Annotated in this window: 51 protein-coding genes and 1 riboswitch (2 of these 52 only partly in view); of the genes, 22 read left to right on the top strand and 29 right to left on the bottom strand. The window is 40.9% G+C overall.

What is annotated here, in order from left to right:
* Window positions 1-218: the final stretch of an alkaline phosphatase gene (locus BUC20_RS08615; RefSeq protein ID WP_073230016.1), read on the top strand. The gene continues 844 nt to the left of window position 1, outside the view; 218 of the gene's 1062 nt are visible here — the last part of the coding sequence; the start codon falls outside the window, past its left edge; the stop codon is at window positions 216-218.
* A gap of 116 nt (window positions 219-334) precedes the next feature.
* On the opposite strand, the gene BUC20_RS08610 is transcribed toward BUC20_RS08615, so the two are convergent.
* From BUC20_RS08610 to BUC20_RS08595, 4 genes are read right to left on the bottom strand one after another with little or no spacing between them, the layout of a single operon-like run.
* The gene (locus BUC20_RS08610; RefSeq protein ID WP_234994483.1) at window positions 335-1213 is read right to left on the bottom strand and encodes a lysylphosphatidylglycerol synthase transmembrane domain-containing protein; all 879 of its coding nucleotides are present in this window, start codon (window positions 1211-1213) and stop codon (window positions 335-337) included.
* Between the two features lie 5 nt (window positions 1214-1218).
* Window positions 1219-2004 (bottom strand): polysaccharide deacetylase family protein, encoded by a 786-nt coding sequence (locus BUC20_RS08605; RefSeq protein WP_073230014.1) that lies wholly within the window; start codon window positions 2002-2004, stop codon window positions 1219-1221.
* Between the two features lie 10 nt (window positions 2005-2014).
* On the bottom strand, window positions 2015-2953 hold the full coding sequence (locus BUC20_RS08600; RefSeq protein WP_073230012.1) for a glycosyltransferase family 2 protein: 939 nt from the start codon (window positions 2951-2953) through the stop codon (window positions 2015-2017).
* On the bottom strand, window positions 2946-4142 hold the full coding sequence (locus BUC20_RS08595; protein ID WP_073230010.1) for a glycosyltransferase family 87 protein: 1197 nt from the start codon (window positions 4140-4142) through the stop codon (window positions 2946-2948). The genes BUC20_RS08600 and BUC20_RS08595 overlap by 8 nt, the downstream gene beginning before the upstream one ends.
* 289 nt (window positions 4143-4431) lie before the next feature.
* On the opposite strand from BUC20_RS08595, the gene BUC20_RS08590 reads away from it, so the two are divergent.
* The 10 genes from BUC20_RS08590 to BUC20_RS08540 all read left to right on the top strand — a co-directional run bounded on the left by BUC20_RS08590 (window position 4432) and on the right by BUC20_RS08540 (window position 14186).
* Window positions 4432-4992 carry a Crp/Fnr family transcriptional regulator gene (locus BUC20_RS08590; RefSeq protein ID WP_073230008.1) on the top strand — a complete coding sequence of 187 codons (561 nt, stop codon included), beginning with the start codon at window positions 4432-4434 and terminating at the stop codon, window positions 4990-4992.
* 99 nt (window positions 4993-5091) lie between these two features.
* On the top strand, window positions 5092-6252 hold the full coding sequence (locus BUC20_RS08585) for a calcium:cation antiporter (protein WP_073230006.1): 1161 nt from the start codon (window positions 5092-5094) through the stop codon (window positions 6250-6252).
* 23 nt (window positions 6253-6275) lie between these two features.
* Entirely contained in the window at window positions 6276-7256 is a 981-nt protein-coding gene (locus BUC20_RS08580) for a deoxyhypusine synthase family protein (protein WP_073230004.1), read from the top strand.
* Between the two features lie 164 nt (window positions 7257-7420).
* Window positions 7421-8773, top strand: coding sequence for a hypothetical protein (locus BUC20_RS08570; RefSeq protein ID WP_073230000.1), 1353 nt, complete (start codon window positions 7421-7423; stop codon window positions 8771-8773).
* Window positions 8774-8783: 10 nt separating this feature from the next.
* Window positions 8784-9347 (top strand): Crp/Fnr family transcriptional regulator, encoded by a 564-nt coding sequence (locus BUC20_RS08565; RefSeq protein ID WP_073229998.1) that lies wholly within the window; start codon window positions 8784-8786, stop codon window positions 9345-9347.
* Window positions 9348-9465: 118 nt separating this feature from the next.
* Window positions 9466-9879 (top strand): RidA family protein, encoded by a 414-nt coding sequence (locus BUC20_RS08560; protein WP_234994482.1) that lies wholly within the window; start codon window positions 9466-9468, stop codon window positions 9877-9879.
* Between the two features lie 118 nt (window positions 9880-9997).
* Window positions 9998-11476 carry a TlpA family protein disulfide reductase gene (locus BUC20_RS08555; RefSeq protein ID WP_073229996.1) on the top strand — a complete coding sequence of 493 codons (1479 nt, stop codon included), beginning with the start codon at window positions 9998-10000 and terminating at the stop codon, window positions 11474-11476.
* A 115-nt stretch (window positions 11477-11591) separates the two neighbouring features.
* A complete protein-coding gene (locus tag BUC20_RS08550; RefSeq protein ID WP_073229994.1) occupies window positions 11592-12026 on the top strand; it encodes a carboxymuconolactone decarboxylase family protein in 435 nt (144 codons plus the stop codon).
* Window positions 12027-12202: 176 nt separating this feature from the next.
* Complete coding sequence (gene pdxR / locus BUC20_RS08545) at window positions 12203-13666, top strand: MocR-like pyridoxine biosynthesis transcription factor PdxR (protein WP_073229992.1); 1464 nt, start codon at window positions 12203-12205, stop codon at window positions 13664-13666.
* A gap of 82 nt (window positions 13667-13748) precedes the next feature.
* Entirely contained in the window at window positions 13749-14186 is a 438-nt protein-coding gene (locus BUC20_RS08540; protein ID WP_073229990.1) for a GNAT family N-acetyltransferase, read from the top strand.
* Here BUC20_RS08540 and BUC20_RS08535 read toward each other — a convergent pair.
* Window positions 14174-14767, bottom strand: a complete 594-nt coding sequence (locus BUC20_RS08535; protein WP_073229989.1) for a TetR/AcrR family transcriptional regulator — start codon at window positions 14765-14767, stop codon at window positions 14174-14176. The two genes, BUC20_RS08540 and BUC20_RS08535, sit on opposite strands and share 13 nt — an antisense overlap.
* Before the next feature lie 286 nt (window positions 14768-15053).
* On the opposite strand from BUC20_RS08535, the gene BUC20_RS08530 reads away from it, so the two are divergent.
* Window positions 15054-15809 carry an SDR family oxidoreductase gene (locus BUC20_RS08530; protein WP_073229987.1) on the top strand — a complete coding sequence of 252 codons (756 nt, stop codon included), beginning with the start codon at window positions 15054-15056 and terminating at the stop codon, window positions 15807-15809.
* Window positions 15810-15888: 79 nt separating this feature from the next.
* Here the strand turns inward: BUC20_RS08530 and BUC20_RS08525 are convergent, their stop codons facing one another.
* From BUC20_RS08525 to BUC20_RS08515, 3 genes are all read right to left on the bottom strand, one after another.
* The gene (locus tag BUC20_RS08525; protein ID WP_073229985.1) at window positions 15889-17121 is read right to left on the bottom strand and encodes an RNA polymerase sigma factor; all 1233 of its coding nucleotides are present in this window, start codon (window positions 17119-17121) and stop codon (window positions 15889-15891) included.
* 10 nt (window positions 17122-17131) lie between these two features.
* The gene (locus BUC20_RS08520; RefSeq protein WP_073229983.1) at window positions 17132-17482 is read right to left on the bottom strand and encodes a YciI family protein; all 351 of its coding nucleotides are present in this window, start codon (window positions 17480-17482) and stop codon (window positions 17132-17134) included.
* 94 nt (window positions 17483-17576) lie between these two features.
* The gene (locus BUC20_RS08515; RefSeq protein WP_073231730.1) at window positions 17577-18029 is read right to left on the bottom strand and encodes a carboxymuconolactone decarboxylase family protein; all 453 of its coding nucleotides are present in this window, start codon (window positions 18027-18029) and stop codon (window positions 17577-17579) included.
* 137 nt (window positions 18030-18166) lie between these two features.
* On the opposite strand from BUC20_RS08515, the gene BUC20_RS08510 reads away from it, so the two are divergent.
* From BUC20_RS08510 to BUC20_RS08500, 3 genes are read left to right on the top strand one after another with little or no spacing between them, the layout of a single operon-like run.
* The gene (locus BUC20_RS08510; RefSeq protein WP_073229981.1) at window positions 18167-18628 is read left to right on the top strand and encodes a helix-turn-helix domain-containing protein; all 462 of its coding nucleotides are present in this window, start codon (window positions 18167-18169) and stop codon (window positions 18626-18628) included.
* 47 nt (window positions 18629-18675) lie between these two features.
* Entirely contained in the window at window positions 18676-19110 is a 435-nt protein-coding gene (locus BUC20_RS08505; protein WP_073229979.1) for a VOC family protein, read from the top strand.
* Entirely contained in the window at window positions 19094-19546 is a 453-nt protein-coding gene (locus BUC20_RS08500; RefSeq protein WP_073229977.1) for a DinB family protein, read from the top strand. The genes BUC20_RS08505 and BUC20_RS08500 overlap by 17 nt, the downstream gene beginning before the upstream one ends.
* Before the next feature lie 15 nt (window positions 19547-19561).
* On the opposite strand, the gene BUC20_RS08495 is transcribed toward BUC20_RS08500, so the two are convergent.
* The 8 genes from BUC20_RS08495 to BUC20_RS08460 form a co-directional block, all read right to left on the bottom strand.
* On the bottom strand, window positions 19562-20515 hold the full coding sequence (locus BUC20_RS08495; RefSeq protein ID WP_073229976.1) for an Rpn family recombination-promoting nuclease/putative transposase: 954 nt from the start codon (window positions 20513-20515) through the stop codon (window positions 19562-19564).
* A gap of 430 nt (window positions 20516-20945) precedes the next feature.
* Window positions 20946-22238 carry a DUF3108 domain-containing protein gene (locus BUC20_RS08490; protein WP_073231729.1) on the bottom strand — a complete coding sequence of 431 codons (1293 nt, stop codon included), beginning with the start codon at window positions 22236-22238 and terminating at the stop codon, window positions 20946-20948.
* 130 nt (window positions 22239-22368) lie between these two features.
* Window positions 22369-23229 carry a DUF4397 domain-containing protein gene (locus BUC20_RS08485; RefSeq protein WP_073229974.1) on the bottom strand — a complete coding sequence of 287 codons (861 nt, stop codon included), beginning with the start codon at window positions 23227-23229 and terminating at the stop codon, window positions 22369-22371.
* Between the two features lie 20 nt (window positions 23230-23249).
* Window positions 23250-26018 carry a TonB-dependent receptor gene (locus BUC20_RS08480; protein ID WP_200800913.1) on the bottom strand — a complete coding sequence of 923 codons (2769 nt, stop codon included), beginning with the start codon at window positions 26016-26018 and terminating at the stop codon, window positions 23250-23252.
* Between the two features lie 210 nt (window positions 26019-26228).
* Window positions 26229-27188: a cytochrome-c peroxidase gene (locus BUC20_RS08475; protein ID WP_073229971.1), complete on the bottom strand. Its 960-nt coding sequence runs from the start codon at window positions 27186-27188 to the stop codon at window positions 26229-26231.
* A 114-nt stretch (window positions 27189-27302) separates the two neighbouring features.
* Entirely contained in the window at window positions 27303-27935 is a 633-nt protein-coding gene (locus BUC20_RS08470; RefSeq protein WP_073229969.1) for a YceI family protein, read from the bottom strand.
* A 44-nt stretch (window positions 27936-27979) separates the two neighbouring features.
* Window positions 27980-29290, bottom strand: a complete 1311-nt coding sequence (locus tag BUC20_RS08465) for a peroxiredoxin family protein (RefSeq protein WP_200800912.1) — start codon at window positions 29288-29290, stop codon at window positions 27980-27982.
* A gap of 2 nt (window positions 29291-29292) precedes the next feature.
* Window positions 29293-30591, bottom strand: coding sequence for a peroxiredoxin family protein (locus BUC20_RS08460; protein WP_073229965.1), 1299 nt, complete (start codon window positions 30589-30591; stop codon window positions 29293-29295).
* A gap of 51 nt (window positions 30592-30642) precedes the next feature.
* Between BUC20_RS08460 and BUC20_RS34275 the strand changes: the two genes are divergently transcribed.
* A complete protein-coding gene (locus tag BUC20_RS34275; protein WP_262497410.1) occupies window positions 30643-30777 on the top strand; it encodes a hypothetical protein in 135 nt (44 codons plus the stop codon).
* Window positions 30778-31168: 391 nt separating this feature from the next.
* A riboswitch (SAM riboswitch) is annotated at window positions 31169-31274 on the bottom strand.
* A gap of 150 nt (window positions 31275-31424) precedes the next feature.
* Here BUC20_RS34275 and BUC20_RS08455 read toward each other — a convergent pair.
* The 8 genes from BUC20_RS08455 to BUC20_RS08420 all read right to left on the bottom strand — a co-directional run bounded on the left by BUC20_RS08455 (window position 31425) and on the right by BUC20_RS08420 (window position 42957).
* A complete protein-coding gene (locus tag BUC20_RS08455) occupies window positions 31425-33188 on the bottom strand; it encodes a DKNYY domain-containing protein (protein ID WP_073229963.1) in 1764 nt (587 codons plus the stop codon).
* Window positions 33189-33501: 313 nt separating this feature from the next.
* A complete protein-coding gene (locus BUC20_RS08450) occupies window positions 33502-34338 on the bottom strand; it encodes a glycerophosphodiester phosphodiesterase family protein (protein WP_073229961.1) in 837 nt (278 codons plus the stop codon).
* A gap of 11 nt (window positions 34339-34349) precedes the next feature.
* Window positions 34350-35636: a purple acid phosphatase family protein gene (locus tag BUC20_RS08445; protein WP_073229960.1), complete on the bottom strand. Its 1287-nt coding sequence runs from the start codon at window positions 35634-35636 to the stop codon at window positions 34350-34352.
* A 12-nt stretch (window positions 35637-35648) separates the two neighbouring features.
* On the bottom strand, window positions 35649-37121 hold the full coding sequence (locus tag BUC20_RS08440) for a SusD/RagB family nutrient-binding outer membrane lipoprotein (protein WP_073229958.1): 1473 nt from the start codon (window positions 37119-37121) through the stop codon (window positions 35649-35651).
* Window positions 37122-37132: 11 nt separating this feature from the next.
* Entirely contained in the window at window positions 37133-40585 is a 3453-nt protein-coding gene (locus tag BUC20_RS08435; protein WP_084528695.1) for a SusC/RagA family TonB-linked outer membrane protein, read from the bottom strand.
* Window positions 40586-40681: 96 nt separating this feature from the next.
* A complete protein-coding gene (locus BUC20_RS08430; protein ID WP_159441072.1) occupies window positions 40682-41704 on the bottom strand; it encodes a FecR family protein in 1023 nt (340 codons plus the stop codon).
* 92 nt (window positions 41705-41796) lie between these two features.
* Window positions 41797-42351: an RNA polymerase sigma-70 factor gene (locus BUC20_RS08425; protein WP_073229955.1), complete on the bottom strand. Its 555-nt coding sequence runs from the start codon at window positions 42349-42351 to the stop codon at window positions 41797-41799.
* Window positions 42352-42498: 147 nt separating this feature from the next.
* Window positions 42499-42957, bottom strand: coding sequence for a helix-turn-helix domain-containing protein (locus BUC20_RS08420; protein WP_073229953.1), 459 nt, complete (start codon window positions 42955-42957; stop codon window positions 42499-42501).
* Between the two features lie 267 nt (window positions 42958-43224).
* On the opposite strand from BUC20_RS08420, the gene BUC20_RS08415 reads away from it, so the two are divergent.
* The 4 genes from BUC20_RS08415 (at window position 43225) to BUC20_RS08400 (ending at window position 48751) form a co-directional block, all read left to right on the top strand.
* Window positions 43225-43809: an RNA polymerase sigma factor gene (locus BUC20_RS08415; RefSeq protein WP_073229951.1), complete on the top strand. Its 585-nt coding sequence runs from the start codon at window positions 43225-43227 to the stop codon at window positions 43807-43809.
* Window positions 43810-43895: 86 nt separating this feature from the next.
* Window positions 43896-44852, top strand: a complete 957-nt coding sequence (locus BUC20_RS08410) for a FecR family protein (RefSeq protein WP_073229949.1) — start codon at window positions 43896-43898, stop codon at window positions 44850-44852.
* Between the two features lie 170 nt (window positions 44853-45022).
* Window positions 45023-47770 (top strand): outer membrane beta-barrel family protein, encoded by a 2748-nt coding sequence (locus BUC20_RS08405; RefSeq protein ID WP_073229947.1) that lies wholly within the window; start codon window positions 45023-45025, stop codon window positions 47768-47770.
* A gap of 87 nt (window positions 47771-47857) precedes the next feature.
* Window positions 47858-48751, top strand: a complete 894-nt coding sequence (locus BUC20_RS08400) for an HlyD family secretion protein (RefSeq protein WP_073229946.1) — start codon at window positions 47858-47860, stop codon at window positions 48749-48751.
* A gap of 103 nt (window positions 48752-48854) precedes the next feature.
* Here the strand turns inward: BUC20_RS08400 and BUC20_RS08395 are convergent, their stop codons facing one another.
* The gene (locus BUC20_RS08395; RefSeq protein WP_073229944.1) at window positions 48855-49301 is read right to left on the bottom strand and encodes an SRPBCC family protein; all 447 of its coding nucleotides are present in this window, start codon (window positions 49299-49301) and stop codon (window positions 48855-48857) included.
* A gap of 122 nt (window positions 49302-49423) precedes the next feature.
* Here BUC20_RS08395 and BUC20_RS08390 point away from each other — a divergent pair, with 122 nt between their 5' ends.
* Together BUC20_RS08390 and BUC20_RS08385 are read left to right on the top strand one after the other, a co-directional pair.
* A complete protein-coding gene (locus tag BUC20_RS08390) occupies window positions 49424-50416 on the top strand; it encodes a GlxA family transcriptional regulator (protein ID WP_073229942.1) in 993 nt (330 codons plus the stop codon).
* A 163-nt stretch (window positions 50417-50579) separates the two neighbouring features.
* Window positions 50580-51107 (top strand): DinB family protein, encoded by a 528-nt coding sequence (locus tag BUC20_RS08385; RefSeq protein WP_073229940.1) that lies wholly within the window; start codon window positions 50580-50582, stop codon window positions 51105-51107.
* A 135-nt stretch (window positions 51108-51242) separates the two neighbouring features.
* Here BUC20_RS08385 and BUC20_RS08380 read toward each other — a convergent pair whose 3' ends face one another.
* The 4 genes from BUC20_RS08380 to BUC20_RS08365 all read right to left on the bottom strand — a co-directional run.
* On the bottom strand, window positions 51243-52433 hold the full coding sequence (locus BUC20_RS08380; protein ID WP_073229938.1) for a winged helix-turn-helix domain-containing protein: 1191 nt from the start codon (window positions 52431-52433) through the stop codon (window positions 51243-51245).
* A 133-nt stretch (window positions 52434-52566) separates the two neighbouring features.
* Window positions 52567-53325, bottom strand: coding sequence for a hypothetical protein (locus BUC20_RS08375; RefSeq protein WP_073229937.1), 759 nt, complete (start codon window positions 53323-53325; stop codon window positions 52567-52569).
* 11 nt (window positions 53326-53336) lie between these two features.
* Window positions 53337-56654, bottom strand: a complete 3318-nt coding sequence (locus tag BUC20_RS08370; RefSeq protein WP_073229935.1) for a TonB-dependent receptor — start codon at window positions 56652-56654, stop codon at window positions 53337-53339.
* A gap of 138 nt (window positions 56655-56792) precedes the next feature.
* Window positions 56793-57671, bottom strand: the 3' portion of a protein-coding gene (locus tag BUC20_RS08365) for a FecR family protein (protein WP_073229933.1). It continues 114 nt past the right edge of the window; 879 of the gene's 993 nt are visible here — the last part of the coding sequence; its start codon lies off the right edge, out of view; its stop codon occupies window positions 56793-56795.

The raw sequence follows: 57671 nt of genomic DNA, 5'->3' as shown, positions 1-57671 counted from the left end.
CCCTGGTGGTGGTTACCGCTGATCATGAAACCGGTGGATTAACGATTACCGATGGCAATCTGAAAACAGGCGAAATCAGTGGTAAGTTTTCTACTGACGACCATACCGGAGTAATGGTCCCTGTATTTGCTTTTGGCCCCGGAGCTGAAAGTTTTATGGGAATTTATGATAACCATACCATTTTTGCGAAATTCATGAAATTGATGAACTTCAAATAGTCAGAACCCATTTAACTCAATGCGACAGGAAACAACCCTTAATGGTGCGTTTCCTGTCGCATTCAGCTATTAGAAATACCAGAATACCCGCTATTTTTTTGATGCTCCAAAAGGTCTTAACCTACATAATCCTTACTCAGTGTTTTTGTATGAAAAACAAAATATGCACCCGGTAATGATGACAATGCGGATATGCTATAGAAAAGTAAACTGATCGTGATCGCGATCTGGGGGTCAAGTACAAAATATTTAGCTCCATACATAAACACCAGTTCCCTCGCCCCCAGCCCTCCTATTGTTAAAGGAAACAAAGCCAATAAAGACGAAGCCATAAAAAGCAACAAATAGGGAAGCAAAGCTCCCTCCACCCGTAAAGTATAAAGGATAAACAAGGCGCACAGCAACTGACAGGTCTGTCCACCCAATGCTTTCAGATGTATCTTCACAAAAGAGCCGCTATATTGCTTAAACCATAACCTCAGCATTAAATAATATCCCGCAGTTCCTGCGCCAATCAGTAACCAGGCCCAATAAGCCGGTACCGGTAATCCTGACACATTAGACAATAAGACCAACAGCAATATTGTAAGCGCCCACAAACCACTCAGCTTATCCATGAAAACGGCCATGACCAACTTACGGGTTTCTACGCCATAGTCTTTCCGCAGCAGGAAGATCTTATATCCATCACCACCTATACCTCCCGGAAGAAACATATTGTAAAACATGCCCAGCAGATACAATTTATAATTCAGCCATTCGGAAAGTTCTATTCCAATACATTCAAAGAAAGTCCTGACACGTGAGGAAGCAAACAATTGCGAAAAGAAGAACGCAATAAAAGATCCGAACAGCATAATCGGGTCAGCTTGTGCAAGTGTAGCACCCAGCGCTTTAGTATCCACATTCGAAAACACCCAATATAAAGCACCAGCGGTAAGCAGGAGCTTGATCAGGATTTTGAAAATGGAGAAAAGATTTTTCGGCATTTTCATCTCCCTTATTGTGGTTTGGATACCGCCTTTACAAACGAAGAGAATGTCACAAATTCAGCTTTTTTCTGTTTTAATTTATGGATAAACTGGTCCATCCTGCCGATCATTTTTGAACCAGTGTTTTTCCTTACATAGCCTGGAAAACCAAATCGCTCTTTGTCGTCCAGATCTGTAAATTCCCATGGATGGAAATAAACATTCAGGTAGCCGTCTACTTTTGTTGTCCAGCGTGCCAGCGCCACATACAACCATAAAGGAAGATTATGAAAAGATAACCAGAACAATGGGAACCGTACTAAAGGCGTTACTGAAGCCGGGATTTGCAAGACCTGATCTGTCTTAAAATAGGTTCTGGAGATATGCAGGTTGTTATAACGACCGGGCAACCAGGTTGGATTAACGGAACTATTGTACAGGTATCCGGCCTTTTGTATCTCCAGATCGTCTGTAGGTTGCATCCTTGCCATCCTGTAGCCAAGAACCGGGGCCTGAATGATCTTTTCCAATTCAATTCTTGAAGAACGGAGATGCTCCGTCTTAAAGTCAGAATGATAATAACCATGAGAAGCCAGTTCATGCCCTGCTGCCAGTAAACGCTGGATCGTAGGCAAGGCATGTTGTGCAAAAACTACGGTGCTGAAAAAAGTTGCCTTTACACCATGACGCTCCAATATATCCAATATCGCCTCTGTCCCTGCAATTGATATATCCATCTGGTCCTGAAAGGAGATCTCTTTTTGATATTCAAAGGGCATATCAAACTCTTCAATATCGAAACTAAGTAGTATCACGTGTTTTTCTTTATATTTTTATATTCGTTGACCGGACGATGTAATTAGGCCTTAATTTAACCTGCATAAACATCTTTCCAATGTAGATTCCTATAATACCAAGGATGATCAGCTGCAGCCCACCAAAAAACGCGATGGTCATGATCAGGGAAGCCCAGCCAGACACCTCGTGTCCAATGTAAAAGGCATAGAGCACATAGGGCAAATATAACACGGATATCCCGGAAAATGCAAAACCTAAATAAACGACATTATAAAGTGGTTTAATCGAGAAGGAAGTCACTCCCTGCAAGGCTAAACGGATCATTTTTTTAAAAGAATATTTGGAATGTCCTGAAAATCGTGCTGCGGGTTCATAAGTAACCGCGTATTGTTTAAAGCCGATCCATTTTACCAATCCTCTTAAAAAAGGTTCATTTTCATGAAATTCCTTAAACACATCCACCACTTTCCGGTCCAGCAGCCTGAAGTCTGAAGCCCCCTGCTCTAATTCAACAGAAGCCAACCTGTTCAATACCTGATAAAATACCCTGGAAGTGAACCGCTTTTTGAAGGGCAACCTTTTATCCTCTTTTCTTATCGTATATACCACTTCATATCCTTCCTCCCACTTTTCGATGAGTTGCGGAATCAGCTCCGGAGGATGCTGCATATCACCATCCATACAGATCACGCCTGCTCCACGTGCATGGTCCATTCCGGCCTTAACCGCCAGCTGATGCCCAAAATTTCGGGAAAATTCAACGTAAAAAATATGATCACTGTGTTGTGCCATCATTTCTAATACCGCCATTGAACGATCAGTACAGCCGTCGGCCACAAAAATAATCTCAAATAAATAGCCAGATAAGCCCTCAAAGACAGCTTTTATACCTGCAGCAATTACAGGGATATTCTCTGCTTCATTATAAGCAGGAATAACAATAGATATCAACTTTTGATTAGTCATGCGCCGGAATCGGTTTTCTGAAATCTACAGTAAGCATTTGGTATACAATAGCGAACCAAACCAATACACAAGGTAATGCTTTTAAGGAATAAGGAATAATATAGGTTTTTCTAATAAATCTTGGAAATAAATCCGAAGGAGAAAAACTGGTTAGAAGCACCGCAAAAACGAATAAGGCAATGATCCACCATTTCTTTGGATCGGGTTGAATTATAAACCAAATCGCCACTCCAAGCATTGCAATAATATAAGTCGGAGACTCAGAACCACTGCTGAAGATCACCGTAAAAATCAATACAGAACTCAATAGCATCAGTTGAAAATCCTTGCTTTTATATTGACTAACACGGAGATAAGGCAGCGCAAACAAAACCAGTCCACCTAATAGAAAAGGCATATTTGGAATAGAAGCATCACCTGAAATCCGTCTCACCATCCCCATCAGGGAAATGTCCTGCATAGAAACTAATGAGGCATTCAATGAATTTTTATGAACAAGTGAGTCTCTCCAATCTCCATAAGAAGTAGAGACAAAACCAAGATCAGAAAGAATTGCGGGCAGAAAGGCCAGTAAAGGCAGTAAAACCAATCCGCTGATGACAAACTTTGTTTTCTTTTGAGAAAAGAAGAAAAAAGCCAATCCAACGATTCCATATAATTTTACTAAAAACCCGACGACAATCATGACCACCGCTTTAACCTCCTGTTGCCTGAAGATATAAGAAAATGAAAGCAGGATCAATCCGGTAAGGCCAACATTGAATTGAAAACTCAATAATGAAGTCAGTACCTCATGTAAACAAATAATTGCCACCCATGATTGCTGTTTGAGTTTAATGGGAAGATTATATATCCCCCAATATAAGATCAACGCATTACAAACATTCCACAATACAGCCCCAATACTATCCGGCAATATGGCAAATGGGGCAATCAGCAAGGAAAAGAACGGACCATAATGATTGCTGTCGAAGTATTGTGCGGGATATTGCAGGTAAAGGTTAACCTCTTCTAAACTATGCCAAAAGACATACTTAAAAATCTTATAGTTGTTATAGCTACCGTGTAAATATTGTTTCACAGCTGAAACGATTGCAATGAGCATATACAATCCAAACACCACTCTTTTATCCAGAATAAAGGCCAGTATGCGATTTTGAGGTTTATCGGTAATCGATGTTGATGACATAGTTTAATAAGATTCGGTTTTTTTGTTTGCGCTTGATTTCAATAAATAAGTAAAACGGTTCAATCAGTTTTAATGCTCACTATAGCATTTATATATTTATTTTACTAAAACAGCTCACTAAGAAACAAATATAAATTAGCGGCAAATATAACGGATCGTTTCATTAAAATATACTAAACTTATTGACTGCAGTATTTTAATTTTGCCGGATTCTGAAAAATGGGACTAACTTTAAAAGTTTTTAGTCATACCAACAGCTACACCCTTTTAAATTACTTTTAATCCTTATATGGAAATCAGCCAGATATTAACTGAAATTTATCCGCTTCCTCCGGAATCGATCACGAAGATGTGCGAATACATCAATGAAGTGAGCTATCCGAAGGGACATATCATATTAAGAGCCGGAAAAATAGAAAAAAAGACCTTTTTCATCAAAAAAGGAGTGGTAAGGGCTTTTGCAACCCCAGGAGAAAATGACATCACATTCTGGTTCGGTGAGGAAGGAGAAACCGTACTCTCCATGCAAAGTTATGTCGAAAACAACAAAGGCTATGAGCATGTGGAGCTACTGGAAAACTGTGACTTCTATGAGGTCCACATCAGGGATCTTCAGGAACTCTTTAAAACAGACATCCACATCTCTAACTGGGGCAGGAAGCTGGCAGAAAAAGAACTGGTAAAGATCGAAAAAAGACTGATCTCAAGAGAATTGCAATCGGCCAAACAACGCTATGATGAGCTGATTTGTACAAGGCCCAGCCTTTTGCAAAGAGTGCCCCTGAAATTTATAGCCTCCTACCTTGGAATCACACAGGTAAGCCTGAGCCGGATCCGTAAGGAAAAATAAATAACCACCTCCATTATTTATCATAGGATAAATTTGTTCCGTCTTTCAAGGTATAATTTTGCATCATCATCTATTATAAAATAATGATGGTGCAAAATTATGTCTGTAAATCAATCCAGGGGATTAACCCCGGTTTTTCCAACTTCTACAAGGATACGTTTAGCCATCATATGGCTGGTGGTAGCGATATTCTATTTTTTTGGAGATTCGTTTTTTAACGAAAACAGCTCCACTACGGCTGCTGTTTTCGTCTTTATTGCCTTATTGGGAACCATCGTTACGGCATCATTTGGCGTAGTTAAGGAAGCAGATGAACTGGCGATAAAATTAGGTGAACCTTATGGCACACTGATCCTCACCCTCTCCATTCTGGCTATTGAAGTGATACTTATCGCCGCAGTGATGCTCGGTCCCGGAGAGTTCCCAACTATTGGAAAGGATTCCATTTTTTCTGTGATGATGATCATCATGAATCTCGTGGTTGGCTTGTGTATATTGCTGGGCAGCTTAAAGCATGGTGAACAGGAATACAATGCTCAGGGAACGCTTACCTATATCTCAATGATTGTGCTATTGGGCGGCATGTCCCTGATTTTGCCAAACACAATTATCGGAATGGGAAGCGGTACTTTCAGTACCGGACAAGCCATCTTTATATCGGCTTTAGTGGTGGTCATTTATGGAGTATTCCTGATCTTTCAGATGAGCAGCTACAGACACCTTTACCTGCAGCCACAGAAAGGAGCGATGGAAATCCATTTCTTCTCCACAAAAGAAAGCCGGAAGGAAACTGCTCCGCGCAATAACCAGGAGATTTTGATACGCTCAATGGTATTGATTGCGATGATCCTGCCGATCGTATTGTTGTCTCACAATATGGCAGCGGTTGTGGATTATGGAATAAAAGCCGCAGAACTTCCCCCTTTCCTTGGAGGAGTACTGATCGCCATCATCGTCTTTACTCCCGAATCCATTACCGCAGTAAAAGCAGCCCTGAATAACGAAACTCAGAGGGCAATCAACCTTTGTCATGGGGCTTTCGTATGCACGGTTGGTCTGACGGTTCCTGCAGTACTGATCATAGGCTTGATTACAGGCAAAACCGTGATTTTTGGGATATCTCCTACCGAAACGGTTCTGTTCCTGATCACAGTTGGCCTGAGCGCGCTCACTTTCCTCGGAAAAAGGACAACTCCTGTCTCAGGAATCATGCACATGACTCTATTTGCATTATTTATCATGTTGATTTTCAACCCTTAAATTTTATAAAAACAATTACAATTATGGAACCTGAAAGAGGCCCTATTTCACAATTCATGGAGAAAAACTACCTCCATTTCAATGCAGCAACGATTGTAGACGCTGCAAAAGGTTACGAAGCCCATCTTACAAAAGGCGGAAAAATGCTCATTTCCCTGGCCGGAGCAATGAGCACTGCCGAACTCGGGATTTCACTGGCAGAAATGATCCGCCAGGATAAAGTTGCCATCATCAGCTGTACCGGAGCCAATCTGGAAGAAGACATTATGAATCTTGTAGCCCATTCCCATTACAAAAGAATCCCGCAATACCGGGACCTTAGCCCACAGGACGAACTGGAGTTACTAAATAATAAATACAACAGGGTAACGGATACCTGTATTCCTGAAGAAGAAGCTTTCAGAAGGATACAGGGACATATCGAGAAGATCTGGAAAGATGCGGATGCCAAAGGCGAGCGCTATTTCCCACACGAATACATGTATCAACTCCTGCTGAGTGGTGTATTGGAACAGTATTACGAAATAGATCCGGCCAATTCATGGATGCTTGCAGCCGCACAAAAAGGAATTCCCATCGTTGTACCAGGCTGGGAAGACTCCACCATGGGGAACATCTTTGCCTCCTATGTGATAAAAGGAGAGATGAGGGCTTCCACTACAAAAAGCGGAATAGAATATATGGTTTGGCTGGCAGACTGGTATGCTAAAAACGCAGTAAATGAGGGGATAGGATTTTTCCAGATCGGAGGTGGTATTGCAGGTGATTTTGCCATGTGTGTGGCCCCTATGCTACAGCAGGATCTGGAAATGGACAATATACAGCGCTGGAGATACTATTGTCAGATTACCGACTCCACTACGTCCTATGGTTCTTATTCAGGATGCATTCCGAATGAGAAAATAACCTGGGGAAAACTTGATGTAGATACTCCCAGCTATGTCATTGAGTCGGATGCGACAATTGTTGCTCCGCTCATCTTTTCATGGATTTTAAAACATTAAGGCATACCCCTTGTTTGCCGGGGTTACTGGTCATGATGATCAGTAAAAGACAGGCCGTGTCAAATCGAAAACCGAATTGAACACGGCCTTGTCCTTCTATCAAATTCAGGAGAACAGGGTTACTAAAATCATTTTCGGGCATTAATGACAAAATCAACAGCGTCATGTCAGTTAAGCTCAAACCGTTAACCACGCTTCCATTTCTTCTCAGTTTAATGCTGTTGCTGCTCAACGACTTTTACTTCAAGGCAGCTTTTCATAACGCATTTACGGGAAAACTCTCAGACTTCTGTGGCCTGTTTATCTTCCCCATATTCTGGGCAGTCTTATTTCCTGGTAAAAAAAACTTTATATATTTCTTCACTGCTGTATTTTTCATTTACTGGAAAAGCAGTTATTCTACCCCATTCATTGAATTGTTTAGCAGGTATGTGTTTCCTGTTCAAAGGACAATAGACCTGACAGACCTGTTCGCACTTATCGTCTTGCCATTGAGCTGGTATTTTCAATCCATCCCTCAAAAAAGAACCTTCTTCAATCCATATTTGGCCGGGCTGCTTACTTTTTTCTCGTTTTGTGCGACATCTCAGCAGAGACACCACCTGCATTTTGAACAACCACAATATGTATTGTTTCAGGCAACAACACCATTGACCGACAGCAATTTAGTAAACCGTGGTTTTAAGGTCTACAATTTCCCGAACCTGCTTGCCGTTCAGGTAGAGGAAAGCCTCTTAGTTGGAGAAGAAGTAAAATATGATGACTATCACAAGAACCAGATTTTAAAAGGTCTTGATCAAGAGGTCTTATACGAATTGTCGGATCAGTATAAAGTACTTCCCTCCACACAGATCAACCAACTAACCATTAAAACAAACGATTACCAGGATTACTTAATATTCAGGGGAAGCCGGTTACATGGAAAATTCTTAAGAAAAAATCAGGATCAGATCCTGATTGAGGGCAAGTTTAAAAACGGGATAGAAGATTCTGTATGGATCTTTAATCATCCAAACGAAAATACCAGCACAAAAAAGACGTTCGATAAAGGCGAAACCATCCGTATTGAGGAGTTTACCGCTTCAAAGTTGAGCTCTTCAAAAAGTGTAAGTACCAGAGAGGAAACCAGCATGTTTAAGGGCTTTCAGCTTGCTTTCCTATTTGCGATCTTCGTCGCAATCATCCTGCTATTGAGAAAAAACCACAGAAAATCCCTTCCTGATCCTCAGGATATGAAAATAGGGTACAAAATTTTGCTTTGTATTGCGCTGCCATTTTTTAGCTGGTTTTTACAATTTGTGATCTGGAGCATTATTCCTGACCATTATTCTGCTTCTTTTGTCCAAATTTTCATTTTGATTTCGATGTACTTCATTGGCACTCCAGTTTTTCTTGTACTTCTGTTTTGGCTTAAGCCCCGAAAGCAAACTGATATCTTATGGTACTGCTTGTTATTGAGTTTATTGTTTGTATTTTGGCAAGAGACAATCGTTTTAGGCCAGCTGTTAGAAAAATAAAAGGTATTTAATGCAGGACAAATTAAGAGAACATATAGAAAAAGTAATCCTACTCAGTGATGAGGAATTTGCCTTTATATCGGCTCATTTTACGGTCAAAAAGTTCAAGAAACATCAGTTTATTATCCAGAAAGGTGATGCAGTGAAATATTCTTACTTTGTAGTGTCCGGGCTTTTAAAACTGGTACATACAGACGATTCGGGAAAAGAGCACATCATTTCCTTTGCAATGGAAGATTGGTGGGAAAGTGATTATTATGCCTTTTACACGCAGACTGAAGCAACCCTTTCGCTGGAATGTCTGGAAGACACTGAAGTGCTCGGCCTCACCTTTGAAAATTACCGGAAGCTATGCGATGGCCTCCAAAAGATGGAACGTTTCTTCCTCGAAAAATCAAATTTTGGTTTTCTTGGAGCGCAACGACGCATACTGTCATTGATCACCTCCAATGCAAAAGAGCGCTATGAGCAATTGCTTAAACGATATCCTTCTTTATTTCAGCGTGTCCCAAAATCACTGATTGCTGCCTATCTGGGTGTGTCCAGAGAAACCCTCAGCAGATTTTCCCGTTAGCCGGACAAAGCCTCTGATGTGACAAACCTCACACCATAATCGTGAGTAATGTCACCTTCAAAATCCCTGCATTCCCCGCAACTTTGGATCATTAATTACATACACCCATGGAAAAACCATGGCAACAGAAAACCCAAAGAAAATGGAAAAGCAAATCACTAATCCCTGGAAGTGGCAGGACCAACGCAGTTATGTACAAGCGGTAGAAGTAACACAAATACAAGGCACGCTCTACGTTTCAGGACAAACGGCCATCAGCCCTGATGGACAATCAAGTACTGCCGACATGAAAACACAATTAACGGAAGCCATACAAAATCTGGAACAAGTTGTCGGGGAAGCTGGTTATGACTGCAAAAATATAGTCAGGTTAAATATCTATACCACCTCAACGGCAGATCTTTGGCCCCACTTCCCTATCCTTCAGGACTGGATCGCTAAGCATGGCATGAAGCAGGCAACGACCTTATTGGAGGTCAAAAGCCTTTTTGAAACCTTAACAGTTGAATTGGAAGCCACAGTAGTAAGATAACCATTTCAGAATTTCTACAAATGGTTTAAGGATATATTATTTCATTAATTATGAAATAATATATCTTGTATAACTAAAAACTTAGTAGTACATTTAAACTAAGAAATTAGTTTAACGTATGAAAATCTCATTTTATTTATCATTAGTGCTATTCATCCTCTGCGACGCACAAGGTACCTCTGCACAGGTCACAGGTACTTTCTCTGAGGCCCCCGAAAAAAAAAGAACCCTCAGCAATATTGACGGGTTAAGCATCCCGGTAAATGCAGATCAGAATGGAAATTACCAGATAGGAATTAAACAGCTTAAGAAGGGTATTTACACCCTTACTGATGTTGGCGATATTTATCTGGAACCAAACTATACCTTAACTATAAAAAAGGTAAACAAAATCTACGAATTTACAGGAAAGGGTAGCCTGGAAAACAACCAGCTCAGACAAATTGAAACTCCTTTGGAATGGATGAAATCAAATAATGGCTATGGAGTTCCCCTTTCAGTATTTTTAATCGAGCCTGCAGTATTTATCTCAAGAATGGACAAATACCAGAAAGAAACAACCGCTTCTATCAGCGAATCTAAAAATCAGTTCTTTAAAGACCTCGTCAGCAAAGAAATTAACTACATCCGACTCAATAATATTTATAGCTGGAAACTCTTCTATGGCATGGATAGTACAAGAATGGACTCCTTAAAGAAGATGTTGGCTGTCCCACTCGCCTTGCGGACTAAAGACCACGCCCAAAAACAATACCAGGCATACTTGTATCAATTCAGCAAGAAAATGAATGATGAGGAAAAGAAACAAGTTAATGATATACTCTTTTCAGGATGGGATATGAATAATGAGCTGCTGTTTAAAAATTCATATTCATACAAGCAGGCAATAGTATACAGACTTAATTTTGAAGTCAGTTCAGGGCCATATAAAAAACTCAGTGATTCCTTAAAAAACCTCGAGTTGGCTAAACTCTCTTTTATTAAAAACGAGATCAACAATCCTTATATTAAAGATCATCTTCTCTATAACGCTACGCTTTCTCTGATCAAAAAGTCTAAAAATAGCGATAAAGTAACAGGGCCTTACAATGATTATGTAAAAAACAACAAGAACCCCAGTCATCTTAAAGCAATTGAGCAGGCCTTTAAGAATCTGAAAGAGACAGAAAAAAATGCGATCGCACCTGAGTTCAGTTACGCCAATCAGGAAAACAAATTGATCAGCCTGAAGAGCATGCGTGGCAATTATGTTTACATCGATCTTTGGGCTACCTGGTGTGGTCCATGTGTTGCTGAGATTCCTGACCTGAAGAAATTAGAACTTGCCATGAAAGACAAGAAAATAAAATTCGTCAGCATCTCACTGGATCCTCAAATCGACAAAAACAAATGGCTCAACTATGTAAAAGATAACAAATTACAAGGTGTTCAACTTATTGCCGACAATGACTTTAAGTCCGAATTTGTTCAAAAATTCGGTGTAAATTCCATTCCGAGATTTCTTCTGATCAGCCCCGATGGCATTGTGTTGGACAATGATGCGAAGCGTCCTTCTAATCCGGAGCTACAAAAACAACTGGAAATGTTATTAAAATAGACAGATGATAAGGGGCGGTGTTCAAAGACCTGGGCCATCCCTTATTTCGTTACTGGTCTGTTTCGCTTCGGTTTCAATGCATTAATTTTGTGGTCAACAAAAAGATACCTAAAAAATGAAAACACGAATTAACATCGAAAAAGCAGAGCCGGCAGGATACAGAGCAATTCTTGGATTAGAAAAATACATAGAAAGTACACCGCTGACAAGAATACATAAAGACCTGATTAAAATCAGATCTTCACAAATAAACGGATGTGCCTTTTGTATTGATATGCATACTAAGGATGCACGTAAAGCCGGAGAAACAGAACAACGTATTTATGCCCTGAACGCATGGCGTGATACCCCTTTCTTTTCAGAAGAAGAACAGGCTATATTAGCCCTGACCGAGGAAGTGACCTTGATCAGCAATCATGTAAAAGACGAAACCTACGAACAGGCAGCTAAAGTTCTGGACGAAACCTATCTGGCACAGGTGATCTTAGCAATCATTACGATCAATGCATGGAACAGGATTGGGATCTCTACCAAGCTGATACCGGCATAGAATAAAGTATTATAAATATAAAAAGCGTGTCCCGCAAAGACACGCTTTTTATATTTATAATACGCTTATGCACTTGTTAGTATCCTGTACTCTTTCATTTTATAATAACTTTAGACAAAACTAAAGGGCGGTTGGATTATATTTACTTATCAATTCTCACAAACACCACAGCCCAGATGTTGCCATATAAATCATTAATTCAGGTCGACCGACATTCTTCTGTAGCCCTATACATTCAAGTCTGCAATCTGTTTATCTCATTGATTACTGATGGTACACTACAACCATCCGATCTGCTGCCAAGTTCCCGGACTCTTGCAGAATTGATCGGCATCAACAGAAACACGGTAAAACTGGCGTATGAGGAACTGATCAGTCAGGGTTGGGCTGAATCTATTGAGCGAAAAGGCGTCTTTGTACTGTCGAGCCTGCCCATTCTATCCAAAACAAAATTACCCGAAACCCATAAAGACAACGCCCCTCAGGAAGCTTTCCTATGGACGAATAATTTTAAAAATGCGGTCCCCAGCAAGAATCTTCAGAAAACAATTCTCACTATTGATGATGGTTTCCCGGATGTACGCCTGACACCAATAGATCAGTTAATGCGCGAATACCGTAGCATTTCCAGGAAGTTCTATGGCAAAAACTTCCTGAAATATGGTAGCTCCAAGGGATCAGAACATCTTCGGATAGCCATCTGCAACTACCTTTCCAATACCAGAGGCCTGGCGGTCTCTCCTGAAAACATCCTGATTACCAAGGGGAGTCAGATGGGAATCTATTTGGCAGCTCAATTGCTGTTGCTGCCTTCTGATCATATTGCCGTTGGAATTTCAAATTACCTCTGTGCAGATGAAACTTTCAGACAAGCTGGTGCAAACCTGTTACGGATTCCTATCGACGACAACGGAATGGATATTGATTATCTCGAAGCGCTCTTACAACGCAAGACGATAAAAGCAGTTTATATCATCCCTCATCATCACTGTCCAACAACAGTAACCATGAGTATGGAACGGAGGTTAAAACTTTTAAAACTCGCCAAAGAGTATCGTTTTGCAATTATCGAAGACGATTATGACTTTGATTTCCATTATGACAATAAACCCTATCTTCCATTGGCAAGTATCGACCACAATCAAAATGTAATTTATATAGGTTCAGTTACGAAAACTTTTGCCCCTGCCCTACGGATTGGATTTATGACAGGCCCAGCCGCATTTGTGGAAGCCGCAGCTTCATTAAGAGAGCTGATAGACAGACAAGGTGATACCGTATTGGAAGAAGCATTTGCCCTGATGTTTGATAATGGAGAAATGGACAGGTATTTCCGGAAATCATTAAAAATATATAAGCAACGCAGGGATATGTTTTGTGAAATGCTCAAATCTGACTTTGCCGATCAGATAGAATTCAAAATACCCGAAGGAGGACTTGCCGTATGGTCTGCATTCGATCAAAAGATCAATTTGATAAAAATGGCTGCAGATGCCTTAAAGAAGGGCCTTTATATAGACGATGGTATTTTCTATAAAAACGAATCTTTTTCTGCCAATGGACTGAGAATGGGCTTTGCTTCCTTAGAGGAACATGAAATGGTAGAGGCGCTTAAAATCCTGAAAACAATAATCAGTTAAGTTCGCTGGGCCAGTCCTTATTTCCAGACTGGTATAGGTAGCATCCCTATCATTGCCGTAATTTTATCACAAATAAAAAATTATGGGCCATACATATCAGGTTAAAACCATCAAAACGAATATTGAAATTCAACAATGCTGGGATGTTGCTTTTTTGCTAAGACCACATTTGAATAAAGACAACTGGTCTTCTACAATTTCAGAGATGATGCAAAATGAAAAATACAGCATTGCCGGAATTATAGAGGAGGAGAAAGTTATTGCATTTGCAGGATATCGCATCATGACTTCATTGCACAGCGGCAACATCATATATATTGATGATCTCTGCACGCTGGAATCACATAGAGGAAAAGGTCTCGCCTCTCAGCTATTGGCCCATGTAAGAGCAATCGCCATATCCACGGGCAAAGATGCAGTAGTGCTGGATACGGGTTTCGACAACAACACTGCACAAAAGTTATATTTGAAGAGTGGATTTCAACTTTCTGCAGTTCACCTCAGTTCTTACTTAAGATAGTCAGCACTTAAGTAGGTTTCAAATTCATGTTGGATAGCATCCAGTACAATCTGCATTTGCGCATTACTTTCCAGTACCCTTCCACATAAGATTGCTCCTTCGATCATGGCGAAAACTTTTATGCTAAAATTCTTTGGGTCCAGATCTGATGATATTTCCTTTTTGCCAATGCCATCAGCGAGAATATCAAAAAATCTCTTCTGCGATGCCAGAATAACCTTCTTTACATTTTCTTTCATACCAGGATGGGTATCATCAGCTTCCACACCAAAGTTCAGAATAGGGCAACCACCTTCAGTTTTAATTCCTTTATAGGCATTCAGTAAATTAGAAAATTTCTCTTTTGCTGTTTGTCCGGATAATACGGCTCTGTCCAGTTGTTGAGTCAAAGTTTCTGTCAGGTATAAAAAAGACTCCGAACAGATCTCATCTTTACTTTCGAAGTTCCCATAAATGCCTCCTTTGGCCAACTTTGTAGCCTCCATGATGTCACTAAGAGAAGTGCCAGCCATTCCTTTTTTGTTAATAATGGGAGCCGATTGTTCAATAATGAATCTTTTAGTCCGTTCTGCTTTATTCATGAATGATAATTTGGTATCACAAAAATAAACCACTCGGTCTATTCAAGCAACACATTTCTTTATATTTTACTTTATAAGGATTATTTTATTCCGTTGTACCCTAAAAAGAATCAGCTGGACTTGTGTCTAAACAGGACTTGGGGCAAGTTAAAGACTGGCAATCATTACTCATGCAAAGGTAGAAGGAGCTGATCCAATTTTAAAAAAATAAAAAGTGCCAACCTTGTCCAATTTTGAATTTTGAATTGTCTTCAGTAAAAACAATCCAAAATTTAAGAACTAACATATGAAAATTGTCGTAATCGGAGGCACTGGCCTCATTGGAACAAAACTGGTAAAAACCCTGACTGAATCCGGACATGAAGTTCTGGCTGCTTCGCCAGGTACCGGTGTAAATGCCGTTACGGGTGAAGGACTGAATGAAGCCCTCAAAGGAGCCGAGGTAGTAGTCGATGTGGCGAACTCCCCATCCTTTGAACAAAAAGCCGTATTGGAATTTTTTGAAACTTCAGGACGCAACCTTATTGTAGCAGAAATCGTCGCAGGTGTCAAACACCATGTAGCCCTATCGGTTGTAGGTACAGATCGTCCTAATGCAAACACCTATTTCCAGGCCAAACTGGTACAGGAAAAATTAATAAAGGAATCAGGAATTCCCTACTCCATCCTTCATGCTACCCAATTCTTTGAATTTGTCGGAGGCATTGCGCAGGCAGGAATCCAGGAAGATCAAATACATGTATCCCCTGCTCTATTTCAGCCCATTGCTTCAGATGATGTAGTTGCCGCCCTGGCAGATGTTACACTTGGAGCACCACTGAACGCAACAACAGAAGTTGCTGGTCCTGAAAAGATGGGTCTGGATGAGATTGTCAGACAATACCTCGAACTTAAAAATGACAATCGCAAAGTGATCACAGATGTACACGCTCCATATTTTGGTGCAGAAATCAATGACCAGTCTCTTGTTCCGGGAGATCATCCCCGACTTGGTCAGGAAACTTACGCAGACTGGATCCGCAAACCTGGTAATTTAAGATAAGAACACCGCCCAACGTAAAATAAAACCGTTGTTTATTACTAAACAGCGGTTTTGTTTTTATCGAAAAACCAGAAAATGATCATCCGCCTAATTGTTCAATATGTCTGCTGATGGTTAGCTTGTCGGCATTTGAAACGGCCATATCCAGTGCCTGCTTATAATTTTGAAGAGCGGCAGTATGATCTACATCGGTATACAGATTGCCAAGCAACGAATAGTAAAAATGATTATCCGTAAGTTTCAGTTTTTCGGCCTCTGCGATAGCCGCCAGTTTTCCATTGACCTTTGCCAGCGCATATGTTCTGTTTAAAGCCACAATGGGCGAATATTCAAGAATCAGCAGGTTATTATAAAGCTGGAGGATCTGATCCCATTTTTCCGGTGTATCCTCCTTATGGGTATGCCAGTAAGCAATCCCAGCTTCCAAATGATACTTACTTAACTGGCCACCTGCAGCAGATAAGCCTAGATAATATTTACCCTGATCAATCAGTTCCATGTTCCAAAGGCTCTCATCCTGATCCTGGTACAAAATGGGTTCTCCATTCTGACCAGAACGGGCATCAAATCTGGATGCGTGGAAACACATCAGCGACAGCAATGCATTTACCTTTGGAAGGTTGGTATGGTCATGGGCAGTCAGCAAATAAACCAGTCTCATTGCTTCAGTACAAAAATCCCTTCGGAGTATGGTATTCTGGGAAGTTGAATAATAACCTTCGGAAAATAGCAGATACAAAGTGGTCAACACATTATCTATCCGCAGATTAATCTCCGTCAGACTTGGCTGTTGGATGCTGATGTTTACCTCTTTTAACTTCTCCTTGGCCCTTTTAAGCCTTTTATAAACGACTTCTTTATTCGTTAAATAAGCATCAGCAATCTCCTGAATACCGAAGCCACAAAGCAAATTAAGCGCCAGTGCCACCTGTGATTCAGCGGAGATTTCAGGACTACAGACGGTAAAAATCATAGCCAGCTGACTATCGCCAATATTTTTGACCGACAAATCCAGCTCAAATTCTTCCGTATTCGCCGTATGATACTGAATCTCCGGAGATAACTTTTGCTGGAACAGTGAATCTCTTTTTAAATAATTTTTAGTCTTGTTTTTCGCAACGGTATACAACCATGCCCTTGGATTATCCGGCAATCCTTTAGTGCTCCAGATTTCTGTTGCAGCAAGAAAAGTATCACTTACAATATCCTCGGCGATCTCAATATGAGCCATGCCAAATAACCGGCAAAGCACGGAAACGATTTTTTGATATTCGCTCCTGAATAAATTCGGAATCAGTTCCTGCTGCTTCATTCAAACAAATTTATCCTTCGGGTTCGCTTGCCATCCGTATTTCTACGTTTCCCCCAAGTTCAAGGATTGGACAGCCTTGAGCAATCTCCACAGCGTCTTCATAGCTTTCTGCCTTGATGATGACCAGTCCGCCGATAGATTCTTTAATCTCCACAAAAGGACCATTGATCACATGCTTGTCGGATTTCACCACCTTACCGGATATGTCCCAGCGCTGTAATGGTCTTGCCAGTTTATTTTGTGCTGCAATCCCGCCGAACCAGTTTTGCCAGGCACTAATGGAATTCTGCAACTCTTCCGGAGAAGGCTGAGCTTCTTTATTCGTGAAATCTCTTCTGAAAATCAATAAAAAATCATTCATATTCTTCTGTTTTAAACAAAAATAACCACTGATATTTATAATATGGAATAATAAATTGTCCTCATCCGGGATGATCAGGACAATTTATTGCTTACTAACCAAACATACCAACTTTATACGTTCCCGGCACATTTGGGAAAGAAAGATTAATGCGATTCCAGGTGTTGATGGTAGTCACTACCATCGTAAGGTCGATCAACTCAACTTCAGAAAAATGATCACTTACGTGTTGATAAACTTCATCAGGCACATGAGCCGCTGTAACCGCTTCCGCCCATGCAAAAGCCGCTCTTTCTCTTTCAGTATAATAAGGCGCTTCTCTCCATGCACTAAGACCGTATAAACGTTGTTCCGTTTCACCATTTGCTCTTGCATCTTTGTAATGCATGTCCAGACAATAGGCACATTGATTGATTTGTGAAACCCTGAATTCTATGAGGTGTCTCAATTCAATACCCAGTGTCGATTTTTTTAAATACGCTGCCATTTCAAATAATGGTTTCAATGCATTTTGTCCTTTTCCGAAAATGTTTATTCTCTTTTCCATTTTGTAATATTTTTTGAATTTATAACCTGAAGACAAACGGATTTTTAGAATTGGACAAATTTTGATGAATTTATTTTTTTGTAGGGTAGTAATTTCTATCTAACTTAGAATTCAGCCTGTTAAGAGGTTAAAGTATCATGCAAAAAATAAACACAGATTCATATCCCAAGGTTTATTTATATCGACGAATCGTTCAGGCAAAATTATTCATCGACGACAACTATGCTGAAAAAATAGACCTCAATAGTATTTCCGACGAAGCCTATTTTTCCAAGTTTCACTTTATCCGCGTGTTCAAATCTGCTTACGGAAAGACACCTCATCAGTATTTAATATACGTAAGGATCGAAAAAGCAAAAGAACTCCTGAAAGCTGAAACTCCTGTTTCGGCAGTGTGTTTTTTAGTAGGCTTTGACAGCCTTTCCTCCTTCAGTGGACTTTTCTCTAAGCTGGTCGGCAAATCTCCATCAGACTACCAGAAACATCACCAGCAAACTCAAAAGAAGATCAGCCAATCACCACTAAGCTTTGTGCCAGGCTGTTACGCCTATCAACACGGTTGGACTGAAAATAGCAATTTTGAAGAAACCGGGGATTGATTTATTACTGAAGTTTGTAATGAGTTTAACATCTAATCTAAATCACTATGATTACAAAAATGAGCGTTACAAATATTCATGTCATAAACCAGGACAGCGCCTATGACTTTTATGTAAACAAATTAGGCTTCAAACTTGTGGACGATATCCCTATGGGTCCTGAAACCCGTTGGCTAACCGTCTCCCCTCCTGAACAACCAGATTTACAGTTGGTTTTGTTTCCGGTTACAGTGAGCAAAATGTTTCCAAAGGAAGTGGCGGAAAACTTAATCGACCTCATCAAAAAAGGAATATTCGGTTGTGGGGTCCTCACCTGTAAAGATATTTTTGCGACCTATGAAGAGCTGAAAGCCAAAGGTGTTGAATTCATAAAACCACCAAAAAAGGAGTTTTATGGAACAGAAGCACTATTTAAAGATGATTCAGGCAATTATTTTTCATTGCAACCCTTAAATAACTTTGAAGATGAAAACAATATTTGATCCCGCCACAAGAGACGCGTTAACGACAAGAGTTAACGCGCTCAATGAAAACAGCAAAGCTCTTTGGGGTAAAATGAATGTTTATGAAATGACCAGACATTGTGCAATATGGAATGAATGGGTCCTGGGAAAGAACGATATCCCAAATAAACAGGGGCTGTTAGGTAGAATTTTCGGTAAAATGGCCCTTAAGAGTAACACTAAGGACGACAAGCCATTGGGCAAAAACATGCCAGCTGGAAGTGCATTCACCATAAAACAAAAAGAAGGTGATCTGGCTACGCAAAAGAAAATTCTGGTCGACCTCATCGCTGATTTTGAAAATTTTTCAGATGAGCAGTTCATGCACGATTTCTTTGGAAAAATGACAAGAGAACAGATTGGCATCTTTGCCTATAAGCATTCTGATCATCATTTAAGGCAGTTCAACGTTTAGCCAGAAGAGAATAAACTACAATTTTTCGATTTCTTCAATTGAAAGCTTTGTGATCTTGGAAATTTGCTCAATGGGCATGCCTGTTTCCTTTAATTCAAGAGCAATAACCGACCGTTCATCCAACCTGCCTTTTTCTATTCCCTTCTTCATTCCCTCCTCTTGTCCTTCCATTCGTCCTTCCAATCGTCCTTCCAATCGTCCTTCCTCCATTCCCTGTTCTGCAGCCTCCTTTTTAGCCCAGGCAATAGTACACTCATAATCTAACTTCGCTTTTAAGTTGGATTCATAAAGTGTCCTTTGCTCTTTTGTTAATTTACTCACCTCTGCGATTTTAAATAATTTTTTAAAGATTCCTTCATTTAGGGGTGATGGTATCTGGTTCATTCTGCTCATATTTTTAAGAATATAAAACCACTTATCTAGATCAGATGACAGTTCGTCTACCTCTTTATCGAAGTTAGGTAATTCCAGGAATTTAAACCCAAACTTGTCGTAGAAAACTTTGCCTGTATCTTTGTTCATTAAAACAATGTCGTGTAAAAAACGCTCGTCATTCTTGTCTCTGAATTTGAAATCTAAAACTGCAATCAGATAAACTTCCTTAAGTTGACTCCAATCGGCTTCGCCTTTAGGAAGTTGCTCGCTCACCAATCTGGACAAATAGTAAATACATCGCTCACGAAATCCTTCGTGTTCAAGGCGCTGCATCTCAATAATAAATTGTTCCCCAGCACTCCCTGTACACATCAAATCAAAAAATACTTTCTTATTTTCATCAGTACTTGCGACATGTTCTGTAGGACTAAAAACCAAATCAACAATTTTCTTTTGCCCGGCAAAAATGGTATTCAAAAATTCAATGATGATTTCTTTATTTGGTTCAGCTCCCAAAAGATACTTAAATCCAAAATCTGTTAGTGAGTCGATAAATCGTTGGGTGGCCGGGGATGTTGTAGCAGTAATTGTCATAGGCTAATCTATACACTACAAACAACAAAAACAAATTAATAATTAAAAATATATTTAATACAGATATATATTTATCACAAAACGACTAATTAAAATATTAATTAGTCGTTTTATATACTTTACATATGCTAATGAGGTCAAAATTCGGTCTGATTTCCCCCAATACCTGCAAATCCGGATCAGTTGCAGGAAGGTTCTGATAGAACGGGTTAAGATCTTAGGAAAACAGTGTGTGTGAATGGATTTGCTTAAACTGCTATTAGATATTCCTTGTATACAAACGGATAAATTAAACGTACAAAACTTCTGCTTCCTATATACCTGAAACCTCTTAAAGTACCAAAAGAGGTTTCAGGTACGTTCTAAGTACGTCCACAGGACGTTCCAGTTAACTGTTGTAATCCTATTGTGATCGAACAAGAACACTAGCTTAATTGTCTTTCAGGCTTACCTCTTTTTTCTCACCATCTTTGTCAATGGTCACTTGTTTTTCTATGTTTGCCTTGTCCCGATAGCTCTGTCTGGCGGAACCATAGTTCGTACTGGAACCAGTATAGCCCCAATAATTGTAATAATTTGTATAACCGGACACATAGGAGTAGTTATAAGAATTTGTAAAATCAAAACTGGCCATTACCACATAAGTACCTGGCATTAGATCAGCGAATTCAAAATGGCCTTCATCATCATAAACTTTTGCCTTCTTAACGCAGGCACCAAATTTCGGATCCAGTGGAACCTCCGGCATTTTCCCTTGTTTTTTGATTTTTTTATTTACAGAAATCCATTCTTCATAATAAGCAGAATTGGGAAAGAGTGTGATCTCGGTACCCTTGGGGGCAAACTGTTTTTTAGATGTATTGACCAGGCCCCCAAGTCTTTTACCTGAATTTGATTTAGCAAAGGCTCTTCCAATAATGACACTATTTCCCTTTGTGATTTGCTGGATTGCCTGTTCCTTATTGAACTGACTTTTGATGGGTTGGTAATCAATTTCTTCGTTTACACAAATTTCCCACATTCCTTTTCCCATAGACATTTCTCTTTGCCAAAGACGACGGTCTTTCTTGTCGATCACATAATTGTAAATGGCTCCGGTACTTTGCTCCAGCACGGTAGCTAACCATGTGTCATGCTTCCCGGTTCTGGGCGAATTAAAGACATAACTTTTCACCTCTTTAATCAAATAGCTGGAGATTAAGGTGTCAGAATTATTATCGTAATAGAACTCAGGGATAATTGCTTTGTATCCTACATCCAGTGGCAAAGTAGTAAACATATGTTCTGCCAGATTGAAATCAATATATAGCCCCTTCGGTCGTAAATTTAGCTTTTTGTCTTTTTTGTCTTTTTTGGAATAATAATTCCCTGTTATGGTTTCCCCAAAATTCAGGTCCAGTTTACTCTTTGCACCTTCCGATTTATAGCTGATTGACTTTAAGGTTTTCGCATCAGCAACAGAAGTACGTAACGTAGTCCATGCATTACTCTTTTCTGTGTATTTATAAAATAGGTTTAATTGGTTATTGGAAAAAGAGATATCATAAGTCATAGATCCCTGTTTTACCCAGCTTGTATCTTTTACATAATAAACGGTGTACAAAGATTTTCCGGTTTTAAGATAAGACATATTGATTTCCCGGCTACCGGGAACAATCGTTTTTTGAGAAAAAACTACAAAAGGGAGTAGATTTAGTACTAGAATAAGGATACGTATTTTCATTTTCATTACATTATAAAATGATTAAAGAGCTGATTGCTCAGCTCTCAATTAATTTTAAATCTAAGGTAAGAAAAAAGTAAAACAAGAGAAATACTACAAATCCAGAACTATTTTATTGCTTCTACGGGTTTTATAAATCTTGCGCTACTACTGTCGCATTAAAGTTTAAATCTCCGTTAACGTTATTTATAAAAATCGTATATATCTTGCCTGCTTCAAAATTAATCCCTCTCAAACCAGTTACAGGCAATACCACTCCACCAGTATTATTCCTGACTTCCAGATTCTGGCCAGTGCCTGCATTTATCTCTTTAAAAGGCCCTAACGTTCTCCAGCTTAAGCCGGGTATATTCTCTGGCGATTTCCCATTCGTATAGGGAATAATGGTCTGCTCTCCGAATGATCCATATCCAACACTGGTAAAGATTGAAGCTCCGCCCACATAAGCCAGATCAACAGTACCTGCCCTAGTTACAAAGTTTGCAAACCTTAACTTTACCTTACCAGCAGAAGGGGCTGTAAGATCATCATAAACCAATATAAGACTATCCGTATTACCCGGATTCAGCGTACTCGGCTTCAATTTCGGCACTGCAAAAAGGGTATGATAATACGTTGCTATTGGTCCATTTGGTCCCGAAAAAGAAGAAGTATTTGTTTCCTGTACGAAAGTGGCACTCCCACCAAATACATAGGAAGCTTTATACGTGGTACCTGTCCCTTCCGTTAAATTATACTGCACTTTTCCATACTGGGTATCCAGGTAAGCTGTGCTACCATTACGTGTTACGGTTACAGTCGTTACCTGCCTGGTAAAATCCCAAAAATGAACAGGTACAGCGGTAGCCCTTGCATTTATAAATTTCACTTTAGCATTTAATGGAGGTCTTTCAGAGGCATCAATATCCAGATAATCATTTTTATCACAGGCCAGTAATAGCGGCAAACTGACAACCAGCAACAAAGCGTTTTTTATAGAATTTAGTTTCATAATATCTTCTGTTATAATTTTTATAATCGTGCTGACAATCTTATAAATGGCTGGATTCCTGTTGTGGTACCGGCCTGTGTTCCACCGGGACCTTGATTGCGCGTAATGTTACTCCCGGGTGCGGGGATAGAATAATCTCCTAATACATTAAACAAATTATTCGCCCCGATTGTGGCCAGGATCTTTGGTGTGATTCTGTAACCTGCAGAAATATCAGTAATCCATATCGGGCTAAAGGTTTGATAATAATAATCAGGTTGTGGAAATTTAGCATTCAGCTGCGACACACTCGTCACCTTTCCAAAGTATACCGTACGCAATAACGCATTGAACCTTTTATAGCTGTAAGTCCCCTGAAGTGTTACCTTTTGGGCAGGAATATTACTGGTCACCCTTGCTTTTTCAGACTCATCAAAAATGATATATCGGTAAGCTTCCAATCCCTTTGGGGTATTCACTTTGGTCAGCTCCGACTTTTGAAAATTAGCGCCGGCAACAAGACTGGCATTGGCTCCATTGGGAAAGAGAAATCTATAACTTCCTGTAAACTCCAGCCCCCTTGTTCTGGTGCTGAAAGAGTTGTAAAAGAACTTGGCCTGTACCGTTCCGGTCTGAACAAACAAAGCTCTGACATCTGCCGGCAGGTTGATATCTGTTGCAGAAAACCGGCCCGTATTCCCCACGCGGTCTTCCACATCAATTTGGTAAGCGTCTACCGTAAGCTCAACATTCGGTATGGGCTGCGAAGTGAAACCTGCTGTATATCCTTTGGACTTCTCTGGTTTAAGTGCAGGAATACCTAAAGCCCTTGTAGCCGGATTCACATTATTGGCCGTTACCTGATCTATAGCAACGCCATTCTGAAAAGTAGTGGAAGTTTCGGTATAGTAGAATTGTGCCAGATCGGGGGCTCTGAATCCAGTATTAACAGAGCCCCGAATACCTAGCCAGTTGGCAAAGCTATACCGGGTAGCTCCTTTATATGTGGTCACGCTTCCAAAATCGGAATAGTTCTCCACCCGCAAAGCTCCCGAGATTAACCACTTACTGGTCACATTCAATTCGGCATCAATATAACCCGCAGAGATCGAACGGTTCACATTTACCTCATTGCCTGGTCTGAATCCGGCATGGATTTGTGAACCGGGAGAAAGCCCGTTAAGTGGCGTACTGCCTAAATTGGTCTGATAGGGAATACCTCCTGTGGTATAATCTACCCCATAAATAGGCCGAAGATCCCCTTTAATGTATGATCCCTCTTCTCCCGCAATGATCTGATAGGTTTCAACCCGGTACTGTCCGCCAAAAGCGACATTCAGCCCTTTTAATACCTGATCAAAAAACCGGCTAAAATCTAAACTGGCTGTATTCTGACTGGCATTGTAACTTCCTGCATCAAACTTACGTGGTGTTTTTAAGCCCAAACTGGCGTTCAGCGTGTTGGTGATCACATTTCCAAAATCGTTATTCCCATATACATTGGAAATGTCCACATTCCAGTCTTTTACTTTAGCTTTCAGACCAAAGGCGAAAGACTTATCGGTGATGATGTTGTCCATTGCTGGTAAAAAGCCATCCGGATAGATGAAAGTATTGTTTCGTTCTGTCCAGCCTGGCAACCGGTAGACCGCAGTAAACTGAGAGTTACGGTGACTAATCCCTCCAAAAGAATAAAGCTCTACACCTTCTTTTAACGGGACAGAAGCATTGTAAAACAACAGCCCGTCAATCGCTTTATTGGTACCACCCCTTTGATCAAAGAAATGACGGTCAATACCACGACTGGCTAAAATAGCATCATCAATTTCCCGGGTATAGATCTGATCAAAACCACGCGTATTTGCGCCTCCACCGTAAGCAGGGCCAATATATACACCAGCCTCATCATTTCCTGCAGGAAGCGAAACTGCCTGGGTAGCAAACTCCCCGGTGACATTTAAAAATCCACCTTTATTACCCAGTTTAACACCATAGTTACTGCTTGTACGTGTAGTAGTTCCATCTCCTCTTCTGCGGGTACTCGCGGTGGTATTAACAGACAGCTCATCCGTTGTTTTTTTAAGTACGATGTTAATTACTCCCGCAATAGCATCAGAACCATATTGTGCAGCAGCACCATCACGAAGGATTTCAATCCGGTCAATAGAACCTGTCGGGATGGAATTCAGATCGTAGCCAGTAGCACCATTACCCAATCCACCCCAGCTGATATTGGAACTTTTATGTCTTCTCTTGCCATTAATGAGTACCAGTACCTGATCAACTCCCAGGCCTTTTAACTGAACAGTTGAAGTTGCTGATGCTGCATCGCCCCCACCTGAAACAGAGGAGTGAAAGGATGGTGATACATATTGCAGCAATTGCGTCACACTTACCTGTGGTGCTGATTCCTGCAGACCTTTGACATCGATAATGTCAACCGGAACAGCAGAATTGAGTTTAGTACGACCGGCATTACGCGAACCAACAATCTGGACTTCATCAAGATCGCCATCAAGGGGTTTCAGGTTAATTTTCAAATCAGTTGAACTTCCAATTTCTATCTCCTGTGTTTCATAACTTACATAGGAAAAGATCAGGGATTTTGCATTTCGGACAGACAGTTTAAAAGTGCCATCTGGTTTTGTAATTGCACCACCGTTTAACCCCTTAATCACCACCGACACACCTGGTATCGGCCGGCCATCTTCTGTGGAGGTTACTGTTCCTGTTAGCGTTCTTTGCTGTGCAAACAAGCTCCGGGGTGCCAGGATGCCCAACAGCAAAAAGAAGGGTATAATTTGTTTCATAGTTTTCATTTAATAGTTTAGGTATGAATAAACAAGGCAAAAGGATATCCCCCTTACCTGTTTTCAGGTATTAATAAAGTAGATCATGATGTGGTTATTTAAGTACTGGCATTGAAATGGCCAGTCTTTTCATTGTTATTTCCCCTGCTAGGGACACAGGCATTGTGAGGTAAACCGGATCATGAAAGTGCAGCCGTTTATTTGCATATTTTATCTGTTAACTTTAGCAAAACGATCATCAGTTAGGGCTCTAAGAAAAGTTTCGATGTCAGAGATTTCTTCATCGCTTAGTCCCAGGGGTTTACTCAATGCCAGGTCACGATTCTTCCCGTTTTTTACAATCGCATCAGGATTATTATAATATGAAATTACCTCCTTCAGGGTTTTAAACATTCCGTTATGCATATAAGGAGCAGTAAGGGCTACATTTCTCAGACCAGGAATTTTAAAGTCACCCAGGTGAGCACTGTCCTTAGTGACCACAAACCTGCCCATATCATTCAGTTCCTTTCCGTTATAAAGACCAATACTTTTAAACCGGTCTGCAGTAAAATCCTCCCCGGAATGACAGGTATTACAATTGGCCTTTCCAATGAACAACATGCGCCCACGAACTGCAGCAGCAGATATGGCATGATCGTCGCCATTGATGTATCTGTCGTAAGGGCTATTTGCCGTTTCCATTGTACGCTCAAATGCAGCAAGAGCAGCACCTAAATGTTTATCTGTGGCTGGTCCCTTAAAAACACGTTGAAAAGCAGCAGCATAAATATGATTGTCATTTAACCGTTTTATCGCTTCAGCAATAGACAGGTTCATTTCTACCGGATTTTGAATAGGTTGTAAAGCCTGATGTTCCAATGATGCCGATCTGCCATCCCAGAAAAGATTTGGCCGGCCGGATAAGTTGGTAATTCCGGGAGTATTCCGTTCGCCTTTAGTTCCGTCAACCCCCAGACTCACTGCAGATGTATCTGCAAAAGCAAACTCCGGCTTATGACAGGAAGCACAACTTATTGTGCGGTCTTTTGATAAGATGGGGTCAAAAAACAGCTTTTCACCCAATTTCTCTTTTGTGGTCAGTTCGCCCGGATCATCGTTCTGGAAACCAACCAGCACGAGGAACACTGTGCTCAAAAAAAGAAAGACGGCTGTTTTATTATTTTTCATCAGAATTACAATTGTTTTTCAAAGGTTACGAAGCGACAATGAGCACGTTCATTGCTTTTGGTTCAAATGACAAGGGTGTCTGAAATTTAAGAGACACCCTTGTTCGATTAAGGACTATTTGGTCGCATTCAGCGTTACATTCAGGTCAAAATCATCATAAATGGTCTTGTCGCCTAAGTTCTCAAAGAAATTTTTAGACCTGAACTTGATCCCATATTTGGTCCTGTCTATGGTAATCTTTGCATCAGCCTGCACTTTATTGCCTTCAGTTTTGACTGTTGCGGGGAAAGTCACCTCATTGGTAATCCCTTTGATGGTTAATTTACCTGTCACCTCATATTTACCTGTACCTGCGGGTTTAGCAGAACTGATCACAAACTTAGCAGCAGGAAATTTTTCAACAGAGAAGAAATCATCACTCTTCAGATGTCCAAGCAGTTTCCCATTGGTCTCCGCATCGGTAATGTCAGTAACTGAAATGGTACGGGTATCAATATCAAAGCTTCCTCCTTTCAATACATTGTTGTCAAGTGTTAAAGTGCCATTGCTTACTTTAACATTGCCGGAATGTTGGCCAGTCACTTTTTTAGCCAGCCAGGTTACCTTACTGCTCTGTTCATCAACCTTGTAAACTATTGCTTTCCCTGACACGGAACTGGTTTTACCAGGCTTAGGATCACTGGCTATCCGGAATGCACTTAATGAAACTGCAAAAATGATAAGAATTAAATACTGTAAACGATTCATGATTTCTTGGTTTGGTGGTTTAAATTATTTGAATTGTGTTTTTATTATTTACCTGATGATACTGTTCCGCCCGATACAGGTATCGGCTCTGCGATCAGTTCATCCAGCAGTTTATTAAATTTCTTCTCGTATTCTTCGTAGTATTTACCTGTTACCTGACCAGTATAACCGGTATAAATCTCTCTCACTTCACCTTTACGGTCGATAATGATGGTAGTTGGGTAGGCCACGAATTTATTCAGGGCCGGCAGCTTGTCGGCCACAAGGCGCTTATCAGCCAGACCTCCAAACAGAATATCATACTTGATATCGTACTTATCTCGGAGTTTACCAAGGGTATACTTCCCATATTCCAGGTCGTCTTTTTGCTCAAAGCCAATAGCAATGGCTTCTACTCCCCGCTGTTTATTTTTATTGAACCATGGAGAAAGGAAAATGGTCTGATCAGTGCAGTTCGGGCACCAGGTCCCCACCAGCTCAACAATGACAACCTTGCCTTTATATTTATCATCGGTTAAAGAAACAGGCTTTCCGGTAAGATCAGGAAAGGTAAAATCCAGTTTTTTATAACCTTCTTTTAAAAAAGTAAGTTTGTATGGATCAGGAAGTTCTGCTGCGGCATCCTTTACACCAGTAAACTTCAGATTATCATAAATGCCCTGACTAATCTCTCCGGAAAGGGTTCCATCTTCATTGATTTTACCGTGGTAGATCTTCGGACTAGGTCCGGTAAAGCCGGAAAGCACGAACTCATTGCCTTGTACTGTTCCTTCAAGCTCCCTGCTATCACCTGTTACCTGTAAAATTACACCGGTTAACTTATTACCGGTTTGTTTCAGGATCGCGACTTTGTTCGGAACAGCTTCCTTAGAAAAACCCTTAAGTTCCCATTTTCCGGTAAGGTTTGCTGCCGGTGCAATATCTTTTCCCGGCTCCACAAAGCGATAGCTTTTCCCCTGCTCTGCGGTAAACGGTAAAGAGTTGCCTCTGAATCCGGGAACAAGACTACGATATTCTCCGGAAAGGGTACCATCACTTTCAATTTTGGCAACAAGCGCCGCATCATAGGTATTCATCTTGATGAATAACGAATCCGCTCCAACCTGCTTTACATGAAAATCATCTCTTCTTGTTCCGTTAAGCAAGGTAAAAACAGCACTATTGGCGTCTTTTCCTTTTACCTCAAAATTAAAAGGCACTTCAAATTCACTTACTTTAAATACCCCTCTCCAAACACCTTGTTTTATAAATATCGGTTTGGTTATTTTAATGGGTGTTTTTTCTGCTCCTAAGCTGGAAATACTGATCAGGCTGGCCATTGCGAAACCTGATAATTTAAATAATATAGGTCTCATGGCTATTTGCTTTTTGATGATGAGGTTGAAGTGAATTCCGCAGGAATCGGTTCGGCCAGGAGTTCATCCAGTACTTTGTTGAATTTTTTCTCGTAGTCAGCGTAATAAGTACCTGTTACAGTTCCGGTATAGCCGGTGTAAATCTCTCTCACTTCACCTTTCCTGTCGATAATAATGGTAGTAGGAAATGCGATGAATTTATTCAGTGCAGGCAACTTTTCGGCAACGACTTTCTTATCCGCAATACCACCAAATAAGATGTCGTAAGTGATTCCGTATTTATCTCTCAGCTTGCCAAGGGTATATTTCGCATATTCCAGGTCATCTTTCTGCTCAAAGCCAATTGCAATAGCCTCAACGCCCCGCTGCTGGTTCTTTTTAAACCATGGAGAAAGAAATATTGTCTGATCTGTACAGTTAGGACACCAGGTACCAATGGTCTCTATGATGACTACTTTGCCCTTGTACTTATCGTCAGTTAAAGATACAGGCTTCCCGTTCAGATCTGGAAAAGTGAAGCCAAATTTAGCTCCCGGTTTCAGAAAAGTAAGGGCATATGGATCAGGGAGCTCTACTTTCTCATTCTTAACCGCGTCGAACTTGAGGTTTTTATAGATCCCAAATCCCTGTTCACCGGAGATACTCTTGTCGTCATTAATGATTCCTTTGATGATAAAAGGACTTGGACCAGTAAAGCCAGACAGCTGGAATTCATTTCCCTGAACAGTTCCTTCAAGTTCCCGGGTATCGCCAACAACCGTCATGATCACTCCTGTAAGTTTATTTCCCTTTTGTTTAAGAATCGCAATCGAAGCCGGAACGGCCTCTTTAGTATATGTTTTTATTTCCCATTTTCCGGTAAGGTCAGTTGCCGGAGCAATGTCTTTACCTGGCTCAACAAAACGGTACGATTTACCATGTTCTGCAATAAAGGGAAGTGAATTGCCTCTAAAACCCGGTACCAGGCTACGGTATTCGCCACTTAATCTGCCATCTTCTTCTATTTTAGCTACCAAGGCAGCATCATAGGTATTCATTTTGATGTAAATAGAATCCGGGCCTCTTCTTTCTACATGGAAATCGTCCCTTCGGGAACCGTTAATCAGGGTAAATACTGCCGTTTTCGTATCCTTTCCCTTCAATTCAAAATTAAAAGGAACCTGTGATTCGCTGACGTTAAAGACACCACGCCATATCCCTTGCTTAGGAAAGGGCTTTATAGTGCCTGCAAAAGCGGCACCACTAAACATAAGAGTAGCCGCAAGGGTCTTAAACTCCTTTAAGTAATTTTTAGTCTCCATTGTTTTTGGATTAGTTAATTGTAATCAGGTTGTTAGTTTTTAAGTTTATTAATGAAAAACTGCTCAATGGTGGTGAAAGATCCGTGGTGGTTTTGGATCAGAGCAAATCAGGCTGCCATGAAATGGCAACATCGAATAGTGGTACAGAATTTTGTAGATTTAATCATCACTGCAAGGGTTAATTAATATTTCAATTTATAATTTTTAAATATGGTTGCGATCCGTTCATGAAAAACATTTGTCGGCATACCTTTATAAATCAAATAATTAATGGTGGTGATTAATTAGATGAAGCGTTATTAACAGGTCATATCTGAATTAACTTTATGTTTTCACCGATAGCCTGACGCCGTTTGATTTTTGAATATATGACCACCATAATATTCTATGATCAAAAGCATCAGGGTATCCGGGATTTATATTAAATTCCTGGTTCATTTCCCTGGCCCAACAGTGGTCCGGTAAAATAGTTTTCTGTTTAAATTGAACTTTCATAGCAATCGTTTTAATTATTAATAAAGCTTATACAGAAGAAGAAAGATGGCGCGTGGCTGAAACCCTTAAAACCGGTTCATTTCGCTTATCAATTCCGTTTTTAACGAATAGGTATTAGCACCTTTACAGCGGTTAGTATGGTTGCTAAGACATCGTAGGGCCTGTCCCTCAGTCTTTCTGGATAAGTATAAATAAAGAACTATAAAACAAATATAATAAATAATCTACCAAATTAGTAGTCTTTATTTAAAATACTCAAAGCAATCACATAACATATTGATTTACAGCTATATATTTTAACAAAACAAGAGATAATTTCCAGTGGGGCTGCTATCTTATCAGTCATTATGTATCGTACTATTGACCCGATACTGTCTCAGCATATTCTGCAAGTCAGCAATATAAAGTTCCAGTTCTTGCTTTGTATCTGCACTTAACCGTATTTGAGTCGCAAACAGATATTTACGAGATCGCTTTCCAGCTTTCGTCTGAATCTGAAAACGTCCGGAATATCCGCTTTGCCGAATGGAAGGTTTTATGGAGAAAACCACCGTATCAATATCTGACAGCGCATAAGAACTAGCCCATAATCCGTTCACTTTAAGCCGCTGATTTTTGATACTAAAAGGTTTTGGATTAACACCCAGTTTTCTTAGTATCCATAAGATTAATTGAACACCTATGAAGAGAAATATAGGAATCCATATCACCCAACCATACGCGCTGGAATAGGAGGTTTTCGCACTGATCAACTCAGTACTTTTGACATTCGCCATATGGTCTGTACGGACAAGTTTGCGGATATCGTCTGTACGGATTTCCGGAGAAAGCAGCTGATCAACTGTAGCCTGATCAGTAATGCGGTAAATGGTTTGTCCAATCAGCTGGGTATTGCCAAGTCGGTCAAAGTAGTAATAGGTATTGCCCTTTTTCCAGACCGACCCCGAGATGTTACTGACCATACCAATTTTCTCCCAGGTACCTGTTCCTGGCTCGTCCAGTCTATAGATCTTGGTCGACCTGGATTTCAGTCCGGGACTTTTGTTGTTACCCCAGCTTTCCTCTGCTTGTGCATATAGAATTTGCTGGCCATCAGAAAAGATCAGCGGTGCAATTTCTGTAAATTTCCCGGTGTTGAATGGGTTGTCATCAATTCTCACAACCTCCTTCTTTTCCGTATCAAAGTAGAAAATTCCTTCTTTGCTTAAAAATAGTGCATGATTAATATGTCCTCCATTTAGCGACAATACGCGGTAGGGGCTGTACTGCTTTTCGAAAGCAATGTCATTGACATAAACCATTCCTTGTTTGGGATCTATCAGGTAATTTTCCTGGTTTTGGGCATCAATAACAATCGCATACAATCCAGGATGGTCTTTGAGTGGCAGTATGGTATTTTCGTAATATACATGCTGACCATCTGCCAGATAGCGCTCGCTTTCACGGGTATCACCATCATTGTACAGTTTTGGAATCTGCCTCAACCGCTCCGGATTGGCCTGGGGAAGAATTTTGCCTTCGTAGTAAGACAAGGTTCCGTTAATGGCCACTTCCGTCTTCAGTATGGTACGATAAGGAGTTGCGCTGGCCTCCAATTTAAAGAAAGGATAAATATAGGTTTGGGGCTTATCTCCAATCCCAAAGCCATATTGCATCCGTTGACTTACTTCTGAGACGATCGATAGAGCCTTATTGCTTACACTCATCGATGCACAATAGCAGGTTTGCCTGCCATCAGTAAAATAATCATTGCCAATTGCTTTAGCTGTAGATGGATTAAAATCCTTGACGATCAGATTTCCGCAGTAAGCGTGGTTTTTATCTATGCCAAAATGTTGGTTTCGGTAGTTGTCGTCCAGCAATCTAAAGCTATTGGCATCCGCTTCCCTGATCAGGTAATTGCCATTACTTGGCACCGATGCATAAACCTGGTTTTGATAACGAAGATATATACCTCCTATCTCCTGTCCATCACGATCCATATTTGTGCTGCCCGGATCTCTGGATTCCGATAGCAGCAGGGATGTGATGAGTGCAAATGAAAACACGAGGAAAACAATAGTCACCGTTATTGCTACCCGCTTAATAATGTTCTGGTTCATGCTTTGTTGATCAATTAAACTACGATTCTATACCATTAAAGACGATCAATCTAAAGAAACATCAACCCGTTAATTGTCTTTTAAACTCATTTCTTTTTTCCCGCCTTCTTTGGCTATAACTACCGTAGACGGAGGCTTTTCAGGTTTTAAGTAAACCGTCTTGATTTCCGGGCTACCGGGAATAATCGTCTTTTTGACAAAAAACAATAAAAATTTTCATTTACATTAGACGATAAAAGGATTAAAGATAGATTCATCTCTTTCGTTAAATTTTTTATCGAAGGTAATCATGTGAAACAATTAAAACAAATACCTAAGGCCTGGCAGCGTTTAACCCATTACGCAGATGATTGGTTTGTAAATATCTGATTAGTGCTTCAGGATGATCGGTCTGAACACCCTGAACCTCTTTATCCATTGCGATTTTCCATTTTACAGGATTTTCATCAACCATTTGAACATCTAAATAAACACATAATCCCTTTTCCCGAATGGCGGTCATAAGTCTCGGATCCGGAATGCAATCGGTTGCTTCTAATGGCATTTTATCGAGAAAAGAATCCAATTCTTCTTTCGTTTTTATCTCCTTCGGCAAACCAGACATCAGCGGCATTTCTGGAACGATGGCTCTCCATGATTTATACTGCGCTGTTGTATTGATATAAACCAGCACTTGCTTTTCCATGCCCGCAGCTTTGATTTCTGCATAAGCTTGAGGCACATCCGCCTCCTTAAAGTCCAGGTAAATATTAATCCTGTTCTTGCAGGCATTTAGAGCTTCCTTAAATAGAGGTAGTTTATAGGTATGGCCGTCCTTAGCGTTCAAGGTCAGTTTTCCCAGTTCACCCAGACTCAAATCCTGAATCCTGCCTTTTCCGTTGGTCATATGATCTACGGTTTCATTATGCATTAAGACCAAATGACCATCACGGCTGGTCCTAAGGTCTATTTCAACATAATCGGCACCAAGGTCTATGGCTTCTTCAATTGAGGCAATGCTATTTTCAGGTTTGATCAGATGGCTTCCGCGATGTGCAATCACGATAAAGCCATTTTTACATTTGGGAAGCGGCGCTGTTGTCCGCTGCCCAAATGTGATCAAAACAAAACAGCTAAACAGGAGTGTCAGCAAGCTTGTTTTATCATTCATTATTTAAAAGATTATTGCTTCGCAGCAGGGTTCATATCGGTAAATTCCGCAGCATTATCTCTGCCTGATTTTTTCAGGGAAAAGGCATCAAATAATTCTCCTGAGGTTTTGTAAGCTTCAAACTTCAGCTTTCCGCCATCAATATGAATCACCTGGAACAGTTGTGTGTTTTCCAGAGAAACATTCATCCATTTGGCACCATCCACTTTATACATTTTAGGACCGGCAACAGAAACCAGGTATACTGGTCCGCTGGCCTCCCTGCCCGATAATCCGCGCGGCAGGTTTTGTCCGCGACTATACGTATGGTCATGTCCCTGCAAAACCAGGTCTATATGATACTTATCAAATAAGGGTTTAAACCGCTCCCTGAATTCTTTATTGTCCCTGCTTTTAGCCGTAGAAAAGATTGGATGGTGGAAAGTAATTACTGTCCATAACTTAGTATTCTCCTTTAATACCTTTTCCAGCCATTCATATTGAACCTTTGCCGAAGCCTCGTCCAGAATAATCATTTGAGAATCCAAAGAGATCACACGAACATTCTGATAGTCGATGTAATAAACAGATTCTTCTAATCCTGCAGGTCCATGCCCCGGCAAAGTATACTGTACCCCCCAATGTGGGTCCAGGATCAGTTTTCTTTTCTCATCACGCACATATTCATGATTTCCGGGAGAAGGCATGCTTGGAACCATTCCGTTGATAAAACCGCCACCATAATGCCATTCACCCCATTCCTGGTCATTGTTGGAGCGATTAATCAGATCCCCTGTATGAATGATAAACCTGGCATCCGGCTCATGAGAAAATGCTCTGCGGATCACACGTGACCATTTGGAGCGTATGTCATTCTGCGCATCACCCAGATAGATAAAAGAAAAAGGTTTATCCTGATCAGAAGCAGTGGTAAACTGAAACCATTCACTCCAATGGTCGCCGGCTCCTACGCGGTATGCGTAAACCGTTCCAGGCTTCAGGTTGTTAAAAGTAACATTGTGATACTTCGCGGTAGCATAGTTTTTACCACCAGATAGCAAGCGGGAATCCGCATCATAGGTGGCAATGGCATCTTCCAGCGCCGGACTTGAATCTTCGGCTTTAATCTGTGCTTTGGAACTCACAATTGTAGTATCCGTACGCCAGGTTACGGTCTGACTGGTCGCAGTATTGTCTTTCCAGGTTAAGATTACCCGATCCGGAAAAGGTTTCGGGTTAAAGTCCTGTGCCCGGGTATTTGTAAAAGCTGTAAAAACAAGTAATGCAGCAACGTATATAGATTTGTTTAAAATGTTCATATGTTATTTAAATTATTTCAGGGACCACATTAGTGTAGATTCTTTGTCCGGACCAAAAGCAGAAACCGCTTTCTGGTAATTCACTTTGTTTTTAGCGCTTTCAGAATCCGGGAAAACATAACGTTTAGGAATTCCTCTGCCCGCAGCTAAGGGGCCGGTAACAAAAGCAGGATAGCCGGTACGGCGTTGATCGAACCAACCTTCTGATCCTTTAAACAACATTGCCATCCATTTCTGGGTGATCAGTTGCTCCAATGTACCATCGTACTTCACTACAGATTGGTCAAAGTAGTTCAAAGCAGGTGTTATTCCATAGCTGCTCATCGACTCTCTGATTCCTTTGTAATACATAGATTCGGCAGTTTCTCCCGGCACAGTGATTTTACCTTTCTGCATTGCTTCCGCCAGAATAAAACATTGCTCGGTATAGGTAATCAGACTCGCTTTCAACAAAGGATTGGCAGAACCACCATTTTTTCTGAAAAAACCAGCAGAGAAAACGGACACATGATCCTCACCACCATTGTACGAAGCAGGTGCATCAATGGCATTCGGTACGCCAACATATTTATTAGGATCTACGGTTGAGCCTGCTGTACTTTTAACCGGTTCTACCCACACCGCCAGCCGGGGGTCATTTCTTTGGATCAGGCGGTCTACCAGCTCCTTGCTCACTTTCGTTTTTTGATAGTCGAAATCAATCATGGCCAAAGGGCCTCCAGGCCAGCTATATGCCGCCAAATTTCCCAGATAAGTTATTTCGGCATTGTCCGCACTGCTTTCAAAAACAGGATAAGCGGTCTTGTCACTAATAATGGTTTGCATTTCTGCAAATGCAGGAGCATAGGCTTTAGAAATACGCAACAACATTCTTAAGCGCAAAGTATTCGCAAACTTGCGCCATTGCAGGGCCTTGCCCTTAAACATCACATCGCCTTTGGCATTAATTTCCTCTGTGCTTCCTTTTAAAAGATCGTTAGCCTCACTCAGTTCTCTCAATAAATCAGGGTAGATCACCTGTTGTTGATCATACTCAGGATAAATCAGGTTACTTTCTTTCGACTTCAGGGCCTGACTATACGGAACATCTCCATACAAATCTGTCAGGTAAGCAAAATTAAAAGCTTTCATAATTTTACTAATCGCGATGTATTGCTTTTCAGAACGCTTTTCTGCGGTTTCCAGCAAAGTTTTATTGACCGATAAACGGGCATAGATATCGTCCCAGTCTACCGGTCCCCAGTCTAACAAATCATAACCTGTATTACGAACCAGTGTAAGGTATCTTGCTGCCGAAGCCGGCCTTCTGCCAACTGCATTTTCCTGATAAGCATAAGCGGTAGACAAGACCACTTCAGACATCAAAAACTCTGTATTGGTCGTCTCCGGAGAGTTTGGGTTCGTGTTGATCTCTTTAAAATCTTTGGTGCAGGCAGCCAGCATAGCCATAAACAACACCAGGATGGATTTATATTTGAATTTCATGTGTATGCAGATTAAAAATTACAACTTAATTTAAAGCCAAAAGAGCGGGTTCCCGGCAATGTCCAGTGTCCAACGCCCAGCTTAAATCCTTCGGTAACACTCATCGTGGTTTCCGGATCGTAGCCTAAGCCATTGGCAGTCCAGGTATATAAATTCCTGCCGATTACCGAAATGGAGAGATTGCTGATCGGAAGTTTACCCAATACCTTTTTGCCAAATACATAGGTTAAAGAAGCTTCCCTCAGTTTCAGGAAAGAGGCTGAATAGGTTAAACGCTCATAATACTTATTGTAGGTGTTATTGTAAAAATCGGAAGCCGCAATAATGACCTTATTTTCACTGAAAGTACCGTCACCATTTGCGATATAACCAGGAATAATCATCCCGTCGTTTCTTTTTACACCTTGCGAATCTACCCAGGGCAAACCTCCTGTTTGTGCATCTCTGCCCACAAGTGTATTGTCTGTTAAACCCGAATTGATCAGACTTTTAACCACATAAGAATAGAAGTTACCGCCTTTACGCCAATCTAAAAGAACATTTAGCGTCAGGTTTTTATAGCTGAAAGTATTGTTAAGGCCTACTGTAAAATCAGGATTATAGTTTCCAACTTTTATATATTCGGAATTGTTCCGGATATAATGCCCTGTTTTATCCAATAATGCGGCTCCGGCATACTGTCCACTCGGTACTTTCGTATAACTTGGTGTATAAAAATCTCCGATTTTAGTTCCTTCTTTAATTAAATAGCGAATGTTATCTCCATCCGCGCTACCCATAGAGTACTCCGGCAAACCTTCCATTAAAGAGATCACCTTATTTTCGTTCTTTGTGAAGTTTGCATTGACCTCCCATTTAAATGCGCCCTGTACAGGAACAGCGTTTAAGCCGATTTCCCATCCACTATTCTGGATATTTCCGGCATTGATTAAACGATTTGAAGCGCCCGAAGCAATGGTGGTCGGAATGTTGATGATCTGATTTCTTTTATTGGTCTTATACCAGGTCACATCCAGGCCTAACCTGTTATTAAAAAAGCGCAGATCTCCGCCAAACTCATAAGAAGTTGCGATTTCAGGTTTTAAGAAATTGTTTTTCAGGTTAAACTCGATGGTAGCTCTTTTTACATCTCCCCAATCCTGGTTGAAAGGAATGGTATTGAAGAGTTGGTATGGATCAGTATCACTTCCTACCTGCGCCCAGTTGGCTCTGATTTTAGCAAATGACAACAGATCTGATTTGATCTTCAGCGCATCTGTTAAAACCGTGCTTAATGAAACTGAAGGATAGAAGTAAGAATTGTTTTGTGCAGGTAAAGTACTTGACCAGTCATTCCTTCCCGTAACGTCCAGAAATACCATGTCCTTAAACGAGGCTTGTCCCATTCCATATAAGCTATTGATGCGTTTACGGGAATTGTATTGGGCATTGGTAATCGTTCCTGCACGCGCATTGTTGATGTTATAAATTCCTGGAATACTCAGACTTTCGGTCCGTTGAGCGGTACTTCTGTTGGTCTGGTCCATTTGGTTCCCTCCAACCGACAAGCCGAATGACCAATCCTGGTTCAGGATCTTCTTGTAACTGAGCAGGAAATCTGTATTCTGTTCTTTGAAGTAAGAATTATCCACGCCATAACCGCCAAATTTAAATCGTTTGGCACTAAAAGGGCGTTTGGTTTCATGCTCTTCATTGTACATGTCGAGTCCGGTACGTACCATTAAGCTCAGGTCTTTGGTAATATCAACTACCGCCTGTACACTTCCGGTTAAACGGTTTCTGTCGTAACCATTGGTATGTTCATTCGCTACAAAATATGGGTTATCCGAATCATCCGGTGAAAACTGTTCCAGGTTCTCCCGGCCTGGTTTCCAGTAATTCTTCAAATCTTTAATGCTCATATTAGAAGGCATGGAATAAACCATTTGGGTCACACTTTCCCTATAGGCTGAGGGGCGGTTGTCGCTCTTATTGTTTACATACCCCAGATTCGTACTGATCTTTACTTTAGGGTGCAATACATAAGTTGCCGCCAGGTTCAGCGTATTTCTGCTCAGGTCCGTATTCGGTACAATACCTTTATTGGACATATTGGTATAAGAAAGCCTGTAATTGCCATCTGCATTTTTACCGGTGATGGCAATGTTATTCGTATAGGTAGCCCCTGTTTTATAAAAATCTTTAGCATTATCAGGGTGTGACACCCAATCGGTAGGGATTGGCTTTCCGCTCGCGTCCAGCGGACTGTTCCATTGCAGGTGTTTTGTTCCTGCATCCAGACGCGGGCCCCAGGCCGATGAAGTATTAGATGCCGGATCATCGGTATATTCTCCTGCTCCAAACTGATTCTGGAAATGAGGAAATAGCCAGGCCTTATCATACATGGCATTTGAATTGAAGCTGACCCCAAAACCTTTCTTTCCTGACGAACCGCTCTTTGTGGTAATCAGGACTACTCCGCTTCCTGCCCTGCTGCCATATAAAGCCGCTGCACTCGCTCCCTTTAAAATACTGATGCTCTCAATATCATCGGGGCTGATGTCTGCTACCGGACTCCCGTAATCTATAGAAGAACGCCCTACTTCAGAGGTTGCTCTCAGCGAATGTGCCACTGGAACACCATCCACTACAAAAAGAGGTTGATTATCCGTAGCAATTGATGATTGGCCGCGAATGGTAATCAATGCACTAGATCCGGGATCAGAACCGGCGCTCACAATGTTTACCCCTGCTACTTTTCCGGCAAGGGAATTCACTACGTTTACTTCTTTCACCGTATTCACATCAGTACCTTTTACAGTAGCAATAGAATAACCGAGCGCTTTTTCCGAACGCTTAATCCCAAGCGCAGTAACCACTACTTCAGACAAAGCATTTTGATCAGGAACCAGGCTAACGTTGACCACTGTTTCTCCATCCAGGCTAAATTCTTTGGTTTGATAGCCCATCATTCTAAAAAGAATGGTGGCTGATGCGGTGCTTACATTCAAGCTGTAATCACCCGTCAGATTGGTCGTTGTGGCGTTACCACTTCCTTTTTCTATGATATTTACACCTGGTACAGGTAAACCTTTTTCATCTGTTACCTTTCCTTTAATCCGAACCGCCTTTTTAATGATGACCTGGTTGTGCTGAACCACATAAGTCAATTGCAGGGGAATCAGCAGACGGTTAAGCAAGCTGCTCACCATTTCGTTTTCTGCTTTAAAAGACTCCACCCTCTTGTTTAATACTGCGTCTTTGTTGGTGTAAACAAAAGACAGATTGGTTTTCTTTTCTATGCTTTTCAGCAATTCTGTTAAAGTCCCGTTTTTAAAATTGAAGCTGATCCTGCTATTTACTTCCTGCGCCTTTAATGGCGATGCCTGTCCGCTGAAGAACATAAGAGAAAGCATAAAATAAATGAGGGTAAAAAAACGCATTACTTTAAAAATTAATTGATTAGTCGCTACGGACTTTTTCATAACTTTGAGTGTTTTAATCGTGATGGGTTAAAATAAAATTGAAAATCATGAGCCGGAGCATGCGTCAACATGCTTCGGCTTTTTCTTTATAGTTGTCTAATTACATTTACCTCCTTTTATATAAATGGTCTGTTTGTTTATCGTATAATGGATATCTAAAGTCATTTTAATCGTTTGCAGCACTTCATTTAAGCTGACATTGCTAAACTTAGCGGTGAGCTTGCAGCCTTTGAAAGATTGATCAGCGATGATTTTTACCGCATATTTCCGTTCTATGGCGTCAAAAACTTCTTTTACAGGAGTCTGATCAAAGACCATTTTTCCTTCTCTCCAGCCAATGGCAGTTTGGGCATCTTCGACATTTTCAAGGGATAACTTAGCTGAATTCAGATCATCTACGGTTTTTTGGTTGGGTAGCAAATAAATCGCAGCCGACTGCCTTCCCGCAGAATCTCTGAAAACAGCAACCTTACCTGAGAGCACAGTTACTTCGGTCGGGTGCCCTTCCCAGGCACGAATGTTGAAACTTGTTCCAAGTACCTTTGTCCGGAGGTTTAAACTGTGAACAATAAATGGATGTTGAGGATCTCGTTTTACGTTAAAAAAAGCTTCTCCTTTAAGCTTTACTGTCCTTAAAGCGGCATGTTGCAGGTTCTTTGGAAAGCTGATGCTACTCCCCGAGTTGAGCCAGACCTCGCTGCTGTCGGGCAGCACGATACTGATCATCTTTCCGGAACCTGCCGACTTTGTGATCCATGCGATTTCGGTACTTTGTAAAACCGGATGCTGTACTTTATAGAAGAAGGTGAATAATGCTATTGCTCCAAAGACAGCCGCTGCAGCCAGCCACAGTTTCAGTTTAATGGTCTTTTTAGGTGCTTCCTGAACCAGGGAAGCCTGAATGGTGTTAAAACTATTTTTCCATTCGTCATTTTCAGGGGGCGCTGAAGTATTTTCCCATAGCCATAAAGCCTGTTCCAGTTCCTGCTGGTGTTTAGGGTCTTTACTCAGCCACTCCTGTATCTTTTTCTCCTCCTGTTCAATTTTCTGAACGTTGCCCTTGGCATTCTCCTTAGCGGATAAATAATCAAGTACAAATTTCCAGGTTTCTTGGTCCATTCCTATGCTTTTATAGAAACAAGACAAGAAACCGGGCATGCACTACGGGCCGCAAAACGTTAACGTTATATTAAGAAATGATTAAGTGCTTTTTATCGGAATTCCGCTTCGTTTTTTAGTACTCTTTCCTGTAAAAACTGAAAACCTTTAACCAGGTGATCTTCTACCGTCCGAACTGAAATATCCAGTAAATCGGCGATCTCCTTGTAGCTGAAGCCATCAATCCGGTACATATAAAAAACCAGACGTCTGCGCTCTGGCATCTGATCAATCAATTGATACAAGACCCGATTTCTATCTTTATCCTGATAAGTCTGAGCAGGATCTGATCCTCCATCCCAAACTTCCGGAACTTCTTCCTCATCGATGTGCAGAAAATTTGTTTTAGCAGTTTTATGGTAATTGGTGGCAGCATTTTTTACTGCCCGGAATAGATAGGCTTTTTCATTTAAGATCCGGACGTTGTTTTTCCAGATGGCGATGAACACATCATTTAAAATCAGTTGAGCTTCTTCTGCATCTTTGACCAGATATACCGCATATTTTTTGAGCGTAGGATACATCCGACGGTAAAGATCTTCGAATGCTTTTCCATCGAAGTTATTTACAAGATCTCCGTTAAATCCGACAGTATTGTTTTCGCCCATAAAAGATGAAGCGAAATTAGACCTGCCAAATGACAGATAGATTAACAAAATGTTAAATGAAGCGGGGAATAAGAAAGCTATTCAGCATGTGTAAGGAATCCCTTAAGCATGCTGAATCAACTTCATTATTATCAGTTCAACTATGATCTAATTTAGTCTGGCTTGTAAAGCTGCATTCTTTTCCTTTTCAACAAGAAGCAAATTTTCATAAAGCGCTTCGTTTTTTGATTGAAGTTCCCTGAGTACTTTTATTGCTTCAGCTAATAGGTTCAAAGGATCAACATGGTGAGTATTCACATTATTCACCGTCCCGCCTTCACCTTCGTGGGTATAACTACTATTATTAAACGTATTAAAATAGGTGATCGCGGCCTGTTCATCAAAATTCTCAAGTACCTGAACCGGAATTTTCAGTACATCTGCAATTGATTTCAGCAGATTAGGGTCTACTATTTCTCTGGATTCTATTAAAGAAATCCTCTTTTGACTCCATTCGGGCCCCAACTGATCGGCCAGCGCTTCCTGGCGTATACCGATCATTTCCCGAAAGCGCTTTACATTTTTCCCCTGGTGGACATTTGTCGGGGTATCTGTTATCGTTCTCATATTGTTGATATTAAATACGATCAAATGTACCAAAACAGCACAACGTAAATCATATAATAAAAACAATAATTTACATTTTGATTAATAAATATTTTACTAAGGTAAAAATAAGTAGAAATCAGAACAGTCATCTTTACAGGGCTTACATACAAACGTCTTAATGGAGTTTCCCTCTTATTGAGAATAGATTGCAGGAAAGAAAAAGAATTTCGCTAAAATTGTAAGGAATCACCCTTTCCTGTAACTTGCGAACAACCTTTTAGACAAATGACCGACCACTATTCTTTTACCGATCTCCAACTCGCAGATCTCCTGAAAGAAGATGACGAAGCTGCATTCACAGAAATTTATTCCCGCTATGCTGAAAGTTTAACCGGATTTGCAAGTTCCAAACTATATCACCTTGAAGATCCCCGGGATATCATTCACGATGTCTTTGTGAAATTATGGGAAGAAAGGAAACAATTAAAAGTGGACCGAAATCTGGAGGCTTACTTATTTACCCTGGTCCGTTATCGCATTGTAGATAAGATCAGGAAAAACATTACCCGTGAAGATTATTCGGAAATGGTCCTCGCTTTACAAACCACCCTTAGATCAGAAACCGAGCAATATATCGCGGCAAAAGAACTAAAACAGAATATTACACAAGCGCTGGATAAACTATCACCAAGAGTGAGGGAAATTTATCAGCTTAGCCGGGAAGAAAACCTGAGCATTGCTCAGATCGCAGATCAATTAAAGCTTTCCGAGCAAACCGTAAAAAACCAACTCAGCTTTGCATTGAAACATTTAAGGGAGTCATTAACCCTCTTATCTACCTCTGCTTTAATATTCTGGTGCCTTAAATAGGTGATCCTGATCCTCCTCTAAAAAATATTTCATTTTCTTATAGTACCAAACGCGGGTTCATACGGCTATTGTCAAAACCCGATAAAATGAACCCTGATATCGAAGCACTTCTGGACCGTTACCTGAAAAAGGAAACATCTCCTGTGGAAGATCGGCTCATTGAAAAATGGCTGACAGAAAATGAAATTGCTGATCCTGCATGGCAGCACCTGAACCGTACTGCTAAAGATCAGTGGCTTTCCGAAGTACTCCTGGATATTAAAACTTCTATTAAGGGAAATGAGCCAAAGGTGATCCTAAAAGAATCGAAAAAATATTTGTGGTATAAAATTGCAGGTGTAGCAGCAGTATTGCTTCTTGTTTTCGGCTTATACCTCAGCCGGCCGGAACTAAATTCAACCGTTATCTCAGCCGATCAAAAAAAACAGATTACACTTTCTGATGGAACGCGGGTTTGGTTAAATGCCGGGGCTGAGTTGAAATATCCTGAGTCTTTTACTGACGAATCAAGAACAGTATCCCTTTCCGGAGAAGCCTATTTCGACGTAAAACACGATCCCCACAAGCCTTTTCTCATTCATACCGGAAAAGTATTAACCACCGTTTTGGGAACTGCTTTTAATATTAAAGAAGATTTACATCGGCATACCATTGAAGTAACTGTAACCAGTGGTAAAGTGAGCGTTACGGATGATGGTAAATTACTCGGTATTCTTACCGGTAATCAGCAGGTAAGCCTCGATCTGAGCAGTAGAAAATCTGTTAAAAAAACAGTAGATGCCAACACTGTTATTGCCTGGCAGCATGATGATCTGCTTTTTGATGACATCACTTTAGCAGATGCAGCAATGCAGCTTCAACAGCGTTTTCATATAAAAATCACCTTCAACAATGATCAGTTAAAAAAATGCCGTTTTAGTGGCAGCACATTTAAAGATGATCAGCTGGATAAGATCCTGGATGCCATCACCGGTTTTAACAATGCAACCTGGAAAAGGAACGCTGATGGAAACATCATCATCTATGGAGAAGGCTGCAATTAATGAGAAATTAAACCCATTTTATGAATAACAACTAAGCTTTATAAGTGCTGGAAAGGCTTCAGAAGCCGGATCAGTCAAAAACAACCCATAAACCGACGGCTATCGGTTTATGGGTATCCCGGAATCCCGGGGTTTTAAATAATTCGTGATCAATTAAAACATTTAAAACTATGAAAAATTCTGCAAAAGTGTGGAATACGGGGATGATATGTGCTCATCTCACTGAAATACTATTTATAAATAAACAATTTATCATCTGGTTGATGCGTGTAAGTTTTGTCCTCTTTCTTTTCATCTTAACTTCATTACAACTGCTCATGGCCGTGGAGGTAAACGGTCAGCGTATGAGCGAATATAAAGTAAGCCTCAAACTGGAGGAGGAAAGTTTATTGACCGGATTAAAAAAAATCGAAGCGCAATCAACTTTCCGCTTCTACTACAGAAAAGCTGAGGTAAAGCAAATCACCGGTCTCCACCTTGCATTTAACACCAGAACGGTCGAAAACACACTCTATGAACTGTTAAAAAACACAGATTTCAGTTTTCGTCAGATCGACAATCATATTTTACTTGAAAAAAGACGGCCACAAACCGGGTATACTGTAAAGGGCCGGATCATCGGTCAGCATCATAAGCCAGTAGAATTGGTCACGATACAGATCAGCAAAATTACCAATCAAAATATAACATTCAGTGCTCTCCCGGATACAGGCGGCAGGTTTATATTAAAAGTTTACGAACAAGGAGACTATCTCCTCAGGGTATCTTCGCCAGAAACAGATAGCTTAACACAAACAGTTACGGTAGGGAGCACCGAGGTTCTTCAACTACCAGATATCGTACTTACGGAAACAGCGATACAATTAAAAAATGTGACCATCATGAATAAAAGAGCACTGATCAGTCGCTCGGTGGATAAATTAACATTCAATGTGGAAGGCAGTATATATGAAAAAGGTGAAAACGCGCTTAGGTTATTTAACGTCATACCCGGGGTATCGGTATTAGGGAAAAACATCCTTTTCAGAGGCAGTGAAAGCGTGAGCGTCTATGTTGACAACAGGAGAATACTATTACCCGGCGATCAGTTACTTGCTTACCTGCGCGCTATTCCATCAGAGTCCATTAAATCTTATGAATTAAAGGCTGTTCCAGGTGCAGAGCATGACGCCCAGCACGGAGGGGTAATTATTAATATTGTGCTGAAATCTGAATATAAGTACGGACTATCCGGGAGTATAAGTACTGGTTATTGGTATACTAAATATCATAATACCAGGGGTAATGCATTCCTGAATTACAGGGCTGGAAAACTCAATATCCAGGGAAATGTTAATTATTCCCGTGCTCCCGCTTTTTACGAGGACAATATTACTCAGGAATTCAAATCCACCGGGGCTTTTAGCCGGCAAACGGAGAAATATACTGAGCATTACCATGCTATTGCTTACAATATTGGACTTGATTATAAGCTTAATTACCAGCAAACAGTTGGGTTTAATTACAACATGTTCAGTAATCCTGGTGATTTCAGTAACATCACTACCACCAATATCGATTATTTTTCCAATGCAGAGGCAAGTTCCATTGACTCCTCTTCTTACACCAACAAAAACACCAGATTTAGCTATACTAATCGAATGGCAAATGCCTTTTACCGCAATAAGCTGGATACGAACGACAGTAAATTAGATATTGGATACAGTTATATTTATTATGGATTGAAAGACCCCTCAGCTATAGAAACGAACTCGTTGAATGGTTTCTTCACCAATACCACTGGCAAATCAATGATTCACGTAGCCAATGCTGATCTTGAAAAACACTTTTCAAACACATTGACGCTTAATGCAGGCGCCAAATACACGGCATCAGGTACAGACTATTCAATGGATTACCGCATTGGTCTTAGTGAACAGTCACCATTAGACCCATTACGGTCGGATAGATTTCGGTACAATGAATATATACTGGCTTTCTATAGCACACTTGCCAAATCTTTTAAGCAATGGGAGATCAAGCTTGGCTTAAGAACCGAACAAACCAATTATCATGGTAAATCAGCAAGCACCGGGCAAACTATTGGACGTAATCAATGGGATTTATTTCCCTCAGTACACCTCAATAAAAAGATAGGCGAAAATCATTCCTTTACACTTTCTTACAACAGGAGAATAGAACGCCCGGGGTTCAGACAGTTAAATCCTTTTGTGATCTATACCAACCCCTACACCCTTCAGGAAGGCAATCCCAATTTGCTATCCTTTTACAGTAATAATATACAATTGGAATATTTGTTAAAAAACAAGTACTCCTTAACCATTGGCTATCAAAACACAAACAATGCCATCACTACAAATGTCACAAACAAGGGTAATGTCATCATTTCAAAAGACGAGAATATCAGCGATAATGATAATGTGTTTATGTCAGTCTACATCCCGATAAGGATAACTAACTGGTGGGAGTTCAACACCAATACGACACTGAGATACCGGACAATAGATATCCGTGGCACTTCTCCTCTACAACGGTCAAAATTTACGCAGAACATCTGGGCAACAAATAAGTTCAATCTACCAGGGAAATATTTCATTGAGGTTTCAGGAATTTACAACAGCAGCAGCTTTTATGACATTTACGATCAGTTTAGCATTAAGAAAATCGACATCACCATAAAAAAGAGCTTTTTTAAAGACCGGCTCAGCTCAAGTATAGAATTACAGGATCCTTTCCATTTGTATAAACCACAATACGAGATCAATACCCCTGAATTCAGCAGAAATGTTTTAAGAAGCAGATTGGACTGGGCCAGAAATTTTGGAATCCACTTCACTTATAATTTTTCAAGTGGAAAAAAACAAAGCAGCAAAGAAAATATTGATGCTGCAGGAAATGAAGCAAGACGGCGTTTGTAAAGCAGGGATCTTTTATTTTGATTTTAATTCGAAATCAACGTAGATTGTACCACAAGAATTTTAGAACGTTTGATAAAGTTTACCTATATGAAAAGCATCTTCATTTTAAGCATTCTGGTATTAATCTGTGGATTGGCCAAAGCCCAATCTAACAGAGAAGATATAGAAATACGCTGGCCTAAAGCTGAAGGATGGAAACTTGACGAAAAATTATCGATCACCACTGATTTTTCTCGTCGCCGGCAGAAGTGGGACTTTAAACCTGACAATAAAGAAAGCTGGCAGGAAATAGTGATGATACTTAATGACGACCTCAGAAAAAACACGAAGAGCCTGGACAGCATTAACGTTTCCCTTGACTTAGCAGGTTCAAAAGGCACAACTTATAAACTTCTGAAAGAAAGAAAAAAGGGTCCCTTTCCTTATAAACTGATCAGTCTCGAAAATCGAAAACTTAAATCTGAACAAACACCCATTTCTACCCTTTCTTACCTTATAGACGGAAAAACCTGCAGACATATGGTCATTATTTCTGTGAAAACAGCAAAATTCTCGGCAGATTTCCTGAAACAATGGTCGGAAATTTTACTGAACAGCAAGATCGTTCCTTCTAAAGAAGGAAACTTTGAATACACTGATGATGCTTATGTGGATGAAAAAGAAATCAAAAGAGATGATGAATTTTACATCACTGCACGTTTTAAATCTGAGCAGATACAACATCTGCTAAAAGGGCAATCTGTTAAAATTGTGATAGATGATTTCCCCGATCTTAATCTTTCCGGCAAAGTATCAGAAATTGGCAATTCAAAAAATGAAGTAAACGGTTTCCCGCTTGTTCCGCCAGATAATAAGAGTGGAAATTTTATAAAAATGGTGGAAAGACTTCCTGTTACCATTAAAGGAGAAATGCCGTCAGGACTTAAAGAGCGGTTTAAAAATGGAATAAATTGTAGCGTCAAAGTAGCTACCGCTCCATAATACCTCCTGTTTTTTCATCAGGACAGAGTCTGGTAGAAAAAATCAAAGAAAAACACAAAAGCCTCAGATTCTCTGAGGCTTTTGTATATCCTGAGCACTTACCTTAGTTCCAGTTGTCTATTTTAACATCAATTGGATCAGGAGCGCCTTTTCCGGTTTCAATGAGAGACTTCAGACTCATCAGAAATATCGCCCATTTAGTACTGCAATGATGCATAAACTCCACAGGCTCCTTCCAGTTCAGGTGTTTAAAAAGTACGATAATGTAGTCGCCATCTTGTTTCAGTTCCCAGTTGATGGTGGTATCGATCCATTCTTCCGGTCCTTCTGCAACCTCCCATACCACTTGAGTAGGCGCATCAAGACTGGAAACTTTCATATCGAAGCCTCCTGCTCCAAAACGAAATTTAATGATATTCCCCACCTGATTTCCTTCTCCCTGAGTATTGCTTGTCCACCAACCGGCCAAACCACGTTCTGTAGTCAATGCCTGATAAACATCGTCGATAGATGACGATTTAATTCCAATTCTATGCAAGATATCTGCCATGAGTAATTCCTCCTTTTTTTAGTAAAATTAAGCCCTTACCTACTGAGACATAGGGTGTAAAATGGACATTACCACGGGTTGATTTGGACAAATATTCTTTTTATCTTAGTTAAAAAGAAAACATGAAGCACCTGACGATAGTCGTTCCGAATGGACAAAATAACTTAAGTAGCATTATAGGTGCCTATAAGATATTTACAAGAGCCAATGAGTACCGTGCAAATACCGGAAAAGGGGAACTGTTTAAAATTCAACTGGCAGGCATATCTAAAAAGGTGAATTTCCATGACGGATTGTTCACAGTAAAACCTCATGTTAATATTTCGAGCATAAACAAAACGGATCTCATAGTGATCCCTTCCTTAAACCATAATTACCATGAGGCTGTTAAAGGGAATAAATTACTGATTGGCTGGATCGAAAACCAATATAAAACCGGAGCTGAAGTGGCAAGTATATGTACCGGAGCATTTTTGCTGGCATCAACTGGCTTGCTGGATGGAAAAAGTTGTTCCACTCATTGGGCTGCAGCAGATAACTTCAGAATGATGTTTCCGAAGGTCAATTTACATGCAGACCAGCTGATCACAGATGAACATGGGATTTACACCAATGGTGGGGCCTATTCTTTCCTCAATCTGATGATTTACCTGGTAGAAAAATATTATGACCGGCAAACGGCCATCTTCTGTTCCAAAGTATTTCAGATCGAAATAGACAGACAAAGCCAGTCGGCCTTTACCATATTTACCGGCCAGAAAAGACACGATGACGAAATGGTACAAAAAGCACAGGCCTATATAGAAAGTAAGCTTGATGAAAAAATATCCGTTGAACATCTGTCTTCGCTCTTTTCTGTGGGCAGGAGGAATTTTGACAGAAGGTTTATCAAAGCCACAGGAAATACACCTGTTGAATACACACAAAGGGTAAAGATTGAATCGGCGAAGAAAACATTTGAAACCAGTCAAAAGACAATCAGCGAAGTCATGTATGCGGTAGGCTATTCGGACCAAAAAGCATTTCGGGAAGTCTTTAGAAAAATTACAGGATTATCACCATTGGAGTACAGGCAAAAATACAATAGGGAGTCTGCAACGATCATTAACAGATAAAATTTTGCATGTCCAAATCACCCCGCTATAATGTCCATTTCAACCTATCCTAATTCACATAATTTGTCTGTAAATTTATGACAGGCTTAAATTAGGAATCGTATATATAGATGACATCAAATTTCTTATATAAGTCTGCATACTTACCTTAAATCAAAAAAATATGAAGCTTAAAAGTTTAGTGATCGTACTATGTTTAATCATAGGTAGTCAATTGGCAAAGGCACAAGTAAAAACAGCTGATCTGGTAAAGGACTGGGAAAGATCAAAAGCTTATACTCAGGAATACCTGGATGCAATGCCAGAAAGCGGATATGCGTTAAAGCCGACTCCGGAAATGCGGTCTTTTGCGGAGCAGGTACTACACCTTGCAGATGCCAACTATGCGTTCGCTTCGGCAGCAGCAGGTACAAAAAGTCCGTTTGGTCTGGGCGAATTGGAAAAAACAGGCGATAAATCCAAAGCTAATGTGAGTAAAATAGTACTTTCGAGCTATGATTTTGTGATTGATCAGATCAAAAAAATACCTGAAGGACAATTGGGCGAATCTGTCAAATTGTTTGGAAAATTTGATATGTCTAAAGAAACGGCTTTGGCTAAAGTTTCCGAGCATCAAGCCCATCACAGGGGGCAAACAACAGTTTATCTTCGGTTAGCAGGGGTTAAACCTCCACAAGAAAAACTGTTTTAATACCAAACAGGAAACGGGAGACCTGCAAAGGCCTTGAAAAGGTAAAAGCCTCAGAAAAATCTGAGGCTTTTACCGTATAAAACATCGCTATTTCATTGCAAAGATAAAGATCTTCGAAGCCAGCATGATTCAAAATCAGGAAAAACCTTGGCTGATTGCATGCAGGTAAGTTTCATTATTAGATCGCTTGAAAATAATATCCTGGCATTGATTGAACCGCACGAATTCTTTTAAGGATTCAATAAACTTTTCAATTAGGATTTGCCCGAGATCGACCGGTTCAAAATGGATGTTATGGACAATCAATACTTTTTTCTTACGGTCAGCCTTGGCATCCATTCTTGCAATAAAAATTTCTCCTGCGAGTATTGGTAGTGAAAAATAACCGTACAGGCGTTTTGGCGCGGGCACAAAACATTCGATCTGGTAATCAAAATCGAAGAAATCCTTTAAACGGTGACGAAAGACGTTGAGGATATCGAAGGGTGAGAGGATGAAGACTTCATTGGAAAGTTTAATGTCCATTTTCTGATTGGGAAGCATGTACAATGGGCCTTTGATGCCCTCAACATTGACCACTTTTACTTCAGCAGTCTGAACCATCTTTTCCAGCTCCTGTTTAATTGTGTTACCTTTCACCCGACGGGAACGCCAGGCCATTTCTTTAACGGAGGCAATACCCAGGGCACCTAAAGTACGGAAAATGACAAAACGGACATATTCTTCGTCGGTAGGCATGGTTAGATCAGTTTCCTGTGGCACTAAGTTAAGTGGCAGGTCGTAGACTTTATGGAAAGCTTTGGTCCTGCTAATCATCAGATTTCCGTTAAGATAAAGCCTTTCCAGTGCAACCTTGGCTGGCCGCCAGTCCCACCATCCTGAGCTGGCTTCCATACGATCGTTCTCAAAATCGCCAACCATTAGTGCCCCTTCCCTTTCCACCCGGTCCATAATCTCCTTCATTAAATTGATTTCCGGTTTGCTGAGTGCTCCTCCTTGCATTTCAAACGCTTTTTTTACTGGCAATGAAAAGCGGAAATCCCGCATGGGAAGATAACCAGCATCTGAAGTGAAATACTCATAAACACGGCCATCTTCACAAAGGCTGGCCAGCCATTCTGTTTGATAGCCCGGTATACGCGCAACCATAACATGGTGGTGTGCACGCTCCACGACATAATTAGTATCCAGCTGTACGAATCCCATATGGTCAATCAACCGGTAAACGGCCTCAATTCCTGTCCCAAATTGTGCTTTCCGGCTAAGTCCGGCGGCCTCAAGGATGATCTTCCGTGCTTGTGGTTTCGTAAGGTCAATATATTCCATCACGTAAAATTAACCAGATTCTGCGTTGAACCTAGAGCGAGGATTAAAAAAATACTTAAATACAAAAAGCCTTAGATTTCTCTAAGGCTCTTCTCTTCCAGCTATTGGTCATTCCACCGGACGCATCCTGTAACTATCTTGGAAACAGAGCCACCAGGTCTTCCTGAGGAAAAAATGCTGATTTTCCGGTTCCGTCCTTCACAATTCCCACATACCAGCTTTGTACCCCTCCACCCGGATATCCGTATTTGTTCGGCAATTGAATCCCTCCTGACATCACACTCGAGAAGGCATCATTCTCAAGCAAGTACTCTTTCTTTCCGGCTTTCAACAAAAAAACGTACATCTCACCTTCCAGTTGTGGTATTTTGATGAATTCCGTCCACTGTTTAGGTTGCACATTCTTCGCCAGATATTCCATTGCATTGATATCCGAACCATCTCCATAGGCAATGTCTACAGGCATGCCTGCCGGAAAATCAAAATAGAAGGCAATTTGTTCCTGTTCTTCTATTGCCTCAGGATAATGATAACCTTCGGTTACTTTCTTACCATCATAAAAAAAGCGGACAGGCTTATCTTTATCCCTGTCTTTTTCGATGCCGTAGGTATACAGTACTTCATTTGTTCCTTTCTTTTTCAGTTCCATTTTAATGGCATCCTGATTTTCATAAGTTATGTTGCCGGTAAAACCAGCCCTACCGTAGAAATTGCGCATTTTGACACCATCAAAATACTGTTCCAATGTGTCACCTAATACAAAACCTTTGAAACTGATGGAACGAATATCCGTGATAGGCGTGATGACCATTTTCCCCTCCTTTTCACAAGAGGAAAAGAACATCGACAGGACCAGTAAAAAAACTGTTAATGCATTATATTTTTGTATCATCTGATATAGAATTAAAAATTATAGGAAAGTGAGAGACTGAAGCTGCGGCCCACATATCTCGTGAAAGTCTGACGGTCTCCAATCTGCTCTGAAGGAGATTTACTGTAATCTACATAGCCTTCTTCGAATTTATCTGTAAAGCCCCATTTGTATTTGTACACATCATTCCATTCCGAATTAGCTGGCGGTTTTGCATTTTTAATCTCATAAGTAGAGGCATCATTGATATAAAAACGGTATGGTGCATCCAGCAGATTACTCATATTCAGTTTGAACTGTGCCTTATTACGGTAAAAACGATAACTCACCTGTGCATCCATCTGGCTTCTGGGTCTTTCATATTCTACCAGATTTGGGTCACTTCCGGTAATAAAAGTTTTATAGCCCATATAATTGAACACCAGGTTCAGTCCTAAATGCTTACCCACATAATTCACACCTCCATTAACAACCGTAGGCACCTGTCCGTAAAGCGGACGCTTGTATTTCATATACTCGTAATGGGAACGTTGCTTCCCTTTCTCATCTGCTTCATACATCAACACCCTGGATTGTACTTCCGACTTCAGTAAGGTAAGGTTACCGCTCAGCGTAATGTCTTTCAGCAAAGCCACTGAGGGTGCAATGAAACCGAGCGATTTACGAATTTCGATCTCCATCCCTTTGATTTTACCCCAATCTGAGTTATTGGTATACACATACAGATTGTCCGTTCCGGAAACATCATTAACGGCATAGAACTCCGCCGGCTTGTCAAAATACTTGTAGAAACCACCGATAGAAATCACATCTCCTGCAGCCGGAAACCACTCCAGTTTAACATCATAATTGTCAATGATTGAGGATTCCAGTCCCAGATTCACTTGTCTCCTGCCAAAATTGGTATTGTACCTGGAGAACCTGGAATTATCCATTAAAGATGGCCTCACCACGGTTCTCGCATAAGAAGCACGTATATTGAAATTGCTAAACGGTGTATAGGTCAGGTGGGCTGAAGGCATGAATTTCCACCTTACACTATCTCTGAGGGTGACTTCGGGAGTCCTTTGCATATTGCTGCTGTTCTGCAGGCTGTCGTATCTGAAGTACTCGTACCTTCCTCCCCAAACCAGCCTCAGCTTATCCGTAATCCTGTTGTCAAACATGGCGTATACTGCCTTGTTCACATCCTTGCCCTCATAGCGGCTCAAATGAAATGATGATGGCATGTACAGCACATCCTGCATTGGATTTTTCATATCCATATGGTTACCAAAGTCCTGTACCGGCATATAGCCATAAGGATTGTTCACTACCACAAAGCTAACGATCGGCAGCATATTCCACTCATAAGTGGCGTGCCTGTCCAGGTAAAAAAGCCCGGTTTTAAAAACCTGTTTTTGTTTGCCGATTTTGAAATCAATGGCAGCATTCAGGCCCGCTGTAAGGTTTCGTTCCCGGTAAGCAAACTTGTCGCGTTCCAACCTGGCGCCACCACCGGCAGCACTTCCCTGACCAGGAAGGTATTTATAAACCAGCTTATTGGCCAATTCTTCAGGGCTTAGCAGTGCGGTAACTGCATCAGTTTCCCGGGCATCAATGGATACTCTTGCCAGGTTCCAATCCAGCTTTACCCTGCCCAGCAAATGCTCAGCACTTATTTTGTTCTGTAAAAGATCCGTAAAAACAGGCCGGTCATCTTCTTTGATTACCGGATGCTTGTTAACGTCAGTATCTTTAGGTTCGGCGTACAGCCAGCCCGTAATCCGTTCCAACTGTTCGTTGAATACCCGTGTGTAGAAATTGTTGACCGTGATCTGGTGTTTTCCGTCGCGGTAACCTCCGTTTAGCAAGGCACCCAATGTCGTATTGAAATTATACAAATGGCCATTGTTGATATTATCAGGATCGCTTGGAGTGGCTCTGATTTGCCAGCTCCCACGTCTGATATTGGTGATGTCATCGATGCCCTGGGTATTGCGGTAGCTCAACGACCCCACAAAACCAATTTTCTGAGCTTTTTGCTTCGACAGGTCATAACTCTGCCCAACGCTAAACTGGTAATTCTGGGAAGGCATACTCCGAAAAATCCTGCTGCCCAGGCGCTCAGTCCCGCCAATACTACGGTTTTGTGCAGCCACCTCGGCAGCTGTTGTATTTCGCGGATCGTTGGTTCTGGGATTGAAAGTGGAAACATCTTTCAGTCCGGCCGGAAAATGGTTCCTGCTTCCATCATCAAAACCCAGGTAATCGTATTTCCCGCGCTGATAACCATAAAAATCCTTGCCCATCACCCGGGAATTGAAAGAAGTCCCTGCACTGAAGGAAAAGAAGTCTTCTGCAGGAATAGAGATGGTATTCACCTGGATCAATCCTCCGCCAAAACCCGAGGTCATGTCTGCTGTGGCAGATTTACTGACCACGATACTTTCAACCAGGTTACTGGGAATCAGGGTAAAGTCGAAATTTCGGCTTTGTACATCTGTGCTCGGCAGCATGATCCCATCCAGCTGAGCCACATTGTACCTTTCTGCAGCACCCCGCACCACTACATTCTTGTTATCGGTAGTACTCAATCCGGTAATCCGCTTAAGGGTTTCGCCGATATGTTTGTCGGGGGTTGCACTGATTTGTTCGGAAGAGATGCCATCGGTTACGGTAGCGGCATTCTTTTGTCTGGCATATAAACCTTCTACTGAAGCCTTGCGGTAGCTGCTGGTAATCATTACCGTTTGGAGGCTTTGGGCATTTTCCTTAAGGACAATATCAAGGGAGGTATTCTTGTCTGAAATCACCTTAACATCTGTAATCTGCATAGAATGGAAACCGATATAACTCGCTTCTATGGTGTAACTCCCTGGGGGAAGGGAAAGCTGATAACTTCCATCTACCGCATTACTTACCACCTGCCCAAGTTCGAGCACTTTCAGGGATGCTCCGGGAAGCGGTCCGCCTTTACTATCGAGGATTTTCCCTGAAAGGCGACCAGGTCTTTGAACCGGAGTATAAGTGACCACAATATTCTGACCTGTTTGCTGATAACGGGTTGCAGTACACTGAGAAAGCAGTTGCAGCGCTTCTAAGAGCGAACCCTTAAACTGAAGATCTACTTTACGGTATTCTTTAATTTCACCCAACGTATAGACAAAGCTAAAGGGGGTTTTAGTCTCGATCTCCTCCAATATAGCAGAAATCGTTTGTTGCCTGGCATTTATACTAATGGTCACTTCGCTCATTTTCTGTGCTTCGGCTACATTGGCCATCAGCAGTGTAGAGGTCATTGCCAGTAAAATGAGGATTAAGGTGCTGTACTTCATAATAACGAATAGCTTCGTTCGTGATTTTTTCATTATTTTTGTTTGATTTTAAAGAGTTTATTCTATTTAAAATGAATCCCCTTCTTTAGTTGTCCAGACCTGGAAAGGGGAATGATACTAATGGTCTGTGGTTTAAACACCGCAGACCTTTTTTAAATGTTTGTAGTTAACCTATAGGCAGCCCCTCCCTTTAATAGTGATGTAATTGTCCTGAATGCGGTAGCTGAAACCCGCACTCTTTTTAAGCAGGTCCAGTAAAGCGGTGACCGGCAGGTTTTTGAAGGTTCCTTTAAACCTGCAATTTTTTAACGTTTCCTGTTCAAAGATGATTCTGACGTTATACCATCTTTCCAGCTTTACAGCCAGTTCCTCAAAACGTTCTCCTTTTAATATCAGGATATCCTTTTTCCAGGCTGTAACCGGATTGAGGTCTTTCAGGGTATTCAGTTCTACAAGCCCTGGTTTTTTAGTATAGACCAGTTGCTGTCCTGGTTTTAAAGCCGCGAAAGCTTTTTTTCCTTTCCCTACTTCTACACGGCCTGTGGCTACGGTTACATCCAGCTTTTCCTCTTTATCAAATGCCCTGATGTTAAAAGAGGTTCCCAGCACTTTGGTATATAAACCGGCATACTGAACGATAAAAGGTTTAGAAGGGTTTTTCGCAACTTCAAAAAAGCCTTCTCCCTGGAATGAGATGGTCCGGTTAGTCTGATTGTAATCGTCGCTATAGGTGATGCTGCTTCCGCCACTCAGGGTAACTACTGTTCCATCGCTCAGTGAAATGGTTTTCCTTTGTCCGTATTGGGCAGTCAGGATATGTGATTTGAGGGGAGTTTGACCCGTGTGACTGAAATTAAAGTTATTGAAAAAGTAAAGAAAACCGATTGCTACCACAAGGCAGGCGGCCACAGCATAGGTAAGGCCCAGCATCCTCCGGTTTCTTTGAGGTTTGATCTGCTGCATGACCTTTTGTATACGCAGTTCGGCAGCAGCATCTGATACCGCTGTCAATCTGGATTCTTCCCAGAGTTGTTCTATTTGCTCATCCAG

It is taken from the genome of Pedobacter caeni (assembly GCF_900129215.1).
Classification (GTDB): Bacteria; Bacteroidota; Bacteroidia; order Sphingobacteriales; family Sphingobacteriaceae; genus Pedobacter; species Pedobacter caeni.
The sequence above is the reverse complement of the archived record's forward strand: the minus strand, read 5'-3'. Positions and strand labels throughout refer to the sequence as shown.

Excerpts from the sequence above, each read along its gene's own strand:
- BUC20_RS08610 (WP_234994483.1), bottom strand. The coding sequence starts at position 1,213 with ATGAAAATGCCGAAAAATCTTTTCTCCATTTTCAAAATCCTGATCAAG.
- BUC20_RS08600 (WP_073230012.1), bottom strand. The coding sequence starts at position 2,953 with ATGACTAATCAAAAGTTGATATCTATTGTTATTCCTGCTTATAATGAA.
- BUC20_RS08595 (WP_073230010.1), bottom strand. The coding sequence starts at position 4,142 with ATGTCATCAACATCGATTACCGATAAACCTCAAAATCGCATACTGGCC.
- BUC20_RS08590 (WP_073230008.1), top strand. The coding sequence starts at position 4,432 with ATGGAAATCAGCCAGATATTAACTGAAATTTATCCGCTTCCTCCGGAA.
- BUC20_RS08585 (WP_073230006.1), top strand. The coding sequence starts at position 5,092 with ATGTCTGTAAATCAATCCAGGGGATTAACCCCGGTTTTTCCAACTTCT.
- BUC20_RS08580 (WP_073230004.1), top strand. The coding sequence starts at position 6,276 with ATGGAACCTGAAAGAGGCCCTATTTCACAATTCATGGAGAAAAACTAC.
- BUC20_RS08570 (WP_073230000.1), top strand. The coding sequence starts at position 7,421 with ATGTCAGTTAAGCTCAAACCGTTAACCACGCTTCCATTTCTTCTCAGT.
- BUC20_RS08565 (WP_073229998.1), top strand. The coding sequence starts at position 8,784 with ATGCAGGACAAATTAAGAGAACATATAGAAAAAGTAATCCTACTCAGT.
- BUC20_RS08560 (WP_234994482.1), top strand. The coding sequence starts at position 9,466 with ATGGCAACAGAAAACCCAAAGAAAATGGAAAAGCAAATCACTAATCCC.
- BUC20_RS08555 (WP_073229996.1), top strand. The coding sequence starts at position 9,998 with ATGAAAATCTCATTTTATTTATCATTAGTGCTATTCATCCTCTGCGAC.
- BUC20_RS08550 (WP_073229994.1), top strand. The coding sequence starts at position 11,592 with ATGAAAACACGAATTAACATCGAAAAAGCAGAGCCGGCAGGATACAGA.
- pdxR (WP_073229992.1), top strand. The coding sequence starts at position 12,203 with ATGTTGCCATATAAATCATTAATTCAGGTCGACCGACATTCTTCTGTA.
- BUC20_RS08540 (WP_073229990.1), top strand. The coding sequence starts at position 13,749 with ATGGGCCATACATATCAGGTTAAAACCATCAAAACGAATATTGAAATT.
- BUC20_RS08535 (WP_073229989.1), bottom strand. The coding sequence starts at position 14,767 with ATGAATAAAGCAGAACGGACTAAAAGATTCATTATTGAACAATCGGCT.
- BUC20_RS08530 (WP_073229987.1), top strand. The coding sequence starts at position 15,054 with ATGAAAATTGTCGTAATCGGAGGCACTGGCCTCATTGGAACAAAACTG.
- BUC20_RS08525 (WP_073229985.1), bottom strand. The coding sequence starts at position 17,121 with ATGAAGCAGCAGGAACTGATTCCGAATTTATTCAGGAGCGAATATCAA.
- BUC20_RS08520 (WP_073229983.1), bottom strand. The coding sequence starts at position 17,482 with ATGAATGATTTTTTATTGATTTTCAGAAGAGATTTCACGAATAAAGAA.
- BUC20_RS08515 (WP_073231730.1), bottom strand. The coding sequence starts at position 18,029 with ATGGAAAAGAGAATAAACATTTTCGGAAAAGGACAAAATGCATTGAAA.
- BUC20_RS08510 (WP_073229981.1), top strand. The coding sequence starts at position 18,167 with ATGCAAAAAATAAACACAGATTCATATCCCAAGGTTTATTTATATCGA.
- BUC20_RS08505 (WP_073229979.1), top strand. The coding sequence starts at position 18,676 with ATGATTACAAAAATGAGCGTTACAAATATTCATGTCATAAACCAGGAC.
- BUC20_RS08500 (WP_073229977.1), top strand. The coding sequence starts at position 19,094 with ATGAAAACAATATTTGATCCCGCCACAAGAGACGCGTTAACGACAAGA.
- BUC20_RS08495 (WP_073229976.1), bottom strand. The coding sequence starts at position 20,515 with ATGACAATTACTGCTACAACATCCCCGGCCACCCAACGATTTATCGAC.
- BUC20_RS08490 (WP_073231729.1), bottom strand. The coding sequence starts at position 22,238 with ATGAAAATACGTATCCTTATTCTAGTACTAAATCTACTCCCTTTTGTA.
- BUC20_RS08485 (WP_073229974.1), bottom strand. The coding sequence starts at position 23,229 with ATGAAACTAAATTCTATAAAAAACGCTTTGTTGCTGGTTGTCAGTTTG.
- BUC20_RS08480 (WP_200800913.1), bottom strand. The coding sequence starts at position 26,018 with ATGAAACAAATTATACCCTTCTTTTTGCTGTTGGGCATCCTGGCACCC.
- BUC20_RS08475 (WP_073229971.1), bottom strand. The coding sequence starts at position 27,188 with ATGAAAAATAATAAAACAGCCGTCTTTCTTTTTTTGAGCACAGTGTTC.
- BUC20_RS08470 (WP_073229969.1), bottom strand. The coding sequence starts at position 27,935 with ATGAATCGTTTACAGTATTTAATTCTTATCATTTTTGCAGTTTCATTA.
- BUC20_RS08465 (WP_200800912.1), bottom strand. The coding sequence starts at position 29,290 with ATGAGACCTATATTATTTAAATTATCAGGTTTCGCAATGGCCAGCCTG.
- BUC20_RS08460 (WP_073229965.1), bottom strand. The coding sequence starts at position 30,591 with ATGGAGACTAAAAATTACTTAAAGGAGTTTAAGACCCTTGCGGCTACT.
- BUC20_RS34275 (WP_262497410.1), top strand. The coding sequence starts at position 30,643 with ATGAAAAACTGCTCAATGGTGGTGAAAGATCCGTGGTGGTTTTGGATC.
- BUC20_RS08455 (WP_073229963.1), bottom strand. The coding sequence starts at position 33,188 with ATGAACCAGAACATTATTAAGCGGGTAGCAATAACGGTGACTATTGTT.
- BUC20_RS08450 (WP_073229961.1), bottom strand. The coding sequence starts at position 34,338 with ATGAATGATAAAACAAGCTTGCTGACACTCCTGTTTAGCTGTTTTGTT.
- BUC20_RS08445 (WP_073229960.1), bottom strand. The coding sequence starts at position 35,636 with ATGAACATTTTAAACAAATCTATATACGTTGCTGCATTACTTGTTTTT.
- BUC20_RS08440 (WP_073229958.1), bottom strand. The coding sequence starts at position 37,121 with ATGAAATTCAAATATAAATCCATCCTGGTGTTGTTTATGGCTATGCTG.
- BUC20_RS08435 (WP_084528695.1), bottom strand. The coding sequence starts at position 40,585 with ATGAAAAAGTCCGTAGCGACTAATCAATTAATTTTTAAAGTAATGCGT.
- BUC20_RS08430 (WP_159441072.1), bottom strand. The coding sequence starts at position 41,704 with ATGGACCAAGAAACCTGGAAATTTGTACTTGATTATTTATCCGCTAAG.
- BUC20_RS08425 (WP_073229955.1), bottom strand. The coding sequence starts at position 42,351 with ATGGGCGAAAACAATACTGTCGGATTTAACGGAGATCTTGTAAATAAC.
- BUC20_RS08420 (WP_073229953.1), bottom strand. The coding sequence starts at position 42,957 with ATGAGAACGATAACAGATACCCCGACAAATGTCCACCAGGGGAAAAAT.
- BUC20_RS08415 (WP_073229951.1), top strand. The coding sequence starts at position 43,225 with ATGACCGACCACTATTCTTTTACCGATCTCCAACTCGCAGATCTCCTG.
- BUC20_RS08410 (WP_073229949.1), top strand. The coding sequence starts at position 43,896 with ATGAACCCTGATATCGAAGCACTTCTGGACCGTTACCTGAAAAAGGAA.
- BUC20_RS08405 (WP_073229947.1), top strand. The coding sequence starts at position 45,023 with ATGAAAAATTCTGCAAAAGTGTGGAATACGGGGATGATATGTGCTCAT.
- BUC20_RS08400 (WP_073229946.1), top strand. The coding sequence starts at position 47,858 with ATGAAAAGCATCTTCATTTTAAGCATTCTGGTATTAATCTGTGGATTG.
- BUC20_RS08395 (WP_073229944.1), bottom strand. The coding sequence starts at position 49,301 with ATGGCAGATATCTTGCATAGAATTGGAATTAAATCGTCATCTATCGAC.
- BUC20_RS08390 (WP_073229942.1), top strand. The coding sequence starts at position 49,424 with ATGAAGCACCTGACGATAGTCGTTCCGAATGGACAAAATAACTTAAGT.
- BUC20_RS08385 (WP_073229940.1), top strand. The coding sequence starts at position 50,580 with ATGAAGCTTAAAAGTTTAGTGATCGTACTATGTTTAATCATAGGTAGT.
- BUC20_RS08380 (WP_073229938.1), bottom strand. The coding sequence starts at position 52,433 with ATGGAATATATTGACCTTACGAAACCACAAGCACGGAAGATCATCCTT.
- BUC20_RS08375 (WP_073229937.1), bottom strand. The coding sequence starts at position 53,325 with ATGATACAAAAATATAATGCATTAACAGTTTTTTTACTGGTCCTGTCG.
- BUC20_RS08370 (WP_073229935.1), bottom strand. The coding sequence starts at position 56,654 with ATGAAAAAATCACGAACGAAGCTATTCGTTATTATGAAGTACAGCACC.